Here is a 57,671-nt window from a genome sequence, read left to right as displayed (position 1 = left end):
ATATCCGTTCCCTGTACATGGCTCATGCCCTCCTCTTTTACAGACTCCCGACCCGGGTTTCTGGCAGCGACCAGGGAAACGATCCATTCCTCGGGGAAATGTCCGTCCGTTCCAACCGCGCATCCGTGGAACTCATCCAGCATTTTGCCTCCCAGATACGTCCTCCAGGCCCTTGCATGGTCCAGCCTGACCGGCAATCTGCTGCTAACCTGCAATCTGCTGCTAACCTGCAATCCACTGCTAACCTGCGTTTGATCCATGTACTCCTCCCTAAAATCCATTGTGATCGGACAGTTCCTTAAACCAGTGTCCGGATCTTTTCATGGTGATTTTGCATCCGTCATGGATATCCACCCGCAAAAGCCCATACCGGTTCTTGTAAGCATTGATCCAGGACCAGCAGTCAAATGGCGCCCACAGATGATACCCAAAACAATTGCATCCCTCTGATATGGCTTTGTGAAGGTACTTTAAATGCTCCTTGATGAACTCAATGCGGTAATCATCCTCCACCATGCCTGATTCCCCTATGTATTGCTCCTCGTCCTGGATTCCCATCCCATTTTCAGAGATATACCATGGGATATTTCCATAATTTTCCTTAATATTCATTGCAATATCATAGATCGCAGGCTCATAGATCTCCCATCCCCTGGAGCGGTTCATCTTCTGCCCCTCAAACTCATAGGATTCATAGTATTTCTCCGGCATCAGCGGTCCCTCATAGGCAGTGGTCCTGGCCTTTGCCCTTCTGGGATGATAATAATTCACCCCCAGATAGTCCACCGTGTTCTCCCGGATGATATCCATGTCCCCTTCCCTGGTCTTAGGAAGGATCCCCTCCGCCTCTAAAAGGGTTGTCAATTCCTGGGGATACGTTCCCTTTACCGAGGGATCCAGGAAGGAGCGGTTAAAGATCAGATCCAGGGTGTCCGCCGCTTTCCGGTCTTCCTCCCGGTCCGGATCCTGGCAGTAGGTGGGGGTGAGGTTAATAATGATGCCGATTTTTCCGTCACACCTGCTTTTTCTGAATTCCGCAACCGCCAGACTGCTGGCCAGCTGCACATGGTAGCCCACCTGGGCTGCCTTTGCAGCATCACAAACAGCCGGATAGTGCCGCTGGTACAGGTATCCGGTTTCCGGGATGATAACCGGCTCATTAAAGGTTGTCCAGTACTTCACCCGGTCCCCGAAACGCTCAAAGCAGACTGCTGCAAATGCCGCAAAGGCGTATGCTGTCTCCCTGTTTTCAAAACCGCCTTTTTCCACCCAATACAGCGGAAGATCAAAATGGTGAAGGCACATCATGGGCTCAATTCCGTTTTCTATGAAGGCATTGATCACCTGGTCATAGAAACGGATCCCCTCCTCATTCACCTTGCCGTCACAGCCGCAAATGATCCTGCTCCACTGAATGGAGGTGCGGTAGGATTTGATCCCTGCCTGCTTCATCTTCTCTATGTACTCAGGGTACTTGTGGTAAAAATCAGAGGTCACTGACGGCCCCACCTGGCCGAAAAAGCGTTCCGGCTCCTTGTCAAACCAGTAATCCCACTCAGAGGCCACCCTGTGCCCTTCCCTGCTTCCTCCTTCCGACTGGGGACCGGAACTGGCTCCTCCCCATAAAAAACCTTCTGGAAAATGATATGTCATAACCTTACTCTCCTTCATTTATATTGTATGTTCCAATTGATCATGGTATAGATAATAATAGAGCGCTCCGTACAGGTTTGCCTGGTTCCCGTTGGTACATGCACAGATATTGGGCCTCAGATAGCCCGATCTCTGCCCGTCCAGCAGTTCCTCTGTCTTAAGGCGGATCCCCCGGATGATATCCGCATTGGCGCTGATCCCTCCGCCAATGGCGATCATTTCCGGGTCAAAGGAAAACTCCAGGGTAATGCATCCCACAGCCATCCAATAGTAAAATTCTTCCAAAAGTTCTGTGGCCAGCCCGTCTCCATCCATGGAACGGCAAACCAGTTCCTTTCCCGTGACAATTTCTTCAATGCCTTTGCGCTTCCTGTATTTCCTTGCCTGCTTTTCCAATGTGTAATCGCTCCAGGTGAGAAGTACCCCGTCCTTAAATCCCCCCATAGGGAAATTTCCAAACTCCCCGCGGTTCATGGTAACTCCCTTGTAGAGCTGTCCATGTTCCACCACAGCTCCTCCGATCCCTGTGCCGCAGATAACAAATACCACGTTTTTACAGTTCCTGGCCACACCCTTCCACAGTTCCCCCATGGCGGCGCATTTTGCATCATTGGCCATGGTTACCGTAAGACCGCCCAGGCGCTGTGACAGCAGGTTTTTTAATTCTACATCATGTATGTAGGGGACTGCACTGATCCCCCTGATGATTCCTTCCCGGCTGTGGACTTCCCCGGGAAAGCTGAAAGCCGCGCCTTGTATGTCCCACTGCTTTGAGGTTTTGAGGAAAATCTCCCGGATCTTATCTGAAAATGTTTCCAGGCCGGCTGCCGGTGTCTCAAATGAATCCCTCAGGCAGAATCTCCCCTGTTCATCCGACACCCCATACTTGACACCGGTCCCTCCCACATCAAAGACCAGTATCACAGCTCATCCTCCTGCCACCGGTAAATATATGCTGTATTTTCAGGAACTGTGAACTCCGCGGCCGGACCTGCAGCGGTCACGGCCCCTGTCATTACATTTTCAATGGAAACACCTTCCGGAAGCCCCTGGATACAAACCGGCTGCTTTACGGTATCAAAGTTGATCACCAACGCCGCGGACCACTCTCCGGCCCTGATAAAACTCACATGGACCCGTTCTCCCTTTTGCACAGTCACCATATCCGGGCAGCACTCCTTTACAAGGGGCATCACCGTGTCCTCCACTTCCCTGATGCTGTTTTTCTTCAGCTCCACACCCAGGAAGGAATTAAAATACAGGGTCTTTCCCTTACCGAATCCATGGAGCACCACGGCCGGGCTTCCGTCCTCCATGGTTCCCAGTACCTGGGCATCCTCCCGGACTTCCAGCTTCTGCTCCATGAAATTACAGGGGATCCTTTCACCTCCCAGGCAGAAGGAATGACCTGAATCCACGTCCGTCTCCACCAGACCAAAGAGGCTGCTCAGCTTCCTTCCCGGAATCCCTTCACAGGGCACCTCCCCGTACTCATTAACGCTTGCCAGCCTTGCGTCCGCAATCAGGAGGCCGCCCTGCTCCACAAACCGGGTGAGTCTGTCAGCCATATCACTGCTGATGCTCAGGATGGAGGGAAGCACGATGACCCCTGTATCCTCCTCATTCAGGTCCTCAAGATCTGTAAATTCCGGCAGCCCCCCGTGATTCCAGAACAGGCGGTACCATCCTTCCACATCCTCGCTCCAGAAACTGTTATTCCACTTTAAAAACGCATCAAAATACAGCCTGGAGGAATAGGAGACAGCTATTTTCACCATGGGCTTTGCAATGGAGAAATCACCAAACAGATCCTCCTGTGCGCGGATCAGGGAGACCAGCTCCTTCACTTTCTCCGCCTTTTCATTGGGCGTCCCGTCCATTCTTGTAAGTCCCCGTCCCGTGGACTGGTATCCATGGAGGAAGGGACGCCATCTCCACAGCTGCATGCCCTGGGCTCCGGTGAACATGCACATCAGGATCCAGTCATACAGCTCCTGCCCGGTAACCTCGGATCCCGGTGTGAGCACAGACTGGGTATGGGTCTGCAGCTCATTGACCAGGTAGGGCTTGCCCGCCTTTCTGGCCGCCCCGGCCGGAATGCTGTAGTACATGGACATGGTCCACGGCGTATTCCTGTAGTTGCGCCCCCAGCTCTTGGGATAAAAGGTGGAGCCATAGATATCCGGTATTTTTGCTGTTGCAAACTCATCATTATTGCGAAGGGTCACATCCCCTGACAGGATCTGGGCGCTGGTCCCGTCTATGATAATGGGATGGCTGGTATCGTATTTCCTGGCCGTATCATATAGGAATCTGCAGATTTCCGTCAAAGTCACACTGCGGAACCGCTCATACTCCAGATCCGGCATGATGCTGCTCCATATGCTGTAGGCGGACCGTCTTTTTTCAGGGAAAATCTGTGAGAATCCCTCATACCTGCGGTACCATACCCGGTTCAGGTGTTCAATGGTCCCATATGTTTCCTTCAGCCACTCCTGGTATTTCCCAATGGTATACCTGTCATCGCTTCTGAAATGTGCCTCGTTAAACACATCATATCCGTATACTGCACTGTGGTCCTTAAAGGCATTGATGGCTTCCCGGAAAAATACATCAATGTATTCCCTTACCACAGGGTGATTCAGGTTGGCCCAAAAACAATTCTCGTTAAAATGTTCTCCCCGCTCATCATGGATCATCATCTCGCTGGTCAGGGCACTGTCAGGCATGAACTCCTGGGCCTGATTCTGGCCAAAGAGCTGAAGGATGGCCTTCATACCCAGCTTTTCACACTCATCCAGTACCATTCTGGTCTGATCAAATACCCACTCATGAGAATCCTTTGCCAGCCATGGGTTTCCCACCGGCCACAGCGTGATCAGATTACACCCGTATTCCTGCATCTGAGACAGATCCCTGCGGATCTCCTCCTGTGTGTAATCCTGTTCAATGATATAAACCGCGCCGAATAAAAACTGTTTCTTATCTTCCTGCTTCCTGTTTTCCTGCTTCATGTCTTCCTCCTTGATCCCACTGATAATCCCATTATAATGATCCAAAGGAAAACAAAAACCATAGATTCTACACTACTGTCCAATATTCTACACTTAACGGTTGCGGTAGGAAGTGGGAGTAAATCCTGTGTATTTCTTAAAGATAAAAGCAAAATATTTGTAATCGCTAAATCCTGTCTCCTCAGCAATGGCGTAAACCTTTGTCTCAGGCTCCGCGTCCATCCGCTTTTTGGCCTGTTCGATCCTGTATTTATTCAGCCAGTCCGTAAAATTCTCACCTGTCTCCTCCTTGAACACGCGGCTGAAATAATTGGGGGTCACATACACGGCCTGGGCCACATCCCCCACCTGGATGCTCTCGGAAAAGTGTTCCATGGCATAGGCAAGCCCTCCTGCCACAATCCCCTTGTACTTGCCGTTGCTCTGCCGGTCCACGGCTGCCAGAGACTCGCTGTATATGTCCTTCATCCACATTTCCAGATCTTGTGCCGTTTCATACTTTGATATCTCATTGTAGTAATAATAATTTTTTCCCAGCGCCTGTTCCGGCGACACGGAAAAATGCTCCAGCTGGCGCATGGCGATCAGCACCAGATACATACAAAACTGCTCCGTTCCCCTGCGCCCCAGGTCCTGCTCCATCACATATTTCTGGAACACCATTTCCAGCGCATCATAAACCCTGTTTTTATCCAGCAGTCTCACCGCATCGCTGATCTCCTGCTCCTCCTCAGGGGTAAGGAACAGCCTGGCATGTTCAGACCCGTTTCTGGGATCGCCCTCCCTTACAATGATCTGACTGCTCCCCTGTTTGATCCTCTCCTCCACAGCCTCGTCCGCTGACCGGTAGGAAATCTTAAGATCCTGTATGGCCTTTACCTTTTTTCCAATGCCCACGGATATGGAGACCCCGTAGTACTTGCGCATACAGAACTGGACTTCCTTGCAGCACCTGGTAATCTTTTTTGTCTCCTGGTCCGTGCCCAGGATCACCATCACCCTGGCCTCGCCCTCATCGCAGATAACAGCACTGCCGCAGGCTCCCAGCACTTCCTCGGCAATGTTGGACATGGCATATTTTAAAAGCCCGGCCTCCCGTTCCCCGCTTGCGATCAGCTGATAATAATAGTCAATACAGAAAATAATGATCTGATGCTCCTGCCCTGAAAAGTCCATGCCCAGGGCCCCTGCCTGCTCTGTAAAGGCAGTTTCACCAATCTCTCCCTGGAAATAGCGTTTCACACAGCGGTTGCGCATCATGGGAAGGTTTTCCTTTAAAAGCACGGTCTTCTGGGTCCTGCTGACAACAGTGGCATTTTCCTGACGGACCTGATCAGCCAGCTTCCTGACCAGTTTTGTCAGATCCTCTGTGTTAATGGGCTTTAACAGATAATCCGCCGCTCCCAGGCGTATGGCTTCCCTGGCATACTCAAATTCGCTGTAACCCGTAAGGAACACCACCCTTACCTTGGGAAGCTTTTCCTTTAATTCCTTTGCAAAACGGATCCCGTCCACAATGGGCATCCTGATATCCGTGATCACAATATCCGGCTTTTCCGTCAGGGCTTTTGCCATACCGTCCCTTCCGTTCCCCGCAGTCCCCACCACCTGCACATCCAGGCTCTCCCAGTCCACTGCCCTTACGATCCCCTCCCGGATCACCGGTTCATCATCAACCACCATCATTCTAATCATTTGATATTCCCCCTTTACGTATCGCCTCTCTATCCAGCAGTCCTATCCCCTTCCAGGATAAAAGGCTGCACCACCCGCACGATCAACCCCTTTGGTATGCGTTTTTCAAACCGAAGACCGTATTCTTCCCCATAGCAGAGCCTGATCCGATCATTCACATTGGAAAGCCCCATGCCCTTAAGCCCTTCCCTGTACTGATCCATCAATGCCTTCAGTTCCTCCGCATCCGCATCCATACCGTCATTTTCCACGGTCATGATAAGATCATTTTCTTCCCTGTAAATCCTGATCCATATGGTACCCGGTTCCCCTGTGGGCTCCAGGCCATGCACAATGGCATTTTCCACCAGGGGCTGAAGCACGAACCGCACGGTTTCGCAGCCCATCAAATCCTCATCCGCCTCCACCGCAAACTCAATGGAATCCGTGTGACGGCATTCCTGGATCATGATATAGTTTCGTATGTGCTCCAGCTCCCCTGCTACCGTGGTAGTTTTTCCCGTATCCTTTACAGATGCCCGAAATAGTTTGGAAAGGGCTTCTATGAGACGGCAGGTCTCTCCCGCCTGTTCCATGCGGCTCATCCAGCAGATGGTATCCAGCGTGTTGTACAGGAAATGAGGATTGATATATGCCTGCATGGCCCGTATCTGTGCATCCTTTTCCCTGATCTTGGCCAGATACACCTGATTTACCAGCTCATCCAGCCTGGCGCTCATCCTGTTAAATGCCTTTGCCAGCAGGGACAGTTCCTCATACCCCGTCTCCGGCAGCTTCCGTTTAAAGTGATCTTCCTCAATATGCTTCATGGAAGACTCCAGCCGCTTTAACGGCCGGATCACAAACCGGGAAAGGAAAAATCCCGCCAGGGCGCACAGGACAATGGCCAATATGCCGGACGTGATCAAAAGCTGCCGGACCACAGCCGTCTCCCCGGATATCTGGCTTAAGGAAATCTGCTTCACCACATACCAGCCCGGATACTTTACCCTGGCGCAGGCTGTCATCACCGGAGTTCCGTCCACCTTCATCTGCTGGCTGCTGTACTCCTCATCCAGCTTCAGGTTGGGCAGTATTTCAGACACAGCCTTTCCCTCCTGGTCAGGGTCTGTGGAGATGATGATCCTGCCGTCCTCCACAATGTAATATGCTTCCCCGTCAGCGCGGTAATCATTTAACAACCGTTTCAGGTTCTGCTTCTTGAAATAGATCTGCTGGAAACCAATGGGAATCCCAATATCATTGATGTCATGGATGCATCTGGCATATCCGTACAGCTCATCACTTCTCAAGTCCCCGTAATCCGCCACGTGGATATCTGTCCGGAACAGAGGACCCCCGCTCTTTTCCATCAACAGTTCTTTAACCGGTCCGCTGATCCCTTCCGTGACCGAACTGGAGCTGTAGCGCCTGCCGTCCAAGCGCACAAAATCCACGGCATAGATGTATTCCTCATATGCAATCTGGTTTAAAACATACTGGTTCAGGCTGTACCAGGCCTGTTCCACCTCATCCGGATCCCCGGCCAGCAGGTACTCGCGCACCATCTCATTCTGATAGAATGACAGGGAGCTGTTCTGCAGGTTTTTCATGATCCCTTCAATATTAGAAGCGATCTGGGATGTATTGCTTTGATTCAGGACCCTGACATTTTCCGTTATGATCTTACGGTACTGTCTGTAGGAGATAACTCCCAGTATGGCGGTAGGTACAATGATCAGCACCAGGATCACTGCAAATATGGTCTTTTGAAGACTTCCAAACATCCTTTTCCACAACATTTTCATCATTTCCTCCGATTGAGACTCCTGCCTCACAGGTGGGTGAATCCGCCTCTGAATGTTTTACGGTTCCCCTGAAAACGCATATAAGACAAGCTGTAAACAGCCTGTCTGACATGCAAAACAAATACGACCGGTCTTAACCCTTAACCGCTCCCGCGGTCATGCCTTTCATAATCTGATTATAGAACAAAAGATACATAATCACCACAGGAAGTGTGGAAACCACAAGGGCTGCCAGCATCAACGGATAATTTACCGTATAGCTTCCCACAAAATTGGTAAGTCCAATGGGCATTGTCTTAAGAGAATTACTTCTGATCAATACCAGTGCCAGCGGAAATTCATTCCAGGTATTCAGGAAGGTGAGGATTGCACTGGTGGATAACACCGGCCTGCACATGGGCATTACAATGGCAAACATGGTATGTAGAAAGGAGCTTCCGTCTATACATGCCGCCTCCTCGATCTCAATGGGCACGCTGGCCACAGAGCTTTCCACCAGAAACACTGCCACCGGAAGGGCGAATGCGATATAGGGCAATATCAATGTGTATCTTTTATTCAGGAGTCCCAATGACTTAAATTCCACAAAGATGGGAATCAAAAGAGCGTAAATGGGGATCAGCATTCCGGACAAAAACATATAGTACACAAATGTCCTTCCCCTGAATTTAAACCTGGACAGACAGTAGCCTGTCACAAAAGCGATCACGATCACAACGGCAACAGTGATCAGGGTGTTAAACATACTGTTCATAAAGTAGGAGCCGATGTTCCCCTCCTCAATGGCCCGGGCGTAATTGTCAAATATCAGCTTCTTTGGAAGGCTCAAAATATCCAGTGAAAACTCCTGATCTGTTTTCAGGGATGAGTAGATCATCCATATGATGGGGAAAATGCAGGTTACGGAAAACAATGTCACAAATCCGTTGGCGATCACTGTCTCCACGGCTTTTACCGCTTTTTTCATGCTTCCTCCTCCTTCTTTCTTCCAACCAGCTTACTGATAACGATCAGGCCCAGGCTCAGGATCAGGATCCCAATGGCCGCCGTACTTCCGTATCCGTAACGCATCCGGTTCATGGACACGTTGTAGGCATAGAGGGCCACCACCTCAGAGCTGGTTCCCGGTCCTCCGCCGGTCATGACAAAGATCTGGTCAAATGTCTTCATATTTCCGGATATACACAGCATCACGGTCACCATCAGAGTGCTCTTAATAAGGGGCATTACAATGTAAAAGGACTTCTTCCACCCCGTGGCCCCGTCCAGCTCCGCCACTTCCAGGACGCTCTGGTCAATTCCCTGGATAGCTGCCAGCAGTATGATCAGGTAATATCCAATAAACTGCCACACCTTTGGGATGGCCAGGGAGCCGATTACAATGTCCGGGTTATCCAGCCACAGCTGGATATAGCGCTCCAGCCCCAGGCTCCGCATCAGTGTGTTCACAATTCCATACTCGGAATTGTACATGATCCTCCACAAAAATCCTACCACCACTGCGGACAGCACCACCGGAAAGAAGATAACGGTTCTGTGCAGATTCTTAAACTTCAATATTCTGGACTGTAACAGCATGGCAATGATAAAGGCAATTCCGATCTGACCGATCACAGTCCAGAATATGAAGGTCAGGTTATTCATAAACGCACTCCAGAACGCCTTGTCGTGTATCAATTCCACATAGTTCCGGAATCCGATAAATGTCCTCTCAGGCCCGCCGTTCCACTCAAAGAAGCTGTTGTACACTGCCACGAACAGGGGCATGATGCAGCATATGGCGAAAATCACAAGCCCGGGGGCCAGCAATCCATAGATGACTGCGTTTTTGGGCCTCAATGCCTTACTCATATTCTTCACTCACTTTCAGTTATTTTCATACTCAGTCTGGATCCTCTGAGCCAGTTCCTCCGGTGTCACCCTGCCGATAAGCAGTTCCTGAAGTCCTCCCTGCATCACATCAATCACGCCTGAACTCAGCTGATGGTCATATACCGGGATAAAGGGCCTGCCTTCTGCAAATGCATCAAACTTAGCTGCCACGGTTTCAGTGATCTCCACATCTTCCCCTGGTTTTACCGCTGACAGAGTTCCCTCCTCAATGGCAGCCGTGCCATATTCAGGACCTGTCATAGCCTTCAACATATCCTTTACCACTTCCAGCTTCTCAGGGCTTAACTTAGAGCTGACCGCAATTGCCCATCCTGCGCCTCCTGTGATCGCTTCCGGATTGCCCTTTCCGCCTTCCACCATGGGAAGAGCTGCCATTTCCGTCACATTTTTCACATCATCAGGGCAGTTCTCATCAAAATTGGCAATGGCCCAGCTTCCGTCAATGGTAATAGCCGCCTTGCCGTTCATATACATCTGTCTCTGCTGTGCTCCGTCAATACTGTTCACGTCCTCGTTAAAGGCGCCTGCCGCCGCCAGGTCGCTGAGGGCCTGAAGGGAAGCTACAAACTCCGGATCCGTGAATTTTGCACCGCTGTTATCACGGATGCTCTGATACCACTCATCACCGGTGAGGCGGTTTCCAAGAGTGCTCATGATTACGGATTCCGCATTCCATTTCTCCTTGTTGCCCAACACGATGGGTGTAACTCCAATGGACTTCAGGTCTGGAATGATATCGATCAGTTCATCCCAGGTCTTGGGAAATTCCTTGATCCCCGCCTGAGCAAACAGGTCTGTATTGTAGAATACACATGTATTTGTCACCTGGAATGGAATAGCGTATATCTTTTCATCAATGGTGAAATTGGAGAACACGCCCTCCTTAAAATTATCTCTCCACTGTGGATCCTCTGCCAGGATATCATCCAGCGCGTACATTTTCCCGTTTTCCACAAATGTCTGAGCCATCTGTCCCTTTACCATAAACACATCAGGCAGCTCATCCCCTGCCGCCAGGGTCTGTACCTTGGTAGCCAGATCCGCATTGGATACGGACTCTTCATCCAGCACCACATTGGGATGTTCCTCCAGATACTTGTCTAACAATGGCTTCATAGCCTTGGTAACACCCTCTCCCGGTATAAAGAAGTCCAGCATGGATATTTCCACCTTTTCCTCCTTTTTTGTATCTCCACTCTGCCCGCAGCCTGCCATGGATACAGCCACAGCCCCCGCACATAAGATACTAAGTAAGCGCTTTAATGCATGTTTTCTCATGATGAAATCCTCCTCTGATTCAAATCCGCCGCAGCGGTTTCTGTTAACGGAATTATAGCAAAATCCCATGACACTTATAATACAGCATATCCATTAAAATATCAGAAATTCTATACACCCTTTCTCTTTTCTGCCTTTTATATGGGGAAATGCCGTTGGTGCGGGAGGGGATGGCTGAGACGGGAGGGAATGAAGGATGGCTGAGTGGGTGACGGCGTGGGGCAAACAAGCAAGATGAGGGATGCCGTCCATTGACGACATCCCTCAAACTGTAGATTTTATTATCTTGGACTGTGTTTGCTCCACTGCCCCGGTTATACTGCCTTAAGCCATGTTCCCTTGGGCATGCTTCTCCTGCTTTTTCTCCCCTGCTGCTTCCTGTACTTCCTCCTCAGGCAGGATCAGATTGAGCGTCACTGCCGTAATGGTGGCGATCACCACTGCGGATTCTCCAAAGATCGTCTTGGCCCAGTCAGGGAACAGGGCAAGGCATCCCCCTGCCTGGATCACACCGATTCCAAGGGCCACAGCCAGCCCCACCACGGAAGTATTCCTTGCTGTCAGCTTTTCCTTTGTGATCAGCTTGATCCCCGTCATGGTGATCATTGCAAATACGGAAACCGTAGCTCCCCCCAGAACACAGGAGGGGATGGTCGTGAGAAGGGAGGCAAACTTGGGGATGAATCCCGCAATGAGGATGATCACTGCTGCCAGTCCCAATACGCAGCGGTTCACCACTCTTGTCATGATCACAATACCCACGTTCTGACTAAAGGTTGCCGTGGGAAGCCCGCCCACAAAGGCGCCGATGATACTGGCCACTCCATTTCCAATAATGCCGCCGCACATCTCCCGGTCCGTAGGCTCCCGGTCAAGTCCGCCTCCTGCAGTGGATGTAAAATCCCCGATTGCCTCCACGGAGCTGACAATGTACATAATGATCATGGAAATAATGGAGGTGAGTTCAAACTTCATGCCAAAATGAAGAGGCATGGTGAACTGGAACCACCCGGCTGCTCCCACATTATCAAAGGAAACCATACCCATGGCCAATGCCACCAGATATCCCAGGAACATTCCCATGAGAATGGATGCCAGCTTGCAGATTCCCTTAGTAAAATAGTTAAAAAACAGTACAATTGCCAGTGTGGCCACAGCCACCAGCCAGTTTCTGGGACTCCCAAAATCCTCAGCCTCCACACCGCCTGCCATGTAGTTCACCGCCGTAGGGTACAGGGACAGGCCGATGGTGAATACCACAGTACCTGTCACCAGGGGCGGAAACAGCCTTGTAAGCTTTTTGTAGAACAGCCCCACCGCAACAGCTGCCAGTCCTCCTACCAGCTGGGCCCCAAATATGGTGGGAAGGTCAAATCTGCTTCCCAGGGAGATCAGCAGCGGTATGTAGGCAAAGCTGGCTCCCATGATAACCGGAAGGCCGGAACCGCAGAACCGCCCTAATGGAAACAGCTGGAGCAATGTGGCGATTCCCGATATGAGAAGCGCGGATTGGATCAGGATGATCTGCTGGGCCGGATCCACCCCGGTCACTCCTGCCAGGATAATGGCCGGTGTAACACAGCCCACGATCATGGCGACCACGTGCTGGACAGCCAGGGGAAGGGCTTGGATAAAACGGGGAATCCCGTTCAACTCAGTTACCTCTGCATATGCTTTTGTTTTATTCATATCTATCGTCTTACCTCTCTATTCTAAGATTCACAGAGCGGCAGCTTTTCCTGCCACTCCAGGTGGTGATACAGGAAAATGCTTAGCGACTGATATATTCCTCTACAACTGCATTTGCTTTTTCTACAATCTTCTCCTCATCCACACCGGCCAGTCTACCATCCTTGACCACGATTTTTCCATTTACAACCGTATAATCCACACAGCCCTTTAATCCCACTGTGCACAGCACGGATTTGGGATCAAACTGGGCTCCTACCATCTCAATGCGGTTCAAATTCACCAGGAAGAAATCAGCCGCCATTCCCACCTCAATACGTCCCAGTTCCTCCCTGCCAAGGATGCGCGCGCTTCCCCTGGTGGCCATCTTAAGGATATCATATCCGTCAGGAGCTTCCTGGCTCCAGCTTAGACGGTGCAGCAGGTAAGCCACTCTCATCTCCTCCAGAAGATTGGACCCATCATTGCTGGCCGATCCGTCCACGGCCAGCCCAACAGGAACTCCCAGCTTAAGCATCTGTGGAATCAGCGCAACGCCAGAGGACAGCTTCATGTTGGACACAGGACAGTGGGCAACGCCGGTCCCCGTGTCAGCCAGGCGTTTTAACTCTCCCTCTGTAAAATGTATGCCGTGGGCATACCACACGTCCGGCCCCACCCATCCAAGGCTCTCCATATACTCTAAGGGGCGCATACCAAAGCGGGACAGGGTATACTGCTCCTCATCCTTTGTCTCCGCCAAATGGGTATGAAGCCTGACCTTGAGCTTCCTGGCCAGCACGGCGGATTCCCGCAAAAGTTCCCCTGTGACACTGAAAGGGGAACAGGGGGCCAGGGCTACCTGATGCATGGAATACCTGCTGCCGTCATGATACCTGGCCACGGCTTCCTCCGAGTCCTTCAGTATCTCATCCACGGACTGGACCACGCTGTCCGGAGGCAGTCCCCCATCCTTTACACTCAGGTCCATACTGCCCCTGGTTGCATGGAAACGCATCCCCAGTTCATCTGCAGCATGGAACTGGGCGTCCAAAAGCCCGCCTCCCACCGTACCGGGGAACACGTAGTGGTGATCCAGGCAGGTGGTGCAGCCGGTCTTTAGCAGTTCTCCCATACCAGTTAGGGAACTGTAATAAACCACGTCCTCATCCACGTGCTTCCAGATCTCATATAAAGTTTTCAGCCATGGAAATAATTCCATGTTCTGTACCTGTGGTAAATTCCGGCTGAATGTCTGATATAAATGATGGTGTGTATTAATAAGTCCCGGATACATCACCATATTAGATGCGTCAATCACATCCGCTGCTGTTTCTTCATTCTGTCCAATACTTTCAATTACTCCATCCCGTATAAATACGTTAACACCGTCAAGCAGCCTGTCATCAGCGTCACATGTCACAAGATGCTTAACGTTCTTTACGAGCAGGGTTCCTTTCATGATTACCTCCTGATGTAAATTCCTAAACATTCTTTGCTTCATAGACTATATGACTGGTATACTGCCGGCGGCACGGGTGTCCACGATGCACCCTCATACCAGAGTATGATCCATACCCTCTGTCCGGTATATATGATACCGGCCGTATGCCGCGTGGTCCCAGCTATGTTTTAAACAGCTATATAGATATGATTTTTCAAAGAGCAATAGATACTTAACCAATATATCAATGATTGGATATAAAATCAATATCCAATATATCAAATAATTTTTGCATATTTTTGTGAAAATCTAACAATTTTTGTATTTCATCTTCCCGGGAGGTGCAATGTTATCCCGGGAAATGCAGCGTCCCCCACACCGGCGGCGTGATCGTGGAAAGCACCTCCACATAATCCTCCGTTTCATTAATACATGTATGGGGTAAATCCTCCTCTATGATAGTGGTGTCCCCCTGATGCAGCACAATGGGCTTATCCCCCACTAAAACCGTCAGCATTCCCTTTAAAACAAGAAGCGTCTCCTCGGAATGATGAACAATGGGGATTTCCGAATCCCTGGACCTTGGTTCCAGAGTGGCTTTTATCATCAGCGTTTTCGGAGAAAAATTCTGGGAAGGGAGAGGAGTAAGGAATTCATATTCCACACTGCTTTTCTTAATGCGCACAGATAAGCGCTCCTCCCGGCGTATGGTAAGATTGTGATCATTTTTATGGTCATCCATCAAAACATAGAGAGGAACATCAAACTCCCTGGCAATCTTCCTCAAAGAGGAAAGAGATGGTTCCGCCTCCTCCCGCTCCACCTGGGAGATATATCCAATTGAAAGTCCGGTCCTCTCTGCCAAATCCTTGATGGTAAGATTCTGTTTCTTGCGGTATTCCCTGATATTTGTGCCTAACATACGAAACTCCTTCTTTGGTAGTATCCCTATTTTAACGTCTTATGCCCGCTTGCGCAAGATTTTTATGCAGAAACTTTCCTGGAATCCCCCAGAAACTTTCCTGGTGTCTCCCCAGGGATTTCTACAATAATAGACAGAAGTAGTTGACCGATATTTTAACCTATAGTAAAATCAGAAGATAATATCATGCATTAATTAAGATATATACATAATTCAGGAGGATGAAATGAAAATTACAGGGATGAACATTGAAAAAGTACAGATTCCGCTGAAGGAACCGTTCAAGGTGGCTTTTACAACTGTCAGCTATCTGGAAAGTGTACTAATCCAGGTGTCCACGGATAATGGCTGTATAGGGTTTGGGGAAGCAGCTCCCTTTGCCCCTGTGACCGGTGAAACCGTGGACGGAGTTATTGCTGTGCTGGAACTGTTCAAAACAGGGCTGCTGGGCATGGACCCCATGGATATCGAGGCAGTCCACGCCATGATGGACGGCGTTATTGTAGGAAACGGCGCTGCCAAATGTGCCGTGGACCTGGCAATGTACGATCTTATGGGAAAATCCATGGGGCTGCCGGTCTACAAACTGTTAGGCGGCTACAGCAATGTGGTGCACAATGATATCACCATTGGCATCAGCAGTCCTCAGTCCATGGCAGCGGAGGCCAAGCGCCTGGTGGAAACAGAAGGTTACCATATACTGAAGATTAAGGCAGGTATCAATTACAAAGACGACATCCTTGCCATGAAACTGATCCGGGAGGCAGTGGGACCGGACATCCGCCTTCGGGCCGATGCCAACCAGGGCTACAGCGTATCCGATGCGGTCTGTGCCCTGGAAGGTTTTAAGGAGTACGGCATAGAGGCCGTGGAACAGTGCCTGCCTCATTGGGATATGGAGGGATCTGCATTTATCCGCAGCAAAGTGAACGGGATCCAGATCATGCTGGACGAGTCCATCCATGGCCCGATGGATGCGGCCAGGGCCTGCCGTCTGGGAGCGGCCGATATCCTCAATATTAAACTGATGAAATGCGGCGGCCTGTATCCCGCCTCCAAGATCAACGCGGTCGCGGAAGCCAACGGCGTTACCTGCATGGTAGGCTGTATGCTGGAAACCAAACTGGCTATCACTGCAGGGCTGAGCCTGGTGGCAGCCAAGAAAAATGTGACCGAAGCAGACTGTGACAGCTTCCTGTATTACAAAGAAAACCCAATTGAAGGCGGATTCACTCAGGAACGGGATATATTTACCCTTCTGGACGAACCGGGATTCGGAGTGTATTTTAACATGTAATTCCCCGCATATCCGGAGGAATACAAAAACAACGAAAGAGGTGCATATATGCAATTCCCGATTTTTCAGACCACGGACGAACTGCTGACCGTTATTTTGGTTATGGTGGCATTTTCCCTGTGGGTACAGAGATTCAAAGCTTTTAAGTATGTAGGGCCCGCCCTCACGGTTATTGTGATCGGACTAGTCCTGGTAAACCTCCACATAGTGCCTGGGTACCAGGACGTATACGGTGTGGTGATCACCTACTGTGTTCCTATGTCTATTTCCATTTACCTGCTGAATATCAACCTGAAGGAGCTGGCAAAGCTTTCCGGCAAGGCCCTGGTCGGCCTGGTTTCAGCCGTGTTCAGCGTCTGCCTGGTGGCAACTTTGTTTGGAGTAGTCTTCAGCGGACAAATGTTTGAGGGCTGGAAAATAGCCGGTATGTTCGTGGGAACCTACACGGGAGGAAGCTCCAACCTCACTGCGATCGCAGTGGGTCTGGATGCAGCCAATGAGACCATTGCCGCCGCCAACGCCGCAGACTACGTGGTAGGCATGCCCACCCTGTTTTTAATGTTTGCGGCACCTGCTCTGTTCCAGAACGTACATTTTTTAAAAAGGATCTGGCCCTTCCGTCTGTCAGATGAAGATCGCATCGGCGATGGGGAGGAACCGGTTCTGATGGCTGAACAGAAATGGAGCATCCAGGACATTGCCTGGCTTTTGGCCATTGCAGTTACCATTGTGACCATTGCCACAAAGCTGTCCGCCTTCCTTCCCTCTGATTTTGCCAGCGCGGGAAGGATCCTCCTTATTTCCACACTCTCCATTGCCGCAGCCCAGATTCCGTCTGTGGGCAGGCTGAGAGGAAACTTAAACCTTGGTCTGTTCTTTGGAATGATGTACCTGTCCATCATTGGATTCAGCGTGGACCTGGCATCTTTCTTTGGCTCCACCATGACAATCACCCTGTTCTGCTTCTGCGTAATCATCGGAAGCATCAGCCTTCACCTGTTCCTTTCCAGAATGTTTAAGGTCCCGTATGAATATGTGATCCTGGGTATCACGGGAGCGATCGCAGACGGAACCACCGCATCCCTGGTGGCTTCCAGCGCCAAATGGAACCGCCTGGTCAGCGTAGGACTGCTCATGGGAGTGATTGGCGGCGTGTGCGGAAATTATGTGGGTATCATGGTGGCTTACCTGATCAAATTCATCATTGGCGCATAAGGAGGGATTGAATGGAACAATGGAATTTTTACCTGTCCGGTATTTTATATGGAATCTTCGAGCGGAGGGATGACCGGATCTTCCACTGTCCTCTGGACGTATACACCGGAATGCCGGACGAATGGAAGGAACTTGCTGAGGATGACACCTGGTATCTGGAACTGGGAAAAATGAATGTCCGAAAAGCTCTGATGGAACTGGAGGCATACGAGGCAGGGATAAGGAATACTGAGACAAGAAACACCGCGGCAGAAAACACTGGGACAAGAAATGCTGGGACAAGAAATGCTGGGACAAGAAATGCTGGGACATGGAATGAATTTAAGCGATTTGAAACTCCCGGCGGGGAGATATTTGAAAAAAGAGATGATAAGTCTTTTGTTCAGAGAAATATTAAATTCCCAAAAAATCTCATAACGGACAATGGTCAGGTAGCTGCTTTTGTCACCCCCTACCGCGACCAGTGCGCCGTACTTGTGAGAAACGGCCTGGAGGATAGGACCATTCTAAGCCAGTGGGCCGAAGTTAACCGGAATCCCCTCTGCACAGTGGAACATCCAGTAACGGAAATGGTGCCCATGCGTGACCAGGTCCGCCTGGCAACCGATATCTATCTTCCGTCAGGAGCCAAGAAGGTTCCCACCGTGCTGGTCCGCACCCCATATGGAAAAACCATGGGCATTTCCTGTTATTTTCGTTTTGTCCAAAGGGGCTATGCCGTGGTGATCCAGGATGTACGGGGCAGGGAGGACAGCGAAGGCGAATGGCTGCCCATGTACTACGAAGTGGAGGACGGGGACGATACCCTTTCCTGGATTGCCCGGCAGCCCTGGAGTGACGGCAATGTGGGTATGACCGGGGGCTCCTATCTGGGATATGTGCAGTGGGCCGCGGCGGCCAGTGAAAACCCGCATTTGAAGGCAATGCTCAGCAGTGTCTGTGCTGGCAGCCCCTTTGTGGATGTTCCCAGACGAGGCGGATGTTTTAATTCCGGCATGCTTGCCTGGGCTTTCCTGGTATCGGGACAGCATTCTGATCCCTCACTGATGGCGCGGGACGACTGGGAGGAAGTGCTGGATATCCGTCCCCTGGAAGAACTGGCTCCCAAAGCCCTGGGATATGATATCCCATTTCTGAGAAAATGGTTTTCCCATATGGATTATGACAAACTGTGGCAGCAGGGAAACTGGAAAGACAGAACCAACGCCCACCGCGTGCCTGCCCTGATCATGTCCGGCTGGTTTGACGATAACGGGATGGGCACCACGGAAGCCTTGGAACTTTACCACGATTATCAGGAGAAAAAGGTGATCCTTGGCCCCTGGATGCACGCCGGCAATGCGGATTACGATATCCATGGTTTCGCCCTTGGGACAAATGCCCTTCGCTATGATATGGACCTGATCTGTTTGGCATGGCTGGAACATTATCTCAAAGGAGTGGATAATGGCATAGACCGCACGCCGAAGGTGGAGTATTACACTATGGGAAGCAACCAATGGAAGACCGCAGACAACTGGCCGATTCCCGGCACCAGTGCACTGACCTTTTATCTGGACGGAGACCAGGAAGACGCAGCAGCGGTGAACAGAGGAATCCTGTCCGTAAGCGCTCCTGCGTCCCCTTCCTGGGATTCCTATGAATATGATCCGGAACATCCGGCCCTCCACCTTGTGGATATGTCGGAAAATGAACTGGAAGTGCCTGCGGATTACTCCCTTGAGGAAAAACGCCCTGATATCTTATGTTATTCCACCCAGGCATTATCCTCAGACCTGACCATTACCGGGGATGTGACAGCAGAGCTTTATCTCTCTTCCGACTGTGAGGATACGGATCTGGTCGTGCGCATCACGGATATGGATAGGGAGGGACGTTCCATGAAACTGGCAGACGGTGTCCTCAGCGTACGGTACCGTAACCAGTTTGAACACCCGGACTTTATGGAACCGGGACAGATCTACCCTGTTAAAATCCGTACTACCAAACTGTCCCACACCTTTTGCAAAGGTCATTGCCTGAGAGTCACAATAACCTCCAGTGCAAAAAATTTTATCTTTCCAAACCGGAACACCAGAGATGGCTTTAACAGTGTGACGATCAAAACAGCCCACAACAGGATCCACCGGGGCGGAGCCCACGCTTCGCGGGTGATGTTTAGACAGGAAGTGTGATGGAGCGTTCTGAGGGGATTTCGATTTTTGTGACTTTCAAATTGATAAGATGATTCTATAATAAATGTCGAGGTATATGAAATTAATTCATACACCCCGACATTTTTCCTTTGGTATGATCGTAATTGAAAAATTACCAAGTTCAAGTCTGCTACATGCACACAGTCTTCGCAGACTGTGACAGGCATGGGTGGACTTATAACCGCCATGCGCAGAATTTCAATCCACACAGTCCTCGCAGACTGTGACCACTGTATCAGGTGTGGACTGTGCATAATATAAGATTTCAATCCACACAGTCCTCGCAGACTGTGACGCCGCTTTCGTGTCGGCAGTCTTCTTTTCCATGATTTCAATCCACACAGTCCTCGCAGACTGTGACTTAACATACTGCTTAAATTATTCTAAAAAGCAGATTTCAATCCACACAGTCCTCGCAGACTGTGACCAAGTCGTCTGCTTCCCTTTTGAATCTGTATAGGATTTCAATCCACACAGTCCTCGCAGACTGTGACCACTTTTCACGTCTGTAGCGTGTTTGATACTCGTTATTTCAATCCACACAGTCCTCGCAGACTGTGACGCGGTCACTGGGGAGTGATGGCATGGACTATATATTTCAATCCACACAGTCCTCGCAGACTGTGACCACCTTTTATGAGCGGACAATAATCATTATTTCCATTTCAATCCACACAGTCCTCGCAGACTGTGACGAATGGATTAAGGGAAATTACTATTTGTCAATTGGGATTTCAATCCACACAGTCCTCGCAGACTGTGACCACAGGCTCTAACTATGACGAATTCTTAACCATATTTCAATCCACACAGTCCTCGCAGACTGTGACAGGCGTCAACCGGTTTATTAATGGCTGGCTTTCCAATTTCAATCCACACAGTCCTCGCAGACTGTGACTTTACAATCTTCGGGGTCGCCACTACAGTGTATTATTTCAATCCACACAGTCCTCGCAGACTGTGACCTTCACTGATACGCGTGACCAGATGCTTATCATATTTCAATCCACACAGTCCTCGCAGACTGTGACATCATCCTCTCCCAGGCGTTCCTTGATTCTCTCAAAATTTCAATCCACACAGTCCTCGCAGACTGTGACGAGTGTATATTTACAAAGTCCTGACAGTTGTATGATTTCAATCCACACAGTCCTCGCAGACTGTGACCAGTGACCTTGAGGGGTATCCTATGCTTCAAAGTATTTCAATCCACACAGTCCTCGCAGACTGTGACGAGTGTATATTTACAAAGTCCTGACAGTTGTATGATTTCAATCCACACAGTCCTCGCAGACTGTGACCAGTGACCTTGAGGGGTATCCTATGCTTCAAAGTATTTCAATCCACACAGTCCTCGCAGACTGTGACAGCTATGTGAGGAAAAATGGAATGAGGTGATGATATTTCAATCCACACAGTCCTCGCAGACTGTGACTGCAATTATGCATGATATTTACTATTAAATACAACTTACCCTCATACACAATGCACAAATCTCTTTTCATATTATACTACATCTTCTCTCGAAATCAAATATTATGTGCTTTATTTTGATGCGAATCTCCTAGACATTTTATGTTTGCTTGGGATTCGCACCATAATACTTGTATTCCCTTTTTCTGATAATATTTAATCCAAACTTTCAGTTTTGTACCCCAAAGCAATATTTATTCCAATCCCATAATATGTAAACATACACTTAACAATTGAACCTCTAAGGAGAGCAAAGAGATTTTTTTAAATTTCTGATATCAAAATCACTTAAATGATATTTCTCCAGCTTATCGTTTTCCACAATTTTGATTTCTTCACTATCTTTATGTTTTAATGTTCTTCTCGTTTCCGTAATGATAGATAAGGTCCAAATTAAAGTTTCAGAAAACAAGTCTTTCAAGGAATTGATATAAGCATTAACCTTCCCTACAGAATATGGACACTTGAGAAAAAGTAACATAAATAACACCGCGCCGAATGATTGTTTCTGTACAAGCAAAGGGCAAGAATGTAAAAAATTTGCAGCAACAAGCATAGGAAAAAATATCCTTTCAAAAAAAACGATCATTTGTGTCTACGACAGTAAAGGTGATTTTTACTAGTTGGGAACATCCCCAACCTTAGGCAAATTAAAATTTGTTTAATCAAATATTGTTTCCCAGCTTTCACTTTTGTATGCTTTAAAACACATTTTCACCTGCTCAATTGTGTTTTTTTCTTCTGCAAGCTTTGGTATTTCATCTTCATTAAAATATTTAAATTCTGTTGTTTCAATATTTTCTTGAAACTGACCGCCAAGAACAGAGCAAAGAACAAATACTTTACATACACCATAGGCATATACTGGCAAATTGTGTTTAGTTCTATCTTGAACTGCAATTATTTTATCAGCAGAAACATCTAAGCCCGCCTCTTCTTTAACTTCTTTAATAGTGTTCTCTTTTACGGATACATTTACATCAACCCAACCACCAGGTAAAGACCATTTTCCATTGTTTTCTTTTACAAGAAGAATCTTACCATTTTCAAATATAGCTGCCCTTGTATCTAGTTTAGGTGTCTGATAGCCAATTTCATTACAAAATAAATCTTTTACTTTTTCAATGGATATATCTGTTTTATGTGATAATATTTCAGCTGATATATCTCTAATTCTCTCATATCTCTCTTTATCATAAATATCTTTACCATATGTCAATCCAGCTTGAGCAAGACTTTGTAATTCTATTGCCCACTCTAACCATTTTTCAATATTGTTCATATAATATCCCTCTAATATAAATTGGTAGTGTCAAGTCTGACACCCCGTTTGTTATTAAAAACCTTGTATTTTCAAGGATTACACCGCTTTTGAAAATAAAAAAGCAATGACCTCCCCTTTTTTGATATAATGTAGTCACCACAACAAACATAATAACCAAAGGATGGGTCATTGCTATGGATAACATTATACTCTATTTACTTACTGTAATTCAAGAACAATATAAAACGATTTGCTGGCTCCTGAATCTGATCTGCAGATATATTCCTCTCAAGCAGTGGGCTTTCAATGATTCCCACTCCCCCAAATACCAGAAGTTTACCACTGACCGGCTCCCCGTCATCAAGCCCTTCATCAAACAGGACTGGCAGTTCCTCCTCGAATACTTTCTCTGGAAGTATGGCAAACCCGTCAGACCGGTCCAGCGCCGTAACGGGCAATCTATCCCTGAAGATATTGTCTGCCCCCTCTGTGGTTCCCCTCATCATTATCTCTATGATAACAATGGTGGCAACGGACAGTATCTGTGCAAGATCTGTGGCCAGACATTCATCACGGGGGAGTGTGTCACCTCGCCGGTCCGCTTCGTCTGCCCTTACTGCGGACACTCCCTCGTCCCTAAAAAGAACCGGAAATTCTTTCGCCTGCACAAATGTGTCAATCCCAAGTGCTCCTTCTATCTGCATAACCTTTCCAGGGTTGATAAAAAACATCTGGATGAGGAACATGGCATAAATAAATACAAACTCCATTACCTCTACCGGGAGTTCACCGTGGATTTCTTCCGCATGGACTTGGACTCCCTGCCAAAGAACACCTCCTCACTGAAGTTTTCCAGGCACAATGCACACATCATGTCCCTATGCCTTACCATGCATGTGAATCTCCAGCTTTCACTGAGAAAGACCGCACAGGCCTTAAACGATCTCTATAGCATCCGGATTTCCCACCAGCAGGTTGCCAACTATGCCAGGACGGCGGCTATGGTTATCAAGCCCTTCTCTGACCACTATGAATATCCCAAATCATCCGTCTTCACCGCCGATGAGACCTATATCAAAGTCCGCGGTGTCAAAGGCTACATCTGGTTCATCATGGACGCTGCCTCCCGCTCTATCCTCGGCTACCAGGTTTCCGACAACCGCTCGGTCGGACCGTGCATCCTTGCCATGCGCATGGCGTTCCGGGGCATGCAGAAACTCCCGGAAAAGTTCCGGTTCATTGCCGATGGGTACAGCGCCTATCCTCTGGCTGCCCTGCAGTTTGCAAAGGAACTGGGGGAAAGCTTCCGGTTTGACATCACCCAGGTGATCGGGCTTACAAACGATGATGCTGTCTCCAGGGAGTTCCGCCCTTACAAGCAGATGATCGAACGCCTCAACCGAACCTTTAAATCCACTTACCGGGTCAGCTGCGGTTACGATAATTATAATGGTGCAAACTATAACGCAGCACTCTGGGTCGCCTACTACAACTTCCTGCGCCCGCATAAGCACAACCATTATCAGATACTCAATAAAGTCGATATGCTGGAAGGCGCAGACAACATGCCTGGAAAATGGCAGCTCCTGATCCTGCTCGGCCAGCAGACCATCCTCCAGCTGCAGGAACAGCGCCCGCCCGGCTAAATCTGTTCTTAGATTCCGAACCGGAGGGGCGACATACAGCCATCCCGAAGGGACCTGCCCTTGATGGCACGCCAAAACAATGCTACAATGCTGTGACAACAACGGTGGGATTTTTATCTGTTCTTGAGTTCTTCGCCGTTGGTAAGACGTTCAGAGCATTGTTTTGGTGTGCCGTCAAGGGTGGCGGGAATTTCCAGTTTCTTACATATCTGCAATTTTCAAGGTTCTAATGTTGCCGGTTCTACCGGCTTCGGGTTTTCATAAATCATTTGACACTACCTATAAATTTATATCTATAGGCCCTTTTAACATATACATCATAGCTTTCGCATATGAATTTTACTAATATAATCCTGCTCTATGCGTTATAGCAATGTCAGAAACCCTCAACACGCGCTTTCGCCATTGCATGATATTTCCTTATATCTGCCCCATGGTTTTATATCATCATAAGAAATTCAGGCGCTATTTGGGCATCAAAGCATTAAAAATCATTTCTTTTTTAAGTGTTTTAGACTGATAAAAGGCCAAAAATGTTTTGATATAACATGCTTGTCTCTTTGAAAAGGATCCGCCATTTGTGCTGTCCACAACCAAACTTTATCATGCTCAAAAGTCACACTTTCTTTGGGTACCCCTGTCTTATATATGATTAACCCTGACAGGTGGCCATTTATTATAATGGAAAATATATTAAAAGAAACGGTATAAAGATCTGAGCTTACACCGTTTCTTATTGAACAAATTTAGATAAATTACTGCACCCAGCCCCCGTCACTTCCTACATAATACCCATCCGGTGTCGTGGTATTATGATACATTGCGCCGTCATCCCCGCAGTAATACCACACTCCGTTCCAGGGGATCCAGCCGGTTACCATATAGCCTGCAGCATTGAAAAAATACCACTGGCCGTCAATAAGCTGCCAATTGTTTACAGTATAGCTCTTATCCGCATTGCAGTACCACCAGCCCACATTATCCCTGAGCCAGGCACCGCTGTAGTTATTGCCTTCGCTGTCATATGAGCCATATCCGCTGTGCCCTGCGTTGATCTCATCCGCATCCTCAGAAGAGACATACCAGGTATCTGATTCCTCCCAGGAGCCCTTGTCTGAAGAGCTATAGACGCCCCTCACCTTAAACATATAATCGCCGCTTCGGGTGATATACTTGGAAAAGTCGTAACTGGTATCCGAGGTGGTGATGACAGAGGTAACGGAATTGTCATTACGGTACAGGCGCACCTCGTATTTTCTGGCATCACCGTCATCCTCCCAGTTGGCTATGCCGGATGACTCGTCCCATTCCAGTTCATAGACATCCAGGTCCCGGTCACTGCTTCCCTCCAGAGAATCCAGTGTGATATAGACAAACAATGTGCTGCTTTTTCTTGTCACGGAAGTAACCCTGCCATCCGCACCGCTCAGGTCCACATCGCTTTTGGAAAATCCGGAAGGGAAATAGTAATCATCCTCCGCATCTACCGTAACCTTCAGTTTGGGCTTGTCATTGTCATCCCATTCATCCTTTGGTTCGTTGGTCACTTCCACATCACTGACACTGTACCTGCCGGAATCAGAATATACATCCACATTGCTGGAACTGTCCCCGGCCTCGATCTCTGATTCCACCTCCAGAGATACGCTGTTGATCTCTGTTCTTGAGGCAGCCATAGCAGTGCTGCACATCAGAGTTAACAGTCCTCCGGCTATCCATATCATTGTCAGCTGCTTCACTCTCTTCATATTCCCCACTCCCTTTTTTTGCTTTATAATGGGCTGCCTTTTTATCCCATTATATACGAAAACAGGATAAAAAGGAAGGGATGGAGGCCCAGATTCCCTCTGTTAATTTTCTCTGTTATCTCCCTTTACGATTTCCCTATACTATTCTCCTGCGTTATTTTCCTGTGTTTTTTCACTGTTTTTCCTCCATTGGCTGCCTTTGGCGGTTTCCTACCGCTTGTGGAACCGGGCCTTTACAAAAAGTGGATCTAATCCCAGATTTCCTGTGGATTCTGTATCCTTACCACGGCATAGAACATCTCTGGTGTAGGAATCATTGGAAGGTATACATAGTAGGAGGGAAGCCACTGTGTGGGACTGTACTTTTCCTTTGCCCGGGATAGATCCCGGAAACCATAACACTCATTCAGATGTTCATACACAAAACACAGCAGCCGTTCCACCAGATTGGCGCTGTTCTCCTCCAGACCGGCCAAAGGCGCTACGCCCAGGCTGCCAAACTCCACGCCCTCTTTCTTAAACACCTGAAACGCTTTATGGATGATCGTTTCCATCACACCTCCCGGCGCATCCTGCCCGTGCCTTGTGACATCGGCCATATACCCTTTTTTCCCAAGAAGGGAACAAACACGATAAAGGCGGCCGATGCATAGAAATAACGCTTATCCATAGGTTGTTCCAGCCCTACTGAGCCCAGTGTGAATTTTAGCAGTCCACTCTTCTTCTGCTGAAGCCATTCCTGGGTAATCCTGTCAAATCCCTTTTCTATCTCTGTATCCCTCTGCTCCATCACCTTATATTCCCGTACCGTAACCCCGGCCTTGGCGGCATGGTTTATGTTCATAATGCTGAATATCCGGCCCTCTGCTTGTGCGGGGCTGGATCCAGGGTTTGACCGCATACAGAAAGGCGGCAAGAATACCCCCACCCTCCCCAGCTGAACCAGAAAATAACCAACTCAAATCCAGGAATCCCCTTGGCTCGGGATATCCCTTCCCCATTCCGAAAATCCTCCCTAAAATAGACAAATGCAACGGCCGGGGCTCTATCCCCGGCCATGATAACTAAGTGGGACGGATGGTGAAACCCAGAAAAACAACGGACAAAATTCATGCATAAGATAAGGACCGCAATACACCATTCCACCCTTTTTGCGCTTCATCTGCTGAAGGGACGCGGCCAGGAGCACAATGGAAAATGCCCTCTGGACCATCTTTCCCATTTCCAGTGAAACCTGCACCTTCTCGGATACGGGCAGGGACGGAAGGAAGCTGAGGATCAGCAGCGCCAGGGAGGCCAGCGCAATGATACTAATAATAGTATTTTCAAATCTGATACGGCGGTTCCGGCTCATGGTTACCTCTTTTCTTCCTATGCCTTCCATCAGGTACTCCTTTATACTCTGACAGCCTGGTACCGGGAATTTTACTTTTAGAATATCACCTGACGGATATCATTTCAAGGATTTTATCCTCCGGCACCTCCAGAGACAGTTTAAGGGAATAGGAATATGTTCCGTCTGTCCATAGTGCAAAGCTGTATCCTCCCTCATTCCCTTTCAGGGTGGCCCTGCCTATATCAAGTACTGCCTCTGTTTCATTTTCAAAAAGATTATAATCCCCTGATCGGTCCTCTGTACCAGCCCACATCCGGTATAAAGCGCTTTGGCCTTCACCACTGTAATCGATCTGGGCAACTTCTTTCCAGAATGCGGTATAAGTCTTATCAGTCACATCAAAGGGAAGGGAGGACAACTCAATGACCTCAAATCCCACTGCCTCGGAAAGACTCTGGAGGGAGGCGCATTCCTGGATATCCGGCACCACCTGGACTGCAGGATCCTTAGGTTCCATGGGAGCCTGTCTGAGAAGTCCTCCCGGATAAAGAGCCGTACCTGCCAATATCACAACAAGGCAGACCGCTGCTGCCAGTGTTTTTACATAAGAGGGCAATCCCTTCCTGGGAGGAGCCGGTACCAGGTTCATGTCCCGGATATTCCCCAGGATACGCCGGCTCATCTCATCCGTCACACTGGCTCTATCCATAATCTGTTCATACCGTTTCCTCAAAATCATACACCTCCTTTAAGATTTCCCTCAGTTTTCCCCGCCCCCGGCTCAGGCTGGAACGCACGGTCGCCTCCTTCATTTTAAGGATTGTTCCAATCTGAGCCGTGGAGTATCCCTCGTAATAAAACAGATGGATCACTTCCCTGTACCGGACAGGCAGTTCCCTTACTGCCTCCCACACAAAAGACAGATCCTCCCGCTGTTCCGCAGCCAGCGTATCCCTCAGTTCATCCGTATATCGTATCTTATTATATTCAATCCGGTTCTTACTAAGGTTTGCCGCCACACGCAGCGGCCACGCCTTTTCATGATCCTCATTTTCAAATTCCGGGGCATTTTTCAGAAATCGGACCAGTGTATCCTGAAGGATCTCCTCCGCATCACTCATATTATGAAGATATGAGTAGGTAAGGCGTATAATACTGTTCCCGTAAATCCTCATGATCCGCTCCGCCCGTTCATTGATCCGTTCATTGAACCGTTCATTGATCCGTTCATTTAGCTTTCCATTAAATCTTTTATCCTGTATCCCACGGACCCGTTCCCTGCTTCCGGCTACCCTGGTAAAGCGCTCTCTTCCCACTGCTGCCATCCGTAAGATCCTGATTCCTATTTCCCGGATCCGCTGTGCAAACACATGTTCCAAACATACACATATCATGTCTGTCCCCTGCCTCCTGACTATCTGACGTTCTTAACCAGCTGCTTCATTTCCCCGCTGCCCACAGCCTTGCGTACCCTGATTTCTCTGTCATGCGCTGCATCCCGAAAGATCAGTTCGATCATTCTCTCCTCTGACACACGTATCACTGGTTTTCCCCAGTCTTCCGGCATTTTCATGACCTGGATCTCAAAACCGGCTCTACGGCCGGCCTCATTAAGGCTCCCGCATTCCGTAAAGGGATTTACCATCCCCGCCATACTGCCTGCCAAGGCAGGCTCACCGGCAGCATCCAAGCCGCTGCCCACAGCCGGATCACATAACATCATGGCACAAAGTGTTAATACAGCTATTTCTTTCATCATAATTATTTCCTTCTTTCCTGATTCAATTAGACTGCCTTTTGGCGGTTCTGTTATAAATACAGTTAAGGAGATAAAAATGTTGCAAAAAATTATTAAATTCAAAAAAGGCTGCCGCCTGCAGTTGAAATTCAACTGTCTGCGATAGCCTCTTCCTATATCAGTTCAACTTAATAACACCTCTGTCCACATAGCTTTGGACCGCTGCCTTTATGGTTTCTACATTTGTGTACCTGGGTTCATACCCCAACAGGTTCCTGGCATTTTCTATACTGTAAAAGCCGCTTCTGGCAATGTGGAAATAAGTGTCGCTGGTTTCCGTTTCATCACCTATATACTCACACCAGTCTTTCCATGGGAGAAAACCGATCTTAGGCTCCTTTCCAAAAAATCCATACATGAGTTTTGCATAGCCGTACAGTGTGATGGACTGGCTGCCCACTGCATGGAAGGTTTCCCCTAACGCCTGATTCCGATGGGTGATCGCTTTAAAGAACATCTGCGCCACATCCTCGCCATGTACATGATGTAAGGTCTCCATTCCGAAATTAGGAAGGAAGATCTCCTCCCCTTTAGCTATTTTTTCAAACACAACCGGTGTTTTATTGGCCCAGGGATTCATGATGGTCCAGCCCGGACCGGAGATCTGTCCCGGCATAATGATCGTTGCAGGAAAACCGGCTGTGTGATACTGCTCCCTCAGGTAAATCTCACTTTGGAATTTATTAAAACCGTAATCATCCAATGGTGCTTTCTGCAGATCAGCAGGATCAGCAGGCAGTATTTCGGCCCTGCCATGGGCCCATACGGAAGAGCAGAACAGGTAGTGGGAAAGCTTTGTACCCTTTAGAGCTTCTGCCGTTGCCTTTGTATCTTCTATATGGAAATTGATCAGATCGACCACAATGTCCGGCTCCATGCCTGCAATCTTATGAGCAAATCCTTTGTCATTTTCCCTGTCCATGATCACAGGAGTCACATAATCCCATGCCTCATCCTCCACATACGGCCTGCTTATTCCACGGGTAATATTGATAACCTCATAGCCGGCACGGACAAGCATTGGAATAAGATATGTACCAATGTGGCCGCATCCGCCTGTCACAACAACATTCATTGAATTCCTCCTTTTCCGATAGAACACATTATAGTCTTTCTAACAATTATACACCCCGTCATCCGTGGCCAGCAAGTCAAATCCCCCCATCAGTTCTCTCATCACCCGATCATCCAGGCGTCCAGTGATCAGGATATTTCCTTCCGGCCCATTAAATGAAATACCGTTCCAGAGAGGTCCCTCCCATATCCGGATGCCAAATATCTCTCCTGCTGTTCCCCCTACCAGGCTCCGGGCTTTTTGATCCAGAAGTTGTCTCTGCTGTTCCGGTATAAGGAATTCCGCCTTGGAAAATATCTGTTCCCATCCGTCACTGTACTTTGCATGTTCTGTAAACAATACATAGTGCCCGGTGCAGCCATTCATTCCTCTACATCATTAAATGCCAGCCGGAGTGCATGTATGAAACGATCATAAGAATAATCCTCCAGCCCATTGCAGAGAATGCAGTCCTCCATGGTATCCGTGGATATTCCAAACAGGGCTACATCCACATCACCTGCAGGGTAGAGGATGGTTTTAGCGTTTCAGGTTTTCAATAATAATTTCCCCTTGATCCCCAAATGGCGGAGTCAGTGAATATGCTAAATATGACATTTACTATCAATTATTGTATACATTTCATTATAACAGCCGGAATTAAGCTATATCAGTTTCCATTAAATATAGAGGGGGGATTATATCTATTACACAATGGAAAAAGGGATACCTGGGAAAAATATTTTAACCTTTTCTTTTTGCCGTAGCTCAATGCAAAAAGCCGCATTCTCATAATAGAAGATTGCGGCTCTTTAACACTTTTTTTCTACAGCTTCGGAATATTCAAATCAAACATGCTTGCCAGCGAAAACCAGGAACCGTCATCCGCATAGTGAACAAGGGTGGCATACGCACTTCTTGTCACAAAACGACCTTCAGGGGAATGGTTCGCACACACATGCACCACTTCTTCCGGCAATTCACATGTGATTGCGATGTAAGTTCCATAAGCCGGGTGCCGCACATTGGGGGCTCCTGTTGTCTTATGGTTTTCTCCCCAGCGCTTTCTGTTCTCAGGACTATACTCATAAGGCTTGCCTACATCGTGCAGGAGTGCGCTGGCTATTAATATGTCTTTGTCCAGTCCTAAATCCATTTCATAAGCCCTGGATAGATTTTCATACAGACTTAGCGTATTGTATCCAACCGCGCGGATGTGCATACTCTGGTCTCCCAGCGCACTGGCCTCGGGCATACCGGAGCCTGGCATTTCTTCAATTTGTTTAAAGCCGTTGATCTGTAACGCATACGTCCATGCATCCGCAGTCTTGTTTCGCAGTTCCTCATTCTGAATATCCATAATCTGAGGAAGTGTTTTAAAAACACCCTCCCGTATTTCCTGATCAAGTTCAATCGGTATCATATCACAACTTCCTTTCCTTTTATAAATATTTTATTCTATTTACATAATTAAATTAGGTAACCATGTGGTAAGCGGAGGACAATAGGTCACTATCAGCAGCGCAATAAAATTAACTGCCAGCAGCGGAAGCATTGCCTTTGTAATCCTTTCAAATGAAAGACTGCTCACATTTGACAGAGCAAACAACACCATACCTACGGGCGGAGTCAGCATACCTATTGTAATATTCAGGATGCAGACAATTCCAAAATGCAGCGGATCAATACCAAAGGATGCGATCACCGGCATCAGAATCGGCACCAGGATTACAAGAGCGGCCAGGCTCTCCATAACCATTCCCACCAAAAGTAAAAAGATATTGATAACCAGAAGGGCGATGAATTTATTTGTAACCACGCTCAGGAACACCGCTGCCAGCTTGCCCGGGATTTGCTGTGCAGTAATAATGTATCCAAATGCATTGGCACAGCTCACAATAAAGAGTACACTCATGGCGCTGGTAAGGGTATCGTCCATGATTCCAGGCATATCCTTCCACTTCAGATCCCGTGTCAGAAAGCCTTGGACAAGCGCGTATAACACAGCTACCACCGAAGCCTCTGTAGGAGTACAGATACCTGTTATGATCCCTCCCAAAATAATAACTGGCGTCAACAATGCAGGGAAAGATGTGACGAAAGATCTGCTCAAATCCCGGAATCCACCAAAGGGTGTACGGGGATATTCCCGCTTCTTAGCCACTATATACACATATATCATTTGCACCACCGCCAGACAACATCCTGGCAAAATACCTGCAATAAACATTTTTCCTACAGATACACCACTGGCCACACAGTAGACCACCCCCGATATGGTAGGAGGAATAATCGGCCCAATGCAGGAAGATGCTCCAGTAATAGCTACTGCAAACTCCTCATCATAGCCATTATCCTTCATAGCTTTAATTTCGATGGCTCCCAGACCTCCGGCATCAGCCACCGCCGAACCGGACATTCCTGCAAAAACCACAGACGCCAGTACATTGGCATGCCCCAGACCTCCAGGAATCCATCCTATAGTCTTCTTACAGAAGTTAAAAATCCGATCCGTCACCCCGCCCCGGTTCATAATATTACCTGCCAATATAAAGAAACTCAAGGCCAGCAATGTGAAGCCGCTGGAGCCCTGTACAGCTCGGGAAACGATCATGTTCAGGCTCTCCCCATACACCATGGAATAGATAATAGAGCTGCACAGCATGCAGTAGGCAACGGGCATGCGTATGACCATAAATCCAAAAAAACATAAAAATAATAGTGCCATCCCCCATTATCCCCTTTCTCTCAATTCCTTGTTGATACAGCGGAACACCTCAATCAGACGCAGCAGGATGTAACAGGCCGCCAGTATAAACCCCACTGTAATAAAACAGTAAATCCAGCTTTGTTTCATCCATGGAATTGTATTCATCTGAATATTCTTTTTAAGAGTAAATTTCCAACTATATTTAATCATGTAACAAGTACAAAACAGCATGATGCCGTTAGATGCCAGATCAAACAGCCATTGTACGGGACGCGGGACCTTGTCGTAGACCAGGGATAATTCCGTATGCTGCTTCTTATGAAAACAATAGCCAATCCCTGCAAAAGCCAGCGTGCCCTGCATCATAGTAATTACCTCATCTGTCCAGATGATTGGATTATTGAACGCAAAGCGCATGATCACATGCAGGGACAGCACTAACAGCATGAATGTCATCACAGCTATAAAAAACGTCCTCTGAACATGATAAACTATGCTTTCTAACTTCTTTACCATACCGCACTCCTTTTTTGTGAAATTGAAAGCCGGACAGGGCCGGCTTTCTCCTGCAGAGCTTACATTGCCTGAATCGCCTCATACATACCATCAACCCACTGATCTTTAAACTGGTCGTACATAGGCGCAATCTTTTCACGGAAGGATTCAATATCAGGCTCTACGATTTCACTATATTTTCCAATCTCTTCAATATAGCCCTGTTCCTGCTCGATCGCCTTGGTATTATGCTCCTTGGCAACTTCCTTGGCGCAGTCGTACATAATATCAATCTGCTCCTGAGTCAGCTTCTGCATAGCCGTATCGCTCATGAAAATACTCAGCATCTGAAACTGGTGGTAGGTCAAGTTCAAATAATCCTGAACCTCATAGAACTTCATTGCAGAAATGGAAGCAGGAGGATTCTCCTGTCCGTCCACAGTGTGCTGCTGAAGCGCCAAATAGGTCTCGTTATACGCAATTGGTGTAGGAGAAGCACCCAACTGGGTAAATGCAGCAATTGGAAGAGGTTCATTGGCCGCGCGCATCTTTAATCCGGCCATGTCATCGGCGGTTTTCAGCGCCTTTCCCGAAGTGGTCATCTGGCGGGCCCCATAATACAAATCTGCAAGTATATTTACGTTACATGCCTCTGCCAGACCGTCAACCAAAGTCTGATGGGAATCACTGTCGTAAAATTTCATCATATGATCCAAATCCCTGAACATGTAAAAGGCTTCTACAATCGTAAATGGTGTATAACGTGACGTATACTGGCCCGTGGCAGAAATATATAAATCCACATCTCCCTCTGAGCAGGCCTCTGCAAGTTCTGTATTAGTTCCAAGTGTCTCGCTGGGATATACGTCAATATGGATTGCGCCTCCTGACCGTTCTTCCACCAATGCGGCAAAGTTCTCCGCAGAAGTGTTGATCAGATGCTCGGTAGACTGTGTATGGCCCAGGCGGAGGGTAACTGTTTCTGCGCTGGCCGCTGCCCCTGAATCAATAGTTTGCGCTGCTGCCTCTGTCTGTGCCGCAGCTGAAGCTCCAGTTGTATCATTCTTGTTGTCTGAAGAAGTACCACAGGCTGTCAATGACATGGCTAAAACAAGTGACATTGTAACTCCCATAACTTTTTTTAACTGTAATTTTTTCATAATGTCTCTTCCTTTCCTATTTATCCTTTTATTATATCTTTTATTCATTCCCCAATAGCTGGCCGCCTGTTTTTATGCAGACCTTTCTCCATCCCGGCTATTGGTATAAAATCAAAGCTATCATCTCAAGTGGAACATCGCCCGCATTTTCTATTGCATGTCCTTCTCCGGCTCCGGTAAAAGTAACATTCCCCGCTGTTACGGTCCGGATGACGCCGTTATCATTAAATTTACCGACTCCACTTAAAATATAGTATGTTTCAGATTCATTTTCGTGGATATGATAGCCAATTCCCGCCCCCTGGTTCACAGTAGTATGTGCAAAAATCCTCCCTTTACCATACATATCCTCCTCTCCATTTAACAGGGAACGCACTGTTATCTCCCCTAACCCATGGAAAGGAGCCGGTTTGCTTTCATATGGAATTTCCTCTTTTTTTCTGACCATTGTATCTCCTCCCGTTTTTTATAAGCATAATATATTCTTATTGCATGCTTAAAGTATACAACACGGTTTTTAGTATTTCAATAGCATATTTGCTTAGATTTTAAATATATTTTTATGCATTTCTACCTAAATAGATCCAGGACCATGTAGATACTTTTCACAAATCCCCCCCTCTTTTTATGGTGATTTTCAATCTTGTATAATAGTAAAAATCAGCTTATAATAATCATGTTGTATACTTTTTGTTTCTTATATTAAAACCATATTTTGAGAAAAGAAGGGGTTACTTATGCCGAAAACCGGAAATCGTGATTTGAAAAATCATGCCTATCAGATAATAAAAGAGCGTTTGATCAACTGTATTTATGAGCCCGGTTCTTTCATAAATGAAAGCCAGCTGGCAACGGACCTTGGTTTAAGCCGTACGCCTGTCCGTGAAGCCATCAACCGACTGGAATCGGAAGGGCTTGTAAAGGTCATGCCTAAAAAGGGGATTTTCGTGTCAGATATCCAGCTCAGTGATGTCCTGCAGATTTTTCAGGCAAGGATTGAGATCGAGCCGGTAGCGCTCGGCATGGCAGCCCCTCATTTACCGACAGAGGAACTGTTGCATTTCCGCAATACTTTTACCCAGGATTTTCCTGACATTCAAAATGCCTTCCGTCTGGATACGGCCATGCATCTTTTTATCATTGAGTATTGTGGAAACCGATATATTATTGATATGATGCATAAACTGTTTGATGATAACACAAAAGTGGTCATTGCAAGTAAACAGAACAGGGTACAGATCCATGATGCCCGTTTAGAACATCTGGATATCATCAACACTTTGATTGACAAAAATTATGAAAAAGCCGCCATATTAATGAAAACGCATATCGAAACCTGCCGCCGTGCCGCGCTGGACTATTTTTATTCGATGGAATCCTACAATACCATTTCACCGGAAACATATAAAAATCATCTGAAAATATTGTAAGGAGATTTTATGCTGCCAGATCATACTTTCTATCCACCAATGGAATTGCTTATCCTTGAAAGTTTCGCGGACCGCTGTGCCAAAACCACCGGACAGACCAAATTTTTTTATACCCTGCTTCAAGATAAAGTTCCTGCTAAAATAATCGTGGAGAAGCTTACAGGGCGGACAAATACCCTGGTGTATGATGATGCCGGCCTTCCATCCCTGATGGTAAGGATTCCTTGTTTTGATCTGGAACAGGTGATCCCCCATGCTGGAAATGCCGTTCATCCCATGTTTCAGACATCCCGAGGCCAAGTACAATATGTCTGGCTCTCTAAATACCAGAATATCACAAAAAGGGGACGTGCTTACAGTCTTCCGGACCAGTGTCCCAGAAATTTTATCAGCTATGATGAAGCATTAGAATGTTGCCAGGCCAAGGGACCAGGCTGGCACCTGATGACGAATTACGAGTGGGCTGGGATTGCCCTGTGGAGCCGCGCCCGTGGAATTGTCCCCCGTGGAAATAATTCCAATGGAAGCGACTGTGGACACCCGGAAGATACCTGCACCCTTATGTCTCCCCTGCCGAACGGCTCCGGCGGACCGGCCCTGACCGGAAGCGGTCCCATTTCCTGGGCTCACGACCATACGATAAACGGTATCTTCGACTGCAATGGTAATGTGGCTGAATGGGTTGGCGGTCTTAGGATGCTGGATGGAAAGCTTCTGTGGCTGAGACCGGAGTATTCTGCCATCCACGAAGCCCAACGGCGAAACAGCTCCTTTTGGAATTCCATGCTGCCTGATGGCCGGTTCATGCCCGCTGATTTCCCCAATACCCTTCATTTTGACTATACATGTCCGCCGCCTCCTGCCGGAGGAACTCCTGATTTCGCCCTGTCGCTCTCCCGTACATATCCGCAGCATATATACGAACAACTGGTTCCTGGTATGGATTCCACATATGGTCACATGCCCTTTTCCGATTTTTCCTGTCTTACAGAATTGTCTGCTCAGGCCTTACTTTTCCTCCGCGCGGCCTGTGTTTTTCCTATGGAAGATGCCTGCGCTCCCGGTGATCTGTATTTTCGCAATCATGGGGAAACAGCTGCTCTCCGGGGCGGGCATTGGTATCACGAGAAAAGCGCGGGTATGTTTTGGCTGAATCTGGCGCACACTCCATCCTATACAGCCAGGCGCATTGGCTTTCGCTGCGCCTGGATCCCGGATGAGGATGTTGTTATCTGAAACGTTCTGTCTCCATTACAAACGTATCCCCGGCCGTGCAGCCTCCGTCCACAAATACAGTCTGTCCCGTCATGTGGACGGAGCCAGGTGAGAGCAGCATAATCACAGGCGCCACCAGCCATTCTGTTCTCCCTGCGCACCCCCGCGGTATACTCTCAATCCGCTTTTCATATGATCTTGGATTCTCTTCAATCTGTTTCCTGTTAATATCCGTGACTATCATTCCGGGTGCCACTGAATTGACATTAATCCCCTGTTGGGCCCATTCAATTGCCAATGCCCTGGTAAAGCTGTCCACTGCAGCCTTGCTGGAGGCGTAGGCTGTGTAGTATGCCTTCCCTTTCACAGTACTGAGGGAGGAAATGTTAACAATACGGCCTTTCTTTGCTCTTAGCATATAGCCTCCCGCATATTTACAGCAGATTGCCACTGATGTAAAGTTTGTGTCCATAACCTTCTGGAAATCACTGAGCGTCATCTTCTCCAGGCTTTCAATTATATTCATTCCTGCTGCATTTACCAGTCCGTCAATTCTTCCAAAGTGCCGGTCAATCTGTTCCATTGCCGCTTTTACAGCCTCCTCATGGGTCAGATCCGCAATAACACAGAGTACATCCTTTTCTGTGGATAAATTCGGGCAATGAAGCGCCTCCAGAACTTTTTCCCGGCTTTTTGAGTTTCTTACAACAGCCGCCACCCTGCCGCCCAAATCCCGGATCGCCCGGCACAGCTCCAAACCGATACCTCCTGCGGCGCCTGTAACCACGATCACTTGGTCTCTTATGCCATACAACTGATCCAATGTGTAACTCATCTGTCAATTCCTCCTTATTCTATCTGCCATCTATTGAAGGCTTTGGACACTCTCCACAATACCTTTGGAATCCAGGCCAAAAAAGCCCAACAGTTCAGGAAGGCTTCCTGCTGTCCCAAATGTTGTCATTCCTAACCTTTTAAAATGCTTCGGATGTACATTATGTTCCACCAGCGCCTCAGCCACAGCGCTTCCCAAACCACAGACCGTACCATCCTCCACTGTTATGACGCTCCCGGCCCCTTCACAGCAGCCCGCTAGGGTATCTACATCCAGCGGTTTTATCGTATACATATCCAGAACCGTAACCATAATCCCATCTTCTTTCAGCTGGTCAGCTGCCCTAGCAGCTTCAGCCACACAAGGACCACAGGCCACGATCACCGCCTCCCTGCCATAGCAACGGACATGTATTGCCTTTCCAAACTCAAACCTCTGATTTTCTTTATAAACTACAGGTGTTGCCCCCCTCCCGAGGCGCAGATAAACCGGCCCCTGAAGATCTGCTGCCATTTTCACAAATGCCTTTGCAGCAACCGCATCCGCAGGACAAAGCAGCGCCATATTGGGGATAGTCCTGACAATTCCGATATCCTCTGTGCCCTGATGTGTTACCCCGTCCGTATCCCCTGACAGTCCAGACAGTCCCGCGGCCACCTTTACATTGAGGTTGGGATATGCGGCAAATGTACGTATCTGCTCCAGCCCACGCATAGAGAGGAAGGGGCTGTAACCCACGGAAAAGACACAGCAGCCTTCTGCCGCCATGGCGGCGGAAGCTGTCAACATCCCCTGTTCGGCAATTCCAAACTCAAAATACCGGTCCGGGTACTTCTCTACAAATTTATTCAGGGCAAACGAACGATAGGTGTCTGCCGAAGTAGTTACTACATCATCCCGCATTCCTGCCAGCTCTACCAGTCCCGTACCAAAGCCTGTCCGTGTAGAAACCATCTTATTCATATTTCCCTGCCTCCTCTGCCAGCTCCTCAACTGCAATTTTATATTCCTCATCATTGGGTGCTTTCATATGCCATAGATACTGGTCTTCCATATAGGATACGCCCTTTCCCTTTACTGTTTTGGCTATGATCACAGAAGGGGTTCCTTTAGCAGCTTTAGCTGTAGTAACTGCGTCCAGGATCTCCTCCATGTTATGGCCGTCAATGGTTTGAGTATCCCATCCAAAACTTTTGAATTTCATCTCCAGATTCCCCAAATCCTGAATATCGGCAACCCTTCCCCCTGACTGCAGGCCATTGCAATCCACAATCCATATCAGATGATCAAGATGCGCATTTCCGGCATACATAGCGCTTTCCCATGCAATTCCTTCCTGGAGCTCCCCATCGCCGCAGATAACATAGACATAATGACTGCTCCTGTTCTTCTTCCCAATCAGGGCCATCCCCAGTGAGGCCGCCAATCCATTTCCAAGAGAGCCTGTGGTCATATCCACCCCCGGGCACTTGCGCATATCGGGATGTCCCTGCAGACTGCTGTTTAACTTCCTGTATTCCATCAGATCCTTCTCAGGAAAGAATCCCCGTTTAGCCAAAGCCGCATAGTAGATGGGGCATGCGTGCCCTTTGGATAAGACAAACCTGTCCCTGTCCTTTAAGCCCGGATCGGCCGGATCAAGCTTCAAAATGTAAAAGTACATTGCCGTAATCAAATCTGCCATGGATAGACTGGGAGCCGCATGGCCTGTTTTGGCATGATAAACCATTTTAACAGCATCCAGCCGCAATTCATAGCTCTTTTTATATAAATCCCTTATCTCCTCCCGCATTCCATATCCTCCTTTCTGGAAACCACACTGCGGACCTCATTAACAATCGAATCGGTTCCAAGGCCAAATATCTCCACAAGTTCCTCATAGCTCCCGCTCTCTGTGTAGCAGTCACGTATTCCGAGTCTGGATATCTCTGCCTGGATCTTCTCCTCTGCCAGGACTTCCAGTACCGCGGTTCCAAGCCCGCCAATAATTGAATGTTCCTCCACAATAACCACTGCTCCCGTTTCACCCGCTGCACGGATCACAGTCTCTCTGTCCAGCGGTTTTATTGTAAACATATCAAACAGTCTGGCCCTGATTCCCTGAGCCGCAAGAATTTCCACCGCCTTACCGGCCCTGTAAACAGATAGTCCTACGGCAAAGATAGCCGCATCCTTTCCTTCCGAAAGCTGCTTTGCTTTTCCAATTTTAAAGTTTTCTCCTGTATCATAGATGTTTTCATATCCGTTTCTGGGTATGCTGACATAGGCTGGTCCTTTATAATCCTCCACCAGCATTTTCACCATCCAATCCAGCATAATGCCATCGGAGGGCGACATGACCAGCATTCCGGGAATTCCCCGCATCACGTTAATATCCTCGATCGCATGGTGTGTGGCTCCATCATATCCTCCTCCCAGGCCATTGTTAGAACCTACGATACGCACATTCAATCCAGAATATCCAATCAGTGCCTTAGCGGATAATGCACACATGGAAGACGCCAGTGTGGCAAAGGTATTGACAAATGGAATGAATCCGCTGCAAGCAAATCCGGCCCCCATGGCGGCCATATTGCTTTCTGCAATTCCTACATCAAATGCCCTCTCAGGATAGGCCGCTGCCATCATACAGGTCTTGCTGCTGTTTGAGAGGTCGGCGTCCAGAACTACTACCCTGTCATTAAGACCAGCATATTTAACAAGACTTTCACCGTAAATATCCCTTAACGCCATTCCCATCACTTTATACCTCCCAGTTCTTTCATTGCCTGCGCGTATTCTTCATCTGATACAGCCTTTCCATGGTATTTATTTGTACCTTCCATAAAAGATACCCCTTTTCCCTTAATAGTATCTGCGAGAATCACACATGGTTTCCCATTTCTCATGCTTTTTGCCTTCTCAATGGCCGTATAAATCCCGGCTATCTTATGTCCGTCACATGTCAGGACATTCCACCCAAATGATTTCCAGCGCTCCTCCATATGATCCATGGGCATGACCTGGGCCGTGGTCCCATCTAACTGAACTTTATTCCAATCCACAATACCGATCAAATGGTCGCATCTGAACTTCACCGCAGACATGGCCGCTTCCCATATCGTCCCTTCATTTAATTCCCCGTCACCCATCACGGTAAATACATAGGCATCGTTCCCCATAAGCTGGTTGGCGCAAGCCATTCCTACTGATGCCGACAGCCCAATGCCTAAAGGTCCTGTGGACAACTCCACTCCCGGGGTTTTCGCAGAACAGGGATGCCCCTGAAGGCGGCTGCCCGGCTGCCTTAATGTATGCATTTCCTCCTTTGGAAAAAAGCCTTTTTCACAAAGGCAACGGTAAAGCATGGGCGCTCCATGTCCTTTGGAAAGTACAATCCTGTCCCTGCCGCTGTCATACTGGTTTTCTTTTGAAATATTGGCGCACTCCATGTACAGCGTTACAAGGATTTCGCACTCTGACAGCGAGCCTCCCGCGTGTCCTGTCTGCAATTCATGAAGAATTGATATAATGTCAATCCGAAACTGGCGACAAAGTGCTTCCAACTCTTTTTCTCTTTCCTCTGTCAACTTTATCATCTGTTCACCTCACATATCTCCTGCACTTCCTTTACACAAAGACATGGACTTGCATATACCGGCAATCCTGTGTCTTTCTTGAGAGATGCTTCCATTCCCGCCATGGAACCCTGCGCTAGAATCAATACGTCCACCTCTCCCGCCATGACCTCTGCTTCTTTTCTGATAAGATCGTCATGAAGTTCCGGTCGTCCCTGACTGTTAGCCTCATATGCCCCCTGTGCCACTCTGCCGATCACCTGGACATTCCTCCCCATATCTGCGGCCAGGCGGCGAATATAAGATGCCGTAGGCTCCATGGTGGTCGCCAGGGATGCCACCACGCCAATTCTATCCCCATGCTGTAAAGCCTTTTTAATCATGGCCCTGTCTATACGGATAACCGGTACACTCAGTATTTTATCTGCCGCTTCCGCAACCTCTCCCACAGAAGAACAGGCGCTGATGATCACTTTGGGATCCCACCTGGCAGCAGCCTGGAAGTAATGCATCATGCGTTCCCTCACCCTGTCCGTGACTCTGCCGTGTTCCACAACCTCCCTGATCAGACTGTCATCTGCGATATTTACTATCCTGCAATCCGGCAGCGCTGCTGAAAGTTCTTTTTTCATAGTGTTAATCAGGCCTCCCATAGAGGTATAAACCACCACAACCGTATCCATAACCGATTCCTCCATTAATCCATGTATTTGTTAAAACGAAGAACAATCTTCCCCGTCTCAGGACGCCTTTGGCCGGCAAGGGCAAAGGCCTTTTTTGTATCCCTGAAATCAAAAACATCCGTAATTATCCTGTCCGCGTGCTCCTGATACTGCCTAAAATTTGAAATCACAGGTGCAAACTGATGCATTTGAAGTCTTGAAGCCACGATTTTCAACTGCTTTCTCATGGCCTTATAGCCATCAAACATAAAGGGCACAGCCGCTACCGGCACGAATCTTCCGCATGGGGACAGCATGTCAATCGCTTCCTCATCCAACTGCACGATACCTGCGCAGTCCGCAATAATGTTAGGTCCATAGCCTCCGGTCAGTTCCATGACCCTCTCCCTGAGATTATCCCTGGTGGAATCTATTACATATGGTATTCCAATTTCTCTGGCCATTCTAAGCCTTCCGTCACTAATTTCACTAATCATTACCATTGCCCCCATATGTATAGCCGTATCTGCAAGCATGAGACCAATAGGTCCAGCCCCATATATCAGCAATGTGTCTTCTGGTGCCAGTTCAGCCCGGGCACATACCTGTGCCGCTATGGTATAAGGTTCGATCAATGCAGCTTCATTCCAGCTGATCCAGTCAGGAATCCTGTGCCACTGCCGCTCATCTGACACAAAGTATTCTTCCAGTCCCCCGGACATATTGCAGCCTGTCACTTTCACTTGTGCACACACATTTCCTTCACCTTTTAAACAGGCGTAGCATTGGCCGCAATACGAGATCGGCTCATGGACAACACGGTCTCCTTTCTTTAAGCCCTTAACTTGCCCTCCTATCTCTGTGACAACCCCGGCAAACTCATGTCCAGGTATCCTTTTTTGTCCCATGGATAGAGAATGATGTCCCTCATAAATTTTAATATCTGTTCCACATATACCAACTGACTCAACTTGTACTTTGACAGCGGTAGGGCTGCAGATCTGCGGTTCTTCCACCTCAATAAAACCGGCAAATCTGGTATCCTCAATCATAAACGCTTTCACTTTATCCTTCTTTCTGCCATATCAAAATTGATTCTGACGATCTTAGGTATTATTTACTGCCAGCAGCTTCCTACTCCTATAAACTAGCTCCGAGGCATCAAAAAGTATATAGTCATTATCTGCTTTTATTAACAAATTCTGTACTTTTCATGCTGTATATTTCGTTTTTTATTTGCATTTTACGAAATAGGCCACTACATCTTAAGATGTTCCTTATGCTTTTGCTTTTACTTTATACTGTTTCTCAATGTCCAAATCTTGTCTTTTCAAATTTTATATACTATAATAAAACCAAATAAATTCTTATTCTTTAACATTACAGGGAGGAACAACCATGGAGGTCCTGATTGCTATTTTTTTATTAATGGCAGTGTCTGGCATTGCATATATATTCTACAAAAGATATCGTTCTCTCCTTGTGACATATTCGCATGACCAAAAAGAGATAGCTGCATTGCGTTCCATTCTAGATCTTAATCAGCAGGTTCTCCAGTCAAAGCTACTACTTGACTTGTGCTGCGGAACAGATTACAGAAAAGAAGGCATTGTAAAAAGTATTGCCTTTTTGAAACTTGAAGAACGATTGAAATGTGTGTCTGTTGTGTTAATACAGGTTCCGGTTTCCATCCAGCTCTTTTACAATCTCCACAAATCCGAGTTCAGCGATGCCCAAAAAAATCTGCTGCATACATGCCAGACCGCTTCGGACAACTATTTTCCGTCTTATTGGTTATGGGAAAATCCCGGAACAATTGTTGGTATATTGGATATGTCTAAGACACACTCAGATGACATCCGTCTTTTGGGTATGAATAAATTGGGGGGTGTACTGCAAAGTGTTTGTGCTTCCGGCAATGATAAACCTCCCATAATCGCTTTTGGAACCATCACGTCTTCCATTGAAGAGCTTCATCAATCCTATAGCGCTGCCGCGGAACTTTTAAATCACAAGATCCATAATCATCTGATCATTCCCTATTGCTATGAAGAGTTTCAGCGTTCGGAAGTACAGTTCGATTATAACAAGCAACAACTTCTTTCCAGATATATCCGCCTGGGCAAATCACCGGAGGCCGAGGACTTTCTAAAGTCCTATTTTTCCGTTATCCACGCCAATCCCAATACCTCTGTTGCATCAGTAAAGGAAACAGCATCACAAATTATCAATGTAATAATAGAGACAACAAAAGATATGCCTGTTATTTATGCAGACTGTGTAAAACTTCAAGAACAGGTTCTGGAAGATCTGAACAGAATGGCAAAAGTTCATGATTTTGGTCAACTTCTTCTACCCCTTGTTCAGGATGTATGCGGCCTTGTTCTGGCAGCCAGCGCTAATAAAGGGAAAGTAAAGATTGACCATCTGATAAAATGGATGAGTGAGAATTATAATTCGGACATTTCTCTTGAAACCATGGCCACCTATATCGGATGCAGCCCAGCTTATACAAGCAAACTATTTAAAAAAGAAACAGGATGCGATATCATCACATATTTGTCTGGTCTGCGCATTGAACACGCGAAAGAACTACTCTGCACAACACAAATAACTATTGCTGAAGTAGCAGCCTTTGTAGGCTTTAATAATCAACAGACTTTTATACGTAATTTTAAAAAACTGACCGGTCTGACTCCCACTGAATACCGTAGTCTCCCAGATGGCTTACATATATCTGAGGAATCCTGACACATTGACCTATACTGCATTGCCTGTTGAGTAATTTTTCAGGTACATTAAAAAGAAATCCCGAAGAGTTTCCGCTCTCCGGGATTTCGTTCTGTTACATTTTTCAAGTGGTATAGTATACTTTCTCTACTGATATGATAATACATCAATATATGATGCCTCAAAATCATATTTGCTTTTGTTCTGAATTCAAAATATACTCTACTATCTCATCTTACTCCACCCAAGCCCCATCACTCCCCACATAATGCCCATCCGGCGTAGTGGTGTTAGTCAGCATGGCACCGTCCGGTCCCAGATAGAACCACAGACCATTCTCATCTACCTTCTCCCACTGGTTCTTTGCCATGGCTCCGTTGGAGCGCAGGAAATACCAGATTCCGTTGATCTGTCTCCATCCCTTAGCCATATAGGAGTTGGAATCAATCCAGTAAGAAACCCCGTCCAGTGTCAGCCATTCATTGACCGCCTTGGAGCCGTTGTCCTTCACGTAATACCATCCGGTGGCATCCTGGACCCATCCCTGGCCGGCTGCGGTCCCCGGACCGCTGTTTCCTGTGCTGTTTGTTCCTGTATTGTTCGTTGCTGTATTATTCGTCCCTGTACTGCTGTTTCCCACGGTCCCATTGCCTGCATTTCCAGTGCTGCTTGGGCCTGTCCCGCTGCTGTCTGAACTGCCCAGAGCCCCTGCCTTGGCCAGTTCAAATCCATAGTCAAACATGGACTTAGTATCCGTGTAGTGGGTGGATTTAGCCTTCATGACTACCGCGATCAGCCTTACCCCATCTTTTTCCGCTGCTGTCACAAGGGTGTTGCCTGCCTTGGAGGTATAGCCGGTCTTTCCGCCGATCACCCCTTCATAGTATCTGGAATCGCTGGGGTTGAGCATCTTGTGTCCAATGGACACGGTAAGCCCGGACGGGTTCTTAATGGTGGCGGGCAGACTGTATGTACGGGTAGAGGCAACGGTCTTTACAATATCATTCTGAAAAGCAGCCCTTGCAATCAGCGCCATGTCATGGGGCGTTGTGTAGTGGTTGGAGTCATTAAGCCCATGGGGATTTGTAAAATGTGTATTGGTACACCCCAGGGCAGCCGCTTTGGCGTTCATTTTCTCGGCAAACTGGGCATTGCTGCCTGCCACATGCTCGGCCAATGCATTCCCCACCTCGTTGGCGGATTTGAGAAGCAGGGCATACAGGCACTGGCGGACGGTCATCACATCCCCCTCCGTCATGTTGATGGATACCGCACCCGACTCCAGATTGGTGGTAGCAGTGGCAGAAAATGTAACCTTGTCGTCCAGCCCGCAGTTTTCAGCCACCAAAAGAGCTGTCATAAGTTTGGTGATGCTGGCCGGATAATACTTGGTTTCTCCGTTTTTGGAAAACAGGACGTTTCCGGTGGCCGCGTCCATAAGGACCGCACCCTCAGCCGCAACCACCGGCTGCTGGATCGCGGATGTGTCCACAGTACCGATATTTCCTGTTACGTTATTTCCTGTTGTATTATTTCCCGTATTTCCCTGGCTTCCGGTCCCCGGCGCCCCTGGGCTTATCCCATTCCCGGCCTCTGTGGGAGAGGCGCCGGATGAGGGCTGTCCGGCTGTGTTGTCAGCAGCAGGTCCGCTGGAAGATACCGTGCCTGCATCCCCGCTGCCCGATGGCCCCTGGTTGGACGCAGGGCTTCCCGACTGTCCCCCTGACTGGACGGATGCCACCTGGCTTTCCTCCAATGGGGCGATAACCACGGGGTTTGCGTACACTGCCGTGCTCATCAGCAGGGCGCAGCTTGTACATATACATAAAAATGATTTCCATTGTTTTGATCGCATCTGGCTACCTCTCCTATCACATATATCCTCTGAAAAACAAAATAAGTACACCGTCCTGTGCAGGAAGCATATGAAATGCCGTCCACAGGACAATGTACTAATCAGTATACCATACTTCCAGGTTACAAAAAACAACTATTTCTGACGATAAACTTACAAAAAAGTTATTATTTTTTAAATACCGTATATCCGTTTTTCTCCCGTTTTTTTGTCTTGTACAAAGCCAGGTCGGCATTTTTATATAAGGTTTCAAAATCCATGCCTGATCCAGGATAGATTGCAATTCCCACACTGGCGGAGACATTGCATTTCCCTGCCTCCGTGGTAATGCAGGTATGCAGGTCCGCAACCAGCTGCTGCACCTTCTTTTCAAGGCTCTCCATGCCTGTAAAGGGAATGAATACGGCAAACTCGTCTCCTCCGATCCGCCCCACAATATCGCCCTCCCTGAAATGGGACTGGATGTTTTGTGCAAACTGGGAAATGACAAAATCACCGGCGGAATGGCCCAGTGTATCATTGACATGTTTAAAATTATCAATATCCAGAATAAGGAAGGCATAGGAGCTGCCCGGTTCCGCCCCCTTCACCTGTTCGCTGATCATCTCCTCTGTTGCCGCCTTGTTATATAGCCCTGTCAGCGGATCACTCTGCATCTGCTCAAACAGCTTTGTTTCCTGCCGCTTCACCTCATCAATATTCTGGCGGTAGATCGTCATGCGCACGGAATTGTCCTCGCTCCAGAAATAGATGCAGGCCATAATCCGCATCCAATAATAGTCGCTTCCATTATTGGTGATCATAAAGTCATAGGTAAGGCTCTTAACGCCTTGGGAGTATGCTTCCATCACATGTTCCGGGGAAAATGTGTCCACATAGCCCCGGCGGTATTCCTCTTTGATCTGTTTATCCGCAATTATGTTCAGCGCTTCACTGTAAGGCGTTTTAACCGGTACTCCCAGGCTCTCAAAGTACCGCTCCGTGTTCTCCCCCACTGCGCAGTTGTGGGTAATGTCCAGCTCATAGATATTCTCGTACAGCTCTTTTGCCGCGTCCTGGCGTATCTTATTATATTCCCGCTCACGGGCAGTTGTAAGTTCAATGATCTGGGCATTGTACCGGCGGATCACCGTGGTGATGGTGAACAGGACCCCTGCCACGATCATCAATATGACCGCAATCCCCTGTTCCAGGGATTCCTTCATGTGCCGGTTCAGGTCTGTGGTATCATTCTCCACCAGAAGATACCAGTCCAGGTTCTCAATGTAACGGGATACCATATACCCCCTGCTCCTGTCGGCTGTATGCCAGAAAGTCTGCATCTCCTCCCTGCCTGAAAGCAGCTGATCCCGCATATCATCATAACTCCCATCATCAAACAGGTTCACCGGCTCATAGGACGTGTGATGGGTGGATATCTCCACCACACCGTTCTCATCCGCCAGTCGGGCCCGGACATTAAATTCATCCTCATAGCTTTTTAGCAGTTCCTGGAGATAATCCACCCTGAACCCCACACCCACAACGCCCATCACGGTTCCATCTCGGTCCTTGATCTTACAGTTGATGAATATGGTGATCTCATTGTCGCCGGCCTCATCATTATCGATATTCAGGGAATATTCATGAGGATCTGCAATAAAATCATAATACCATGTATTCTCCGGATTCCCCTGTTCCAGTACCCGGTCCAGTCCATTAAAATGATAATAACGGCCTGTCTGGGCGGAGACAAGGAATACGGAATCATAGGCATATTTTTCCCTGTAGGCATACAAATAGTCCCGCATGCTTTTGATAAATGTCTCATCCTCCATACGCGATTGTTCTTCTGCCAGAAATTCCTTTAAAAGACTGTCATTGGCCATGGTAAGGGAGACATTTACCGGTTTTGTAAAAATAGAATCGATCTTATAATAAATGCCCTCGGACGCCAGGTCCGTTACATCCTCCACATCCTTTTCAAATACCCCGATGTTGGCACGGTAACTGGTTATGGACGTAACTGCAAATCCCAGTATAATGATGGTACACACAAAAATATTGGTACGCAGTAAAATATTATTCTTCACACTCATGCTCCCCTCACCCTGACGTCCCTTTTTCCGAAGGATCAGGCTGGATACTCTTGATTACACTCCTATTCATGCTTATGCCCCTGCATGCACCCTTAGGAATGCCCCTGCATACCCCCCTGGGGATGTCCCTCCAGATATCCCTTTAGAAGTTCCAGTTCATCCATGTACAGGCAATTGGGCAGCGCGGCCTCCCTCACAGCTTCCATGCACTCATCTAGGCCCATCCACATAACGCTTTCCACCTCTTCCTCCTGGAGCTTAAGGTTCTCAGCCTCCACCGGCCTGCGGTATACGTATACATGGCTGTACTCACTGTCCTTAAACATGCTGCCGTAAAATTCTTCTTCCATATAACCTGTATGGATGCCTGCAAATTCCAGGTCCTCCTGCGATGCCTCAATACCCAATTCCTCCTTAAGCTCCCTGAGAGCGGTGGGAAGGAAACCGTCCCCTGCCTGGACATGTCCCGCGGAGGAGATATCATAACACCCCGGATAGGAATCCTTACATCTGCTCCGCTTCTGGAGCAGCAGGTCGAAACCGCCATAGGGCCCCTTGCGCACGATCCAAATATGGGCAGTCCCATGGATATCACCGTCCAGATGGACCATGGTCCTCTCCCTTACCCTTCCGGTCCTCTCCCCATGGTCATCCAGTATATCAAAGAGCTCCATCCTCTGCCCGTCAAGGGCTGCTTCCACCAGACAATCGTTATGGTAGGACAGTTTCAGTGAAAAAAACGGCCTGTCCTCATTCATCAGGCGGAAGAAGATCTTATCCCCCTCCCAGAGGTTCAGGCCCAGCACATCCTCCTTCTTTACCCATTCCAGCACGCCCTCGTTGCAGGAGATCATTTCCCCCTCATATTTGTCCGCAGTATACAGACACATGTACTCGGTATCCCAGCCGTCTGCCATGAAAGTGATCAGCCCCCTAAATCTCCATGAAGTGAGGGTCAGCCCTGTCTCCTCCCTCACTTCCCGCAGCAGGCACTCCTCCGGGCTCTCATTATGTTCAAAATGGCCTCCCACACCGATCCATTTATCCTTATTCACATCATGCTTTTTGCTGACGCGGTGCAGCATAAGATATGCGCCGTCCTTTTCTATATAACAAAGCGTGGTCATCCTGGCCTCTGTTCTCATCGCCTTATCTTCCTTTCTCATAAAAATACCCGCCGGAACAAATACGTCCCGCCGGGTATCATTATATACCATTCAAGGTTATTCTTCAATTGAATAGTTTGGAGCCTCTTTTGTAATATGAATATCATGAGGATGGCTTTCCTTCAAAGAGGCAGCGGAGATCTTCACAAATCTGGCTGTTTCCTGAAGGGTGGGGATATCGGATGCGCCGCAGTATCCCATGCCGGAGCGAAGTCCGCCCAGAAGCTGGAATACGGTGTCCTCCACCAATCCCTTGTACGCCACACGGCCTTCCACGCCCTCAGGCACCAGTTTCTTGGCATCTGACTGGAAGTAACGGTCCTTGCTTCCGTTCTCCATGGCTGCGATGGAACCCATGCCGCGGTATACCTTATACTTACGTCCCTGATACAGTTCAAATGTTCCCGGGCTCTCATCGCATCCTGCAAAGATGCTTCCCATCATACACACGCTTCCGCCTGCCGCAATTGCCTTTGTCACATCGCCGGAGTACTTGATCCCTCCGTCTGCGATAATGGGCACGCCGTATTCCTTCGCCACCTTATAGCAGTTCATAACAGCTGTAACCTGGGGCACGCCAATGCCTGCGACCACACGGGTGGTACAGATGGAGCCGGGTCCGATCCCAACCTTCACACAGTCAGCGCCTGCCTCGATCAGATCTTTGGTGGCCTCTGCGGTAGCCACATTGCCTGCCACGATCTGCAGGTCCGCAAATGCGTCCTTGATCATCTTTACGCAGCGGATCACATTAGCGGAATGACCATGTGCGGAATCCAGCACGATCACGTCCACTTTTGCCTTTACCAATGCCTCTACCCTCTCCAGTACATTGGCTGTGATACCCACGGCAGCGCCGCACAGAAGACGCCCCTGTTCGTCCTTTGCGGACAGCGGGTACTTGATCTGCTTCTCAATATCTTTAATTGTAATAAGCCCTTTTAAGTTAAAATCATCATCCACAATGGGAAGTTTCTCCACCCTTGCCTTGGCCAGGATCGCCTTGGCCTCCTTCAGGGTAACGCCTTCCTTTGCAGTGACCAGGTTCCTGGTGGTCATGCACTCCCTGATGGGGCGGTCAAAATCCTCCTCAAACTTCAGGTCACGGTTGGTAATGATACCAACCAGCTTCTTACCCTCTGTGATCGGTACGCCGGAAATACGGAACTTTGCCATCAGATCATTGGCATCCTTTAATGTGTGCTCGGGTGAAAGGTAAAATGGGTCTGTGATAACGCCGTTCTCCGAACGCTTTACGCGGTCCACTTCCTCCGCCTGATCATCTATGGACATATTCTTATGGATCACACCGATACCGCCCTGTCTGGCCATGGCAATCGCCATGCGGTGCTCTGTAACCGTATCCATGCCGGCGCTCATTAACGGAATGTTTAATTTAATCTTCTTGGTCAGGTTTGTTGTCAGGTCTACCTGGTTGGGAATCACTTCTGAATAGGATGGTACCAGAAGTACATCATCAAAGGTTATGCCTTCGCCGATTATTGTACCCATTTTAAAGTTCCTCTCTTTCTGCGTGTTTGAATTGAATTTGTTTTGCAAGAAACTTATCCTCAGTGGACAAGGGAACACACGGTTTTGCACCACAGATTTGCGGTTCTGCCGCGTTACTGTCACTGAGGGTATCTGTAAGATAGTGCTTGAACTGTCTCTTTCTTATTAGTATCTAATACTAGCAAATTTTATCATGCTTGTCAAATCAAATCAAATGGAATCATTCATTCATTTTACTTATAGGCCTCAATCAGCCTTTCTAATATTATTTCCCCTGTTTTACGATTGGCTTCCTGATGGAAAGAGACTTATCTTCCCTCTTGACAGATCTGTCTATACATAGTATATTGTATATATAGAGTATATACAATAAAAACATTAGGCACAGATGGCCAGTTAATGGCACGGAGGCAAAGCAGTGAATATCATTATCAGTAACTCCAGCGGAAAGCCCATCTACGAGCAGATAACATCCCAGATCAAGAACATGATCATCAGCGGCCAGCTCAGTGCAGGTGATCCCCTTCCAAGTATGCGGGCCCTTGCAAAGGAGCTGCGGATCAGCGTGATCACCACCAAGCGGGCATACAACGATCTGGAGCAGGAAGGCTTTATTGAAACAATAACAGGCAAGGGCAGTTTTGTGGCGGCCAAGGATACGGAGGTCATCCGGGAAGGAAATCTGCGGATTGCCGAGGAGTATCTTGCCAAAGCCGCGGAACTGGCCAAGAAAAGCGGTATTCCGTTAAAGGAACTGGTGGAAGTGCTGGAGCTTATTTATAATGGAGAGTGAGGAGACGTCCATGGAGAATGCGATCAATATCAGAGGTCTTTCCAAAACATACAAAGACTTTTCCCTGAAAGATGTGAATCTTTCCCTGCCCAAAGGCTCCATCATGGGTCTGATCGGTGAAAACGGCGCCGGAAAGTCAACCACGATCAAGGCCATGCTGGACCTTGTCCGGCGTGACAGCGGAACCATTGAGATCCTTGGGAAGGATCTGGATACCAGTGGAAAAGAGATCAGGGAGCAGATCGGAGTCATCCTGGGTGAGAGCCATTTTCACGAATTTCTCAATGCCATCCAGGTATCCAACATAATGAAACGGGTCTATGGCAGCTGGGACCAGAACCTGTTCTTAGATTATTTAAAGACATTTTCCCTTCCGGAGAAAAAGAAGATCAAGGAATATTCCAAGGGAATGATGATGAAACTATCCATTGCAGCCGCACTGAGCCATCATCCCAAGCTTCTTATCCTGGATGAGGCTACCAGCGGCCTGGACCCCATTATCCGGGATGAGATCCTGGATATCTTCTTTGGATTCATCGAGGACGGGGAGCATTCCATCCTGATCTCCTCCCATATCACCAGCGACCTGGATAAGGTAGCCGACTACATTACCATGATCCACGATGGTGAGATCCTGTTTTCAGAAGAAAAGGATTTTCTTATGGATGACATGGGCATCATCAAGTGCGGGGCCGGGGACCTTAATGAGCTTAAAGGCCTGGATATCGTAGGGGTCCGGCACAATGCCTATCAGGCAGAATGTCTGGTCCGCAGCAGACAGGAAGTCAGTGAGCTTTACCCGGATCTGATCATTGACCGGGCCAACATCGAAGAGATCATGTTATTTTATATAAGGGGGCAAAAACAATGATGGGACTGCTGATAAAAGATTTATATTGTCTGAAACAGAATGGCAAAAGCCTGATGTTTATTTTGCTCATATGGGGGCTGGTCTTCCTTCCCAGGGATGACGGGGGACTGATACTCATATCACTGTGCATGATGGTAAGCGCCATGCATATCTTCACTCTGGCCTCCTATGATAAGCAGGCCCGGTGGGATACCTACGCCTTAAGTATGCCCCTGACCAGGGCAAATATGGTTCAGGAAAAATATATCATGTCCCTGTTGCTCCTTGTCATGTCCGCGGTTGTCTCCACGTTTGTGGTCGCAATTGCCTGGCTGATCCGCACAGGAGGAATGGAACCGGATTTTATTCCTTCCATAGCCGCCACCCTGGCTGTGGGCGCGGGCATTTCCCTGTTCTACACTGCCCTTTCCCTGCCCCTGTCCATGTGGCTGGGCGTGGAAAAGGCCCGCTACATCCCCAGTGTGCTGTTCGCCCTCATCTTTTTTACAGCCGTCATCATGGTTAGAAGGGGAAGCCACATAGGGCTGCGGGCAGACCATCTGATCGCATTCGGCCTGGGGGCTCTTATCCTGTCCGTGGCCCTGTTTATCATCTCCTATTTTATCTGCCTGTTCATCTACGGGAAAAAGGAGTTTTAACCCGCAATAATTACAGCCTGCATACGTGCAAAATCCGGATCACCCCGGAATGGAAAAGGGCGGTATCGGTACTGATTCCTCAGTATGGATACCGTCCTTCTTTTAATCTGTCACATATCATATGGTTTATACCACCACTTTGCGCGGATATGCCCTGCGCATGGCCCCGATCATCTTCTCATTGGGCTCAAACAGAACCTTATAGTTCTCAGCGCCCTTCTGGTACATCATGGCATAGACCTTGGCGTCCCTGCGGCCCGAGGAAAAATCCTTTATCTTGGCTCCCTGTCTCTCATAATCCTTGAGCACAAAGGAATCTGCCGGAGCCACAATCTGAACATCCTCCTTGTCACAATCAAACACCCTTTTCCTTCTGGCCCTTCCCATAATGCGGTCCACGGACAGACCTCCCTCAGCAAAAAGGTATTCATACTCCACGCTCATGTTAAGAAATACAAAATAGGTGGCAGCTCCCACTGCCAGCATGATGATTACACCCAGAACTGTCTGCAGCGCTGTCAGCACAGAAAAAATACAGAGCACGATCATCAGGATCTTTACAGGAACAGCGTAGCCCGGATCTTTTCTCTTTACCAGCCACTCCACATAATTGTCTTCACTCATATGGTCTCTCCTTTTATCATTTTGCATACTCCCCATTATACAATATTTCTCTGTATAATTCCAGAGCGTGTTTGAAAATTGCATTCTAAGGCATTTCTCTGAGAAATGTAATGATCCGTTCCATGTTTTCCACCGTTTTCCGGTTAATGAAATGTTCAATTTTCTCCACCTGTTCCAATTCGCAGTCTGTGTGGTTCAGAGCACAGAAAAAATCATGGAGCACCCGGTGGCGGTGAAGCAGATAGCGCCCTGCCTCATGCCCCTTATCCGTAACCATGATGCTTCCGTATTTCCTAAAATCAATATATCCCCCTGTTCTCAGGTTATCCAGCATCTTGGAGGCGGAGGAAGGGCGCACATGGAGGCTTTGAGCCAGCAGGCTCACCCGGATGGGGAGTCCCTCTTCCTCCATGCGGCAGATCATTTCCAGATAATCCTCCATGGAGGAGGTCAGCTGGTCCCCACTGGACCGTTCGTATCCCTTCAATGTATAGAACCCTTCATTTCCCAGATCGAATCCATTATTTTCATGATTTATATCCTTGTTTGTAACCAAAGTCCACCTCCTGCAATACACTATGAGTAAGAAAATGTTTCCTTATCCTAATTTATTGCGAGGTATTGTAATTATGAAAGAATTTCATTGTCTGAATGATATAAAGCCCGGTCAGAGGGCGCGCATCAAGGAGCTTACCGCCAATGGGAGCATCCGCAGAAGGCTTTTGGATATTGGTCTGGTAGAGGACACAGAGGTGGAGTGCCTGGGAAAGAGCCCTCTTGGAGATCCCTGCGCCTACCTGATCCGGGGCGCCGTCATTGCCATACGTTCTGAGGATTGCAGGAATATCCTGATTTATGAATAATCATCTAAAAAAATTTAAAGGAGTATTAAAATGGGGCTGACCAAACAATCTGTCGGAATGGGCGCTGTCGATTCCGGTTTGGAGATCAAAAAACAGACACCTGAAGATAAAGTCATTGCCATAGCGGGTAATCCAAATGTTGGAAAGAGCACCCTGTTCAACAACCTGACCGGCATGAACCAGCACACGGGAAACTGGCCGGGCAAAACCGTAACCAATGCCCAGGGGTACTGCAAAACCGGAAAAAACGGGTATGTCCTGGTGGATATTCCCGGAACCTATTCCCTCATGGCCCATTCGGCCGAGGAGGAAGTGGCCCGCAATTTTATCTGCTTTGGAAAAAGCGATGGTGTAGTGGTGGTCTGCGATGCAACCTGCCTGGAACGGAATCTGAACCTGGTCCTCCAGACCATGGAAATATCGGACCGGGTCCTTGTATGCGTAAACCTGCTGGATGAAGCCGCACGCAAGAACATTACCATTGACCTGGATCTGCTCTCCGAAAAACTGGGCGTGCCTGTGGTGGGCACGGTTGCCAGAAAGAAAAAGAGCCTGGAACGTTTTCTGGCAAAACTGGATGAACTGGTAGGGCAACCGGCAGCGGACCAGGCGGATAATCTGCCGGCTGATCCGATCTCTGATCCGGCAGATCATTCGATAAATGATCCAATCGCTGACCCGGAGGATGATCCGATGGAGGATTTGGTGGATGACCTGATGGAAGATTTTATGGATTCCCCGGCGGACGATCCGGCGGACGATCCCCTGCCCAAGGATCCGGCGGGGAAATCTGAGGATGACCCAAGCGCCCAGTCCATGGAATCCTCCATGGCGGTCCCCATCATCAACACCGGCGGATCCGGCCATTTTCAGATCCAGTATTCCCCCATCATAGAGCAAGCCATCTCCCTGGCGGAGCCGGCAGTAAGGGCACAGGTGGGAGGAAAGCTGAATTCCAGATGGCTGACCTTAAAGCTTTTGGACAGCGATCCCTCCCTTATGAAGGAGCTGAAGGAATACCTGGGAGAGAATATACTTGAGAAGCCCCAGGTGGCCCAGGCCCTGGAGCAGGCTAACGGTCATCTGGCCAAATACGGTGTTACAAGGGAAATCCTCAAGGACCGCGTGGTAGCTGCATTGGTGGCCTCTGCGGAAAAGGTATGCCGGGATACGGTTCATTTTAACAAAAACGGCTACAACGAAGGGGACAGGAAGTTAGACCATGTACTCACCAGCCGCTTTACAGGATATCCTGTGATGATCGGAATGCTGGCTGTGGTGTTCTGGCTGACCATCACCGGAGCCAATTATCCGTCTCAGATGCTGGCCGATGCGCTGTTTAGGGTCCAGGACCTTTTGACAGAAGCATTTATGGCCATGGGCGCTCCCCAGTGGCTCCACGGCCTGCTGATCCTTGGAGTGTTCCGGGTACTGGCATGGGTGGTATCCGTAATGCTGCCCCCCATGGCGATCTTCTTCCCCCTGTTCACCCTGTTAGAGGACTCCGGCTACCTGCCCAGGATCGCCTATAATCTGGATAAACCATTTAAAAGCTGCCATGCCTGCGGCAAGCAGGCTCTTACCATGTGTATAGAGTTTCTAAACTTGTAAACCATTTCTTTCCTATATAATAGTAGGTAGCCTCAACCACATCCATCCCCCGCCTTATTTTGGCAATAAGTACCAGCACTGGAAACAAACAACCAGTGCTATAATCAAAGAAAAAAGGGGGATTTTTACAATGGATGTCGAACCAAATCTATGCTTCGGACAATTGGAAACAAAATGGTCCTGGAAGAATAAACGCTACGGGAGGATCTGGAAGTGCACCTGCGAGTGCGGCGGGTACTGTTATGTAAAGGAGGAGGCCCTTGTGATGGGGATCGTAAAGGACTGCGGGGGTATCTGCCATCAAGATGCGGTCAAGCGCGTAAGGAGAGTTAAAAAACCTGGAAAGCATACATAAAATAAAAATGGCGGAACCGTTCATTCGGCTCCGCCCATTACATATAATCATACGGCGACTTTCTCCGCTCCCCTGACCGCCTCGGTATCGCTGCTTCTGCTTCCTCCAGAGTTCTGTACAGCCTCTTCTCC

The 57,671-nt window shown here is 48.1% G+C and carries 56 protein-coding genes and 1 CRISPR repeat array (1 of these 57 running past the window's edge); of the genes, 13 read left to right on the top strand and 43 right to left on the bottom strand.

Annotated elements, in window-relative coordinates; translation table 11 throughout:
* The 12 genes from CLFS41_RS03405 to CLFS41_RS03350 form a co-directional block, all read right to left on the bottom strand.
* A protein-coding gene (locus CLFS41_RS03405) for a type I phosphomannose isomerase catalytic subunit (RefSeq protein ID WP_082082488.1) crosses the window boundary here: on the bottom strand, window positions 1–260 show its 5' portion. The gene continues 907 nt to the left of window position 1, outside the view; only the first 260 of its 1,167 coding nucleotides appear in the window; its start codon is at window positions 258–260; the stop codon falls past the left edge of the window.
* 10 nt (window positions 261–270) lie between these two features.
* The gene (locus CLFS41_RS03400) at window positions 271–1,653 is read right to left on the bottom strand and encodes a glycoside hydrolase family 1 protein (protein WP_045091456.1); all 1,383 of its coding nucleotides are present in this window, start codon (window positions 1,651–1,653) and stop codon (window positions 271–273) included.
* An 18-nt stretch (window positions 1,654–1,671) separates the two neighbouring features.
* On the bottom strand, window positions 1,672–2,577 hold the full coding sequence (locus CLFS41_RS03395; protein ID WP_045091455.1) for an ROK family protein: 906 nt from the start codon (window positions 2,575–2,577) through the stop codon (window positions 1,672–1,674).
* Window positions 2,574–4,667: a beta-galactosidase gene (locus CLFS41_RS03390; RefSeq protein ID WP_045091454.1), complete on the bottom strand. Its 2,094-nt coding sequence runs from the start codon at window positions 4,665–4,667 to the stop codon at window positions 2,574–2,576. The genes CLFS41_RS03395 and CLFS41_RS03390 overlap by 4 nt, the downstream gene beginning before the upstream one ends.
* Before the next feature lie 93 nt (window positions 4,668–4,760).
* A complete protein-coding gene (locus CLFS41_RS03385) occupies window positions 4,761–6,362 on the bottom strand; it encodes a response regulator (protein ID WP_007869061.1) in 1,602 nt (533 codons plus the stop codon).
* Between the two features lie 29 nt (window positions 6,363–6,391).
* Complete coding sequence (locus tag CLFS41_RS03380) at window positions 6,392–8,152, bottom strand: sensor histidine kinase (RefSeq protein ID WP_242856766.1); 1,761 nt, start codon at window positions 8,150–8,152, stop codon at window positions 6,392–6,394.
* Between the two features lie 130 nt (window positions 8,153–8,282).
* A complete protein-coding gene (locus CLFS41_RS03375) occupies window positions 8,283–9,116 on the bottom strand; it encodes a carbohydrate ABC transporter permease (RefSeq protein ID WP_007869063.1) in 834 nt (277 codons plus the stop codon).
* Complete coding sequence (locus tag CLFS41_RS03370) at window positions 9,113–10,000, bottom strand: sugar ABC transporter permease (RefSeq protein WP_007869064.1); 888 nt, start codon at window positions 9,998–10,000, stop codon at window positions 9,113–9,115. Before CLFS41_RS03370 ends, CLFS41_RS03375 begins: the two co-directional genes overlap by 4 nt.
* Window positions 10,001–10,015: 15 nt before the next feature.
* The gene (locus tag CLFS41_RS03365) at window positions 10,016–11,320 is read right to left on the bottom strand and encodes an extracellular solute-binding protein (RefSeq protein ID WP_007869066.1); all 1,305 of its coding nucleotides are present in this window, start codon (window positions 11,318–11,320) and stop codon (window positions 10,016–10,018) included.
* A 324-nt stretch (window positions 11,321–11,644) separates the two neighbouring features.
* The gene (locus CLFS41_RS03360; protein ID WP_045091452.1) at window positions 11,645–13,009 is read right to left on the bottom strand and encodes a nucleobase:cation symporter-2 family protein; all 1,365 of its coding nucleotides are present in this window, start codon (window positions 13,007–13,009) and stop codon (window positions 11,645–11,647) included.
* Between the two features lie 82 nt (window positions 13,010–13,091).
* Window positions 13,092–14,450, bottom strand: a complete 1,359-nt coding sequence (locus CLFS41_RS03355; protein WP_045091451.1) for an 8-oxoguanine deaminase — start codon at window positions 14,448–14,450, stop codon at window positions 13,092–13,094.
* 331 nt (window positions 14,451–14,781) lie between these two features.
* Window positions 14,782–15,354, bottom strand: coding sequence for a helix-turn-helix transcriptional regulator (locus CLFS41_RS03350; protein WP_045091450.1), 573 nt, complete (start codon window positions 15,352–15,354; stop codon window positions 14,782–14,784).
* A 226-nt stretch (window positions 15,355–15,580) separates the two neighbouring features.
* Between CLFS41_RS03350 and CLFS41_RS03345 the strand changes: the two genes are divergently transcribed.
* Genes CLFS41_RS03345 through CLFS41_RS03335 form a run of 3 tightly spaced genes read left to right on the top strand, consistent with a single transcriptional unit; the run spans window position 15,581 to window position 20,040 of the window.
* A complete protein-coding gene (locus CLFS41_RS03345) occupies window positions 15,581–16,651 on the top strand; it encodes a dipeptide epimerase (protein WP_007869079.1) in 1,071 nt (356 codons plus the stop codon).
* A gap of 48 nt (window positions 16,652–16,699) precedes the next feature.
* Entirely contained in the window at window positions 16,700–17,866 is a 1,167-nt protein-coding gene (locus tag CLFS41_RS03340) for a DUF819 family protein (RefSeq protein ID WP_007869081.1), read from the top strand.
* Window positions 17,867–17,877: 11 nt separating this feature from the next.
* A complete protein-coding gene (locus tag CLFS41_RS03335) occupies window positions 17,878–20,040 on the top strand; it encodes a CocE/NonD family hydrolase (protein WP_045091449.1) in 2,163 nt (720 codons plus the stop codon).
* A gap of 149 nt (window positions 20,041–20,189) precedes the next feature.
* Window positions 20,190–21,496: a CRISPR direct-repeat array (repeat unit 33 nt; unit sequence ATTTCAATCCACACAGTCCTCGCAGACTGTGAC).
* A 279-nt stretch (window positions 21,497–21,775) separates the two neighbouring features.
* Here CLFS41_RS03335 and CLFS41_RS03330 read toward each other — a convergent pair.
* The 3 genes from CLFS41_RS03330 to CLFS41_RS31110 form a co-directional block, all read right to left on the bottom strand.
* Window positions 21,776–22,090 (bottom strand): hypothetical protein, encoded by a 315-nt coding sequence (locus CLFS41_RS03330; RefSeq protein WP_045091448.1) that lies wholly within the window; start codon window positions 22,088–22,090, stop codon window positions 21,776–21,778.
* Between the two features lie 105 nt (window positions 22,091–22,195).
* Window positions 22,196–22,816, bottom strand: coding sequence for an NUDIX hydrolase (locus CLFS41_RS03325; RefSeq protein WP_045091447.1), 621 nt, complete (start codon window positions 22,814–22,816; stop codon window positions 22,196–22,198).
* A gap of 197 nt (window positions 22,817–23,013) precedes the next feature.
* Complete coding sequence (locus CLFS41_RS31110; RefSeq protein ID WP_330583348.1) at window positions 23,014–23,502, bottom strand: hypothetical protein; 489 nt, start codon at window positions 23,500–23,502, stop codon at window positions 23,014–23,016.
* Between the two features lie 87 nt (window positions 23,503–23,589).
* Between CLFS41_RS31110 and CLFS41_RS31105 the strand changes: the two genes are divergently transcribed.
* Window positions 23,590–24,444: a DDE-type integrase/transposase/recombinase gene (locus tag CLFS41_RS31105; RefSeq protein WP_330412692.1), complete on the top strand. Its 855-nt coding sequence runs from the start codon at window positions 23,590–23,592 to the stop codon at window positions 24,442–24,444.
* Window positions 24,445–25,199: 755 nt separating this feature from the next.
* On the opposite strand, the gene CLFS41_RS03315 is transcribed toward CLFS41_RS31105, so the two are convergent.
* The 15 genes from CLFS41_RS03315 to CLFS41_RS03255 form a co-directional block, all read right to left on the bottom strand.
* Window positions 25,200–26,192, bottom strand: a complete 993-nt coding sequence (locus tag CLFS41_RS03315; protein ID WP_007869089.1) for a hypothetical protein — start codon at window positions 26,190–26,192, stop codon at window positions 25,200–25,202.
* A gap of 248 nt (window positions 26,193–26,440) precedes the next feature.
* Window positions 26,441–26,746: a phosphatidylglycerol lysyltransferase domain-containing protein gene (locus tag CLFS41_RS30650; protein WP_007869090.1), complete on the bottom strand. Its 306-nt coding sequence runs from the start codon at window positions 26,744–26,746 to the stop codon at window positions 26,441–26,443.
* Entirely contained in the window at window positions 26,746–27,036 is a 291-nt protein-coding gene (locus CLFS41_RS30645; protein ID WP_242856765.1) for a DUF2156 domain-containing protein, read from the bottom strand. The genes CLFS41_RS30650 and CLFS41_RS30645 overlap by 1 nt, the downstream gene beginning before the upstream one ends.
* A gap of 201 nt (window positions 27,037–27,237) precedes the next feature.
* On the bottom strand, window positions 27,238–27,576 hold the full coding sequence (locus tag CLFS41_RS03305) for a hypothetical protein (RefSeq protein WP_045091445.1): 339 nt from the start codon (window positions 27,574–27,576) through the stop codon (window positions 27,238–27,240).
* A gap of 55 nt (window positions 27,577–27,631) precedes the next feature.
* On the bottom strand, window positions 27,632–28,261 hold the full coding sequence (locus tag CLFS41_RS28865; RefSeq protein ID WP_048930984.1) for a hypothetical protein: 630 nt from the start codon (window positions 28,259–28,261) through the stop codon (window positions 27,632–27,634).
* The gene (locus CLFS41_RS03295) at window positions 28,245–28,922 is read right to left on the bottom strand and encodes a sigma-70 family RNA polymerase sigma factor (RefSeq protein ID WP_242856764.1); all 678 of its coding nucleotides are present in this window, start codon (window positions 28,920–28,922) and stop codon (window positions 28,245–28,247) included. The genes CLFS41_RS28865 and CLFS41_RS03295 overlap by 17 nt, the downstream gene beginning before the upstream one ends.
* A gap of 20 nt (window positions 28,923–28,942) precedes the next feature.
* Complete coding sequence (locus tag CLFS41_RS03290) at window positions 28,943–29,287, bottom strand: hypothetical protein (protein ID WP_048930985.1); 345 nt, start codon at window positions 29,285–29,287, stop codon at window positions 28,943–28,945.
* 157 nt (window positions 29,288–29,444) lie between these two features.
* Window positions 29,445–30,401, bottom strand: coding sequence for an NAD-dependent epimerase/dehydratase family protein (locus CLFS41_RS03285; protein WP_045091444.1), 957 nt, complete (start codon window positions 30,399–30,401; stop codon window positions 29,445–29,447).
* A gap of 39 nt (window positions 30,402–30,440) precedes the next feature.
* A complete protein-coding gene (locus CLFS41_RS03280) occupies window positions 30,441–30,767 on the bottom strand; it encodes a hypothetical protein (protein WP_045091443.1) in 327 nt (108 codons plus the stop codon).
* Window positions 30,764–30,895, bottom strand: a complete 132-nt coding sequence (locus CLFS41_RS30960) for a hypothetical protein (protein WP_264470510.1) — start codon at window positions 30,893–30,895, stop codon at window positions 30,764–30,766. The genes CLFS41_RS03280 and CLFS41_RS30960 overlap by 4 nt, the downstream gene beginning before the upstream one ends.
* A gap of 311 nt (window positions 30,896–31,206) precedes the next feature.
* On the bottom strand, window positions 31,207–31,803 hold the full coding sequence (locus tag CLFS41_RS03275; RefSeq protein ID WP_007869101.1) for an HDIG domain-containing metalloprotein: 597 nt from the start codon (window positions 31,801–31,803) through the stop codon (window positions 31,207–31,209).
* A gap of 39 nt (window positions 31,804–31,842) precedes the next feature.
* Window positions 31,843–33,108 carry a TRAP transporter large permease gene (locus CLFS41_RS03270; protein ID WP_045091442.1) on the bottom strand — a complete coding sequence of 422 codons (1,266 nt, stop codon included), beginning with the start codon at window positions 33,106–33,108 and terminating at the stop codon, window positions 31,843–31,845.
* A 6-nt stretch (window positions 33,109–33,114) separates the two neighbouring features.
* On the bottom strand, window positions 33,115–33,606 hold the full coding sequence (locus tag CLFS41_RS03265) for a TRAP transporter small permease (RefSeq protein ID WP_007869107.1): 492 nt from the start codon (window positions 33,604–33,606) through the stop codon (window positions 33,115–33,117).
* Between the two features lie 59 nt (window positions 33,607–33,665).
* Window positions 33,666–34,745 carry a sialic acid TRAP transporter substrate-binding protein SiaP gene (locus CLFS41_RS03260; RefSeq protein ID WP_045091441.1) on the bottom strand — a complete coding sequence of 360 codons (1,080 nt, stop codon included), beginning with the start codon at window positions 34,743–34,745 and terminating at the stop codon, window positions 33,666–33,668.
* Window positions 34,746–34,842: 97 nt separating this feature from the next.
* The gene (locus CLFS41_RS03255; protein ID WP_045091440.1) at window positions 34,843–35,193 is read right to left on the bottom strand and encodes a cupin domain-containing protein; all 351 of its coding nucleotides are present in this window, start codon (window positions 35,191–35,193) and stop codon (window positions 34,843–34,845) included.
* Window positions 35,194–35,482: 289 nt separating this feature from the next.
* On the opposite strand from CLFS41_RS03255, the gene CLFS41_RS03250 reads away from it, so the two are divergent.
* Entirely contained in the window at window positions 35,483–36,175 is a 693-nt protein-coding gene (locus tag CLFS41_RS03250) for a GntR family transcriptional regulator (RefSeq protein WP_045091439.1), read from the top strand.
* A gap of 9 nt (window positions 36,176–36,184) precedes the next feature.
* A complete protein-coding gene (locus tag CLFS41_RS03245) occupies window positions 36,185–37,411 on the top strand; it encodes a hypothetical protein (RefSeq protein ID WP_147329401.1) in 1,227 nt (408 codons plus the stop codon).
* Here the strand turns inward: CLFS41_RS03245 and CLFS41_RS03240 are convergent.
* The 7 genes from CLFS41_RS03240 to CLFS41_RS03210 are packed head-to-tail and all read right to left on the bottom strand — an operon-like array spanning window position 37,404 to window position 43,508.
* The gene (locus CLFS41_RS03240) at window positions 37,404–38,225 is read right to left on the bottom strand and encodes an SDR family oxidoreductase (protein ID WP_007869128.1); all 822 of its coding nucleotides are present in this window, start codon (window positions 38,223–38,225) and stop codon (window positions 37,404–37,406) included. The genes CLFS41_RS03245 and CLFS41_RS03240 overlap by 8 nt on opposite strands.
* A 30-nt stretch (window positions 38,226–38,255) precedes the next feature.
* Window positions 38,256–39,188 (bottom strand): transketolase C-terminal domain-containing protein, encoded by a 933-nt coding sequence (locus CLFS41_RS03235; RefSeq protein WP_007866905.1) that lies wholly within the window; start codon window positions 39,186–39,188, stop codon window positions 38,256–38,258.
* Window positions 39,181–40,017, bottom strand: a complete 837-nt coding sequence (locus CLFS41_RS03230; protein ID WP_007866906.1) for a transketolase — start codon at window positions 40,015–40,017, stop codon at window positions 39,181–39,183. Before CLFS41_RS03230 ends, CLFS41_RS03235 begins: the two co-directional genes overlap by 8 nt.
* Window positions 40,002–40,964, bottom strand: a complete 963-nt coding sequence (locus CLFS41_RS03225; protein WP_045091438.1) for a transketolase C-terminal domain-containing protein — start codon at window positions 40,962–40,964, stop codon at window positions 40,002–40,004. Before CLFS41_RS03225 ends, CLFS41_RS03230 begins: the two co-directional genes overlap by 16 nt.
* A complete protein-coding gene (locus CLFS41_RS03220; protein ID WP_007866909.1) occupies window positions 40,964–41,803 on the bottom strand; it encodes a transketolase in 840 nt (279 codons plus the stop codon). The genes CLFS41_RS03225 and CLFS41_RS03220 overlap by 1 nt, the downstream gene beginning before the upstream one ends.
* Window positions 41,800–42,465, bottom strand: a complete 666-nt coding sequence (locus tag CLFS41_RS03215; protein WP_045091437.1) for an aspartate/glutamate racemase family protein — start codon at window positions 42,463–42,465, stop codon at window positions 41,800–41,802. Before CLFS41_RS03215 ends, CLFS41_RS03220 begins: the two co-directional genes overlap by 4 nt.
* 14 nt (window positions 42,466–42,479) lie before the next feature.
* Window positions 42,480–43,508 carry an alcohol dehydrogenase catalytic domain-containing protein gene (locus CLFS41_RS03210; protein WP_007866913.1) on the bottom strand — a complete coding sequence of 343 codons (1,029 nt, stop codon included), beginning with the start codon at window positions 43,506–43,508 and terminating at the stop codon, window positions 42,480–42,482.
* Window positions 43,509–43,842: 334 nt separating this feature from the next.
* On the opposite strand from CLFS41_RS03210, the gene CLFS41_RS03205 reads away from it, so the two are divergent.
* Entirely contained in the window at window positions 43,843–45,195 is a 1,353-nt protein-coding gene (locus CLFS41_RS03205; protein ID WP_007866915.1) for an AraC family transcriptional regulator, read from the top strand.
* Between the two features lie 214 nt (window positions 45,196–45,409).
* Here the strand turns inward: CLFS41_RS03205 and CLFS41_RS03200 are convergent, their stop codons facing one another.
* The 4 genes from CLFS41_RS03200 to guaB form a co-directional block, all read right to left on the bottom strand.
* Window positions 45,410–47,029: a serine hydrolase gene (locus CLFS41_RS03200; protein ID WP_045091436.1), complete on the bottom strand. Its 1,620-nt coding sequence runs from the start codon at window positions 47,027–47,029 to the stop codon at window positions 45,410–45,412.
* Window positions 47,030–47,196: 167 nt separating this feature from the next.
* Window positions 47,197–49,101 (bottom strand): diguanylate cyclase, encoded by a 1,905-nt coding sequence (locus tag CLFS41_RS03195; RefSeq protein WP_045091494.1) that lies wholly within the window; start codon window positions 49,099–49,101, stop codon window positions 47,197–47,199.
* Window positions 49,102–49,199: 98 nt separating this feature from the next.
* Window positions 49,200–50,273: an NUDIX domain-containing protein gene (locus CLFS41_RS29295; RefSeq protein WP_347467446.1), complete on the bottom strand. Its 1,074-nt coding sequence runs from the start codon at window positions 50,271–50,273 to the stop codon at window positions 49,200–49,202.
* 57 nt (window positions 50,274–50,330) lie between these two features.
* A complete protein-coding gene (guaB, locus tag CLFS41_RS03185; RefSeq protein WP_007866920.1) occupies window positions 50,331–51,785 on the bottom strand; it encodes an IMP dehydrogenase in 1,455 nt (484 codons plus the stop codon).
* 418 nt (window positions 51,786–52,203) lie between these two features.
* Between guaB and CLFS41_RS03180 the strand changes: the two genes are divergently transcribed.
* From CLFS41_RS03180 to CLFS41_RS03170, 3 genes are read left to right on the top strand one after another with little or no spacing between them, the layout of a single operon-like run.
* Window positions 52,204–52,578 (top strand): GntR family transcriptional regulator, encoded by a 375-nt coding sequence (locus CLFS41_RS03180; RefSeq protein WP_007866921.1) that lies wholly within the window; start codon window positions 52,204–52,206, stop codon window positions 52,576–52,578.
* A gap of 10 nt (window positions 52,579–52,588) precedes the next feature.
* Entirely contained in the window at window positions 52,589–53,449 is an 861-nt protein-coding gene (locus CLFS41_RS03175; protein ID WP_007866922.1) for an ABC transporter ATP-binding protein, read from the top strand.
* Window positions 53,446–54,087 (top strand): ABC-2 transporter permease, encoded by a 642-nt coding sequence (locus CLFS41_RS03170; RefSeq protein WP_007866923.1) that lies wholly within the window; start codon window positions 53,446–53,448, stop codon window positions 54,085–54,087. The genes CLFS41_RS03175 and CLFS41_RS03170 overlap by 4 nt, the downstream gene beginning before the upstream one ends.
* 126 nt (window positions 54,088–54,213) lie before the next feature.
* Here the strand turns inward: CLFS41_RS03170 and CLFS41_RS03165 are convergent, their stop codons facing one another.
* Together CLFS41_RS03165 and CLFS41_RS03160 are read right to left on the bottom strand one after the other, a co-directional pair.
* On the bottom strand, window positions 54,214–54,711 hold the full coding sequence (locus tag CLFS41_RS03165) for a DUF6106 family protein (RefSeq protein WP_007866924.1): 498 nt from the start codon (window positions 54,709–54,711) through the stop codon (window positions 54,214–54,216).
* A gap of 85 nt (window positions 54,712–54,796) precedes the next feature.
* Window positions 54,797–55,153, bottom strand: a complete 357-nt coding sequence (locus CLFS41_RS03160; RefSeq protein WP_082082489.1) for an iron dependent repressor, metal binding and dimerization domain protein — start codon at window positions 55,151–55,153, stop codon at window positions 54,797–54,799.
* A 187-nt stretch (window positions 55,154–55,340) separates the two neighbouring features.
* Here CLFS41_RS03160 and CLFS41_RS03155 point away from each other — a divergent pair, with 187 nt between their 5' ends.
* From CLFS41_RS03155 to CLFS41_RS03145, 3 genes are all read left to right on the top strand, one after another.
* Window positions 55,341–55,574 carry a FeoA family protein gene (locus CLFS41_RS03155; protein WP_007866928.1) on the top strand — a complete coding sequence of 78 codons (234 nt, stop codon included), beginning with the start codon at window positions 55,341–55,343 and terminating at the stop codon, window positions 55,572–55,574.
* A gap of 30 nt (window positions 55,575–55,604) precedes the next feature.
* A complete protein-coding gene (locus CLFS41_RS03150) occupies window positions 55,605–57,185 on the top strand; it encodes a FeoB small GTPase domain-containing protein (RefSeq protein ID WP_082082487.1) in 1,581 nt (526 codons plus the stop codon).
* Window positions 57,186–57,315: 130 nt separating this feature from the next.
* Entirely contained in the window at window positions 57,316–57,540 is a 225-nt protein-coding gene (locus CLFS41_RS03145; protein WP_045091435.1) for a hypothetical protein, read from the top strand.
* Window positions 57,541–57,671: the final 131 nt, after the last annotated feature.

Source organism: Clostridium sp. FS41 (genome assembly GCF_000954015.1).
Classification (GTDB): domain Bacteria; phylum Bacillota; class Clostridia; order Lachnospirales; family Lachnospiraceae; genus Enterocloster; species Enterocloster citroniae.
Note: the sequence above shows the minus strand (reverse complement) of the source record. Positions and strands in the feature narration are given on the sequence as shown.

What these genes read in the sequence shown, in the direction of transcription:
- CLFS41_RS03315 (WP_007869089.1), bottom strand. Translation starts at nt 26,192, where the DNA reads ATGAAGAGAGTGAAGCAGCTGACAATGATATGGATAGCCGGAGGACTG.
- CLFS41_RS03335 (WP_045091449.1), top strand. Translation starts at nt 17,878, where the DNA reads ATGGAACAATGGAATTTTTACCTGTCCGGTATTTTATATGGAATCTTC.
- CLFS41_RS03275 (WP_007869101.1), bottom strand. Translation starts at nt 31,803, where the DNA reads ATGATACCGATTGAACTTGATCAGGAAATACGGGAGGGTGTTTTTAAA.
- CLFS41_RS03170 (WP_007866923.1), top strand. Translation starts at nt 53,446, where the DNA reads ATGATGGGACTGCTGATAAAAGATTTATATTGTCTGAAACAGAATGGC.
- CLFS41_RS03160 (WP_082082489.1), bottom strand. Translation starts at nt 55,153, where the DNA reads ATGGAGGATTATCTGGAAATGATCTGCCGCATGGAGGAAGAGGGACTC.
- CLFS41_RS03380 (WP_242856766.1), bottom strand. Translation starts at nt 8,152, where the DNA reads ATGATGAAAATGTTGTGGAAAAGGATGTTTGGAAGTCTTCAAAAGACC.
- CLFS41_RS03260 (WP_045091441.1), bottom strand. Translation starts at nt 34,745, where the DNA reads ATGAAAAAATTACAGTTAAAAAAAGTTATGGGAGTTACAATGTCACTT.
- CLFS41_RS03270 (WP_045091442.1), bottom strand. Translation starts at nt 33,108, where the DNA reads ATGGCACTATTATTTTTATGTTTTTTTGGATTTATGGTCATACGCATG.
- CLFS41_RS03145 (WP_045091435.1), top strand. Translation starts at nt 57,316, where the DNA reads ATGGATGTCGAACCAAATCTATGCTTCGGACAATTGGAAACAAAATGG.
- CLFS41_RS03250 (WP_045091439.1), top strand. Translation starts at nt 35,483, where the DNA reads ATGCCGAAAACCGGAAATCGTGATTTGAAAAATCATGCCTATCAGATA.
- CLFS41_RS03255 (WP_045091440.1), bottom strand. Translation starts at nt 35,193, where the DNA reads ATGGTCAGAAAAAAAGAGGAAATTCCATATGAAAGCAAACCGGCTCCT.
- CLFS41_RS03340 (WP_007869081.1), top strand. Translation starts at nt 16,700, where the DNA reads ATGCAATTCCCGATTTTTCAGACCACGGACGAACTGCTGACCGTTATT.
- CLFS41_RS03365 (WP_007869066.1), bottom strand. Translation starts at nt 11,320, where the DNA reads ATGAGAAAACATGCATTAAAGCGCTTACTTAGTATCTTATGTGCGGGG.
- CLFS41_RS03330 (WP_045091448.1), bottom strand. Translation starts at nt 22,090, where the DNA reads ATGCTTGTTGCTGCAAATTTTTTACATTCTTGCCCTTTGCTTGTACAG.
- CLFS41_RS03290 (WP_048930985.1), bottom strand. Translation starts at nt 29,287, where the DNA reads ATGATGAAAGAAATAGCTGTATTAACACTTTGTGCCATGATGTTATGT.
- CLFS41_RS03345 (WP_007869079.1), top strand. Translation starts at nt 15,581, where the DNA reads ATGAAAATTACAGGGATGAACATTGAAAAAGTACAGATTCCGCTGAAG.
- CLFS41_RS03295 (WP_242856764.1), bottom strand. Translation starts at nt 28,922, where the DNA reads ATGATATGTGTATGTTTGGAACATGTGTTTGCACAGCGGATCCGGGAA.
- CLFS41_RS03390 (WP_045091454.1), bottom strand. Translation starts at nt 4,667, where the DNA reads ATGAAGCAGGAAAACAGGAAGCAGGAAGATAAGAAACAGTTTTTATTC.
- CLFS41_RS03245 (WP_147329401.1), top strand. Translation starts at nt 36,185, where the DNA reads ATGCTGCCAGATCATACTTTCTATCCACCAATGGAATTGCTTATCCTT.
- CLFS41_RS03225 (WP_045091438.1), bottom strand. Translation starts at nt 40,964, where the DNA reads ATGGGAATGGCGTTAAGGGATATTTACGGTGAAAGTCTTGTTAAATAT.
- CLFS41_RS03285 (WP_045091444.1), bottom strand. Translation starts at nt 30,401, where the DNA reads ATGAATGTTGTTGTGACAGGCGGATGCGGCCACATTGGTACATATCTT.
- CLFS41_RS03280 (WP_045091443.1), bottom strand. Translation starts at nt 30,767, where the DNA reads ATGAATGGCTGCACCGGGCACTATGTATTGTTTACAGAACATGCAAAG.
- CLFS41_RS03385 (WP_007869061.1), bottom strand. Translation starts at nt 6,362, where the DNA reads ATGATTAGAATGATGGTGGTTGATGATGAACCGGTGATCCGGGAGGGG.
- CLFS41_RS03220 (WP_007866909.1), bottom strand. Translation starts at nt 41,803, where the DNA reads ATGATAAAGTTGACAGAGGAAAGAGAAAAAGAGTTGGAAGCACTTTGT.
- CLFS41_RS03350 (WP_045091450.1), bottom strand. Translation starts at nt 15,354, where the DNA reads ATGTTAGGCACAAATATCAGGGAATACCGCAAGAAACAGAATCTTACC.
- CLFS41_RS03155 (WP_007866928.1), top strand. Translation starts at nt 55,341, where the DNA reads ATGAAAGAATTTCATTGTCTGAATGATATAAAGCCCGGTCAGAGGGCG.
- CLFS41_RS03360 (WP_045091452.1), bottom strand. Translation starts at nt 13,009, where the DNA reads ATGAATAAAACAAAAGCATATGCAGAGGTAACTGAGTTGAACGGGATT.
- CLFS41_RS03265 (WP_007869107.1), bottom strand. Translation starts at nt 33,606, where the DNA reads ATGGTAAAGAAGTTAGAAAGCATAGTTTATCATGTTCAGAGGACGTTT.
- CLFS41_RS03165 (WP_007866924.1), bottom strand. Translation starts at nt 54,711, where the DNA reads ATGAGTGAAGACAATTATGTGGAGTGGCTGGTAAAGAGAAAAGATCCG.
- CLFS41_RS29295 (WP_347467446.1), bottom strand. Translation starts at nt 50,273, where the DNA reads ATGAGAAAGGAAGATAAGGCGATGAGAACAGAGGCCAGGATGACCACG.
- CLFS41_RS03235 (WP_007866905.1), bottom strand. Translation starts at nt 39,188, where the DNA reads ATGAATAAGATGGTTTCTACACGGACAGGCTTTGGTACGGGACTGGTA.
- CLFS41_RS30650 (WP_007869090.1), bottom strand. Translation starts at nt 26,746, where the DNA reads ATGGAAACGATCATCCATAAAGCGTTTCAGGTGTTTAAGAAAGAGGGC.
- CLFS41_RS03355 (WP_045091451.1), bottom strand. Translation starts at nt 14,450, where the DNA reads ATGAAAGGAACCCTGCTCGTAAAGAACGTTAAGCATCTTGTGACATGT.
- CLFS41_RS03200 (WP_045091436.1), bottom strand. Translation starts at nt 47,029, where the DNA reads ATGCGATCAAAACAATGGAAATCATTTTTATGTATATGTACAAGCTGC.
- CLFS41_RS03240 (WP_007869128.1), bottom strand. Translation starts at nt 38,225, where the DNA reads ATGAGTTACACATTGGATCAGTTGTATGGCATAAGAGACCAAGTGATC.
- CLFS41_RS30645 (WP_242856765.1), bottom strand. Translation starts at nt 27,036, where the DNA reads ATGAACATAAACCATGCCGCCAAGGCCGGGGTTACGGTACGGGAATAT.
- CLFS41_RS03305 (WP_045091445.1), bottom strand. Translation starts at nt 27,576, where the DNA reads ATGGAAGGCATAGGAAGAAAAGAGGTAACCATGAGCCGGAACCGCCGT.
- CLFS41_RS03375 (WP_007869063.1), bottom strand. Translation starts at nt 9,116, where the DNA reads ATGAAAAAAGCGGTAAAAGCCGTGGAGACAGTGATCGCCAACGGATTT.
- CLFS41_RS03205 (WP_007866915.1), top strand. Translation starts at nt 43,843, where the DNA reads ATGGAGGTCCTGATTGCTATTTTTTTATTAATGGCAGTGTCTGGCATT.
- CLFS41_RS03400 (WP_045091456.1), bottom strand. Translation starts at nt 1,653, where the DNA reads ATGACATATCATTTTCCAGAAGGTTTTTTATGGGGAGGAGCCAGTTCC.
- guaB (WP_007866920.1), bottom strand. Translation starts at nt 51,785, where the DNA reads ATGGGTACAATAATCGGCGAAGGCATAACCTTTGATGATGTACTTCTG.
- CLFS41_RS03150 (WP_082082487.1), top strand. Translation starts at nt 55,605, where the DNA reads ATGGGGCTGACCAAACAATCTGTCGGAATGGGCGCTGTCGATTCCGGT.
- CLFS41_RS03230 (WP_007866906.1), bottom strand. Translation starts at nt 40,017, where the DNA reads ATGCGGGAGGAGATAAGGGATTTATATAAAAAGAGCTATGAATTGCGG.
- CLFS41_RS03370 (WP_007869064.1), bottom strand. Translation starts at nt 10,000, where the DNA reads ATGAGTAAGGCATTGAGGCCCAAAAACGCAGTCATCTATGGATTGCTG.
- CLFS41_RS03325 (WP_045091447.1), bottom strand. Translation starts at nt 22,816, where the DNA reads ATGAACAATATTGAAAAATGGTTAGAGTGGGCAATAGAATTACAAAGT.
- CLFS41_RS03215 (WP_045091437.1), bottom strand. Translation starts at nt 42,465, where the DNA reads ATGGATACGGTTGTGGTGGTTTATACCTCTATGGGAGGCCTGATTAAC.
- CLFS41_RS03175 (WP_007866922.1), top strand. Translation starts at nt 52,589, where the DNA reads ATGGAGAATGCGATCAATATCAGAGGTCTTTCCAAAACATACAAAGAC.
- CLFS41_RS31110 (WP_330583348.1), bottom strand. Translation starts at nt 23,502, where the DNA reads ATGCAGATAGAAGGAGCACTTGGGATTGACACATTTGTGCAGGCGAAA.